Source organism: Xanthomonas campestris pv. phormiicola (assembly GCA_025666215.1).
GTDB lineage: Bacteria > Pseudomonadota > Gammaproteobacteria > Xanthomonadales > Xanthomonadaceae > Xanthomonas_A > Xanthomonas_A campestris_A.
The window spans coordinates 1,156,374-1,213,167 of record CP102593.1; the positions used below are offsets into that span (position 1 = coordinate 1,156,374).

Below are 56,794 nucleotides of genomic sequence, written 5' to 3' on the forward strand. Positions count from 1 at the left end.
ATCCAGGTGTCCACCCGCGAGCCGCCGTTGGCGAACACCGCATAGCCGCGCGCCACCGACAGCGGGGTCAGCGACGCGGTGCCCAGCGACATCGACAGGTTGGGCGGCAGCTCGGCCTCCTGGAAACCGAACTGGCTGATGTACTTGCGCGCGAAGTCCACGCCGATGCTGTCGAGCAGGCGCACCGACACCAGGTTGCGCGACTGCACCAGCGCCTCGCGCAGGCGCATCGGGCCCTTGAAGCCGCCGCCGTCGTTCTGCGGCGACCAGGTCTTGCCGCGGCGGTCGCGGAACACCACCGGCGCGTCGAGCACGATCGAGGCCGGGTTGAAGCCCTTCTCGAACGCGGCCGCGTACAGGAACGGCTTGAAGCTGGAACCCGGCTGGCGCCGCGCCTGGGTGGCGCGGTTGAACTTGTTGCCGGCATAGCTGAAGCCGCCGACCAGGGCGCGCAGCGCGCCGTTGCTGGCGTCCAGCGACACCAGCGCCGACTGCCCGCGCGGCAGCTGGGTGACTTCCCACTCGCCCGGCTTGTCGCCGGCCTGGATCCGCACCAGGTCGCCGCGCTTGAGCAGGGTGGCGGGGCTGCGCCCGGTCCAGCGGCTGGACGCGACCGGCAGCACCAGTTCGCTCTTGTTGGCCAGCACCACGGTGGCGCTGCCGTCGCTGCCGGTAGCGGCGACGATGCTCGGCAGCATCCCGCCCTGCGCATTGATCCCGGCCAGGTGGCTGGCCAGCGCGGCCGCGTCGGCATCGGCGGCCACGTCGAAATGCTTCTCCACGCCGTTCCAGCCATGGCGGCGGTCGTAGATCACCAGGCCCTGGCGCACCGCATGGTTGGCCGCGGCCTGCAGCTCGGTGTCGATGGTGGTGGTGACGTGGTAGCCCTTGTCGAGCACGTCGCCGCCGAAGCGCGCGATCATCTCCTGGCGCACCAGCTCGGCCACGTAGGGCGATTCGACCTCGACCGGGCGCTCGTGCGGGGTCGCGTGCATCGGCACCGCCTTGGCGGCGTCGGCCTCGGCCTGGCTGACGAAGCCCAGTGCGGCCATGCGGGTGAGCACATAGTTGTCGCGGCGCTGCTTGGCGCGCTCGGGATTGCTGATCGGGTTGCCGCTGGACGGGAACTTGGGGATGCTGGACAGCGAGGCCATCTCGTCCAGGCTCAGTTCGTTGAGCTTCTTGCCGTAGTAGTACTCGGCCGCGGCGGCGATGCCGTAGGCGCGGTTGCCGAAGAAGCTCTTGTTGAGGTACAGCTCGAAGATCTCGTCCTTGCTCAGTTCGGCCTCGATCTTGCGCGCCAGCAGGATCTCGGCCAGCTTGCGGGTATAGCTGTATTCGGAGCTCAGGAAGAACTGGCGGGCGACCTGCTGGGTGATGGTCGAGCCGCCCGGCACGCGCTTGTCGTTGGTGGTGGCCAGCAGCCATACGGCGCGGGCGATGCCTTTGTAGTCGACCCCGCCGTGCTGGTAGAAGCGCGCGTCCTCGGTGGCCAGGAACGCCTGCTTCAGCCGCTCCGGCACGTCCTTCATGGTGATCGGGTAGCGCCGGGTCTCGCCGAACAGGGCCATCAGCTTGCCGTCGCTGGCATAGACGTACATGGGTTCCTGCAGCTCCACCTGACGCAGCGTCTGCACGTCGGGAAGCTTGGAGGAAACGACGTAATACAGCCCGCCGGCGGCGGCTGCTCCGATCAGGGCGAGAACGACGAACGTGACCAGCGCCCAGCGCAGCCAACGACGAAAACGGGGCATCGAGAGAGATTCCGATTGCAGATTTCTTGGGCGCAGAGTATAGAGTACGCCGGGGAACGGCTGGGGCCGATTCCGGGGATGCGACAGGTTTGCTGCCACGAGATACGCCGTGACAAGGGTCGCGACATGTCCAGGGCCGCTGCCAATTGCAAAAAATTCGTTATTAATGCGTGGGCGCAGGATTGGCGTCCAAGTGCCCGTCGGCAGGGGAAAATCCGTGGGGCTTATTCCAAAGAGTCAGCAACCGCTGATCGGTGTCGATATCAGTTCGACCGCGGTCAAGCTGTTGCAGCTGTCGCGTAGCGGCAACCGGTTCCGCGTAGAGCACTACGCGGTGGAACCCTTGCCGCCCAATGCCGTGGTCGAGAAGAACATCGTCGAGGTCGAGGCCGTGGGCGAGGCGATTCGCCGCGCCGTGACCCGTTCCGGCACCCGTGCCAAGCATGCCGCCGCGGCGGTGGCCGGCTCGGCGGTGATCACCAAGGTGATCCCGATGCCGGCCGAACTGGACGAGAGCGAGCTGGAGGCGCAGGTCGAACTGGAGGCGGTCAACTACATCCCGTACCCGATCGACGAAGTGAACCTGGACTTCGAGGTGCTCGGCAGCATCCCCAACAACCCGGAGATGGTGCAGGTGCTGCTGGCCGCGTCGCGCTCGGAGAACGTCGAGCTGCGCCAGTCGGCGCTGGAGCTCGGCGGCCTGGTCGCCAAGGTCATGGACGTGGAGGCCTTCGCGGTCGAGAACGCGTTCGCGCTGGTGGCCAGCGAGCTGCCGGTGGCGGCCGACGGCGTCGTCGCCCTGGTCGATATCGGCGCCACCATGACCACGCTCAACGTGCTGCGCGGCGGACGCAGCCTGTACAGCCGCGAACAGGTGTTCGGCGGCAAGCAGCTGACCGACGAAGTGATGCGCCGCTACGGCCTGACCTACGAGGAAGCCGGCATGGCCAAGCGCCAGGGCGGGCTGCCGGAGAGCTACGAGATCGAAGTGCTGGAGCCGTTCAAGGAAGCCACGGTGCAGCAGATCAGCCGCCTGTTGCAGTTCTTCTACGCCGGCAGCGAATTCAATCGGGTCGACCACATCGTGCTGGCCGGCGGTTGCGCGGCGCTGGCCGGGCTGCCGGAGATGGTCGAGGAACAACTGGGGGTGGCGACCGTGGTCGCCAACCCGCTGGCGCAGATGACCTTGGGGCCGAAGGTCCAGGCACACGCGCTGGCCCAGGACGCACCGGCGCTGATGATCGCCACCGGCCTGGCTCTGAGGAGCTTCGACTGATGGCAAAAATCAATCTGCTGCCCTGGCGGGCGGAGCGGCGCAAGCAGCGCGAGCGCGAGTTCTACGCGATGCTGGGCTTCGCCGCGCTGGCCGGCGTGCTGCTGGCGCTGCTGATCTGGTTCTACTACGACCGCCAGATCACCGGGCAGAACGAGCGCAACGCCTACCTGCAGGCCGAGATCGACAAGGTCAAGGCGCAGAACCAGGAAATCGACAAGCTCGACGAGCAGAAGCGGCGCCTGCTGGCGCGCAAGCGGGTCATCGAGGAACTGCAGGCCAAGCGCTCGCAGATGGTGCACCTGTTCGATTCGCTGGTGCGCACGATCCCCGACGGCGTGGTGCTGACCGCGGTCAAGCAGGAAGGCGACATCCTGACGCTGGAAGGGCGCTCGCAATCCAATGCGCGGGTCAGCGCCTACATGCGCAACCTCGAGGGCTCGGGCTGGATGACCAATCCGGAGCTGTCGGTGATCGAGGCCAAGGCGCAGGACAAGGAGGTCAAGGGGCCGATCGTCGACGCCAAGGCCTTGCCCTACGTGTTCACCCTCAAGGTCAAGCTGCCGGTGCCGGGCGATGGCTCGGACGCCATGCCGGGCGCTGCCGCGCCGGCGCCAGGCGCCCCTGCCGCGGTCCCGGCTCCGGGCGCCGCCGCCGCGCCGGCACCCGCTGCCGTTCCCGCACCGACCGCACCGACTGCACCGACTGCACCCGCGACGCCGCCGGCCGCCGCGCCGGCGCCGCCAGCGGCCACGCCAGCGCAACAGGGACCGGCGTCATGAGCAAGAAATTCAACGTAAAAGACCTGGACTTCAACAATCTCGGCAACTGGCCGCAGCAGGCCAAGATCGGCTTCTGCGTGCTGGTCACGCTGTTCATCCTGATCCTGTCCTGGTTCCTGCTGCTCAGCGACAAGCGCGACGAGCTGGGAACGCTGGAGCAGAAGGAAACCGAGCTGCGCGCTTCGTTCGAGAAGGAGCAGAGCCGGGCGGTCAATCTCGAGCCGCTGAAGCAGCAGCTGGCGCAGATGGAGCAGGTGCTGCAGCAGATGCTGCGGCAGCTGCCGAGCAAGACCGAGATGCCCGATCTGATCATCGACATCTCGCAGACCGCGTTGTCCAGCGGCCTGGCCAACGAACTGTTCCAGCCGGGCCCGGAGTCGCCGAAGGAGTTCTACGCGGAGAAGCCGATCGCGCTGCGCATGGTCGGCAGCTACCACCAGTTCGGTGCCTTCGTCAGCGGCGTGGCGTCGCTGCCGCGGGTGGTGATCCTGACCATGCACGACATCAATCTCAAGCCCAAGGACAAGAAGGCCGGCATCACCACGCGCGGTGAGCTGGAGCTGTCCGGCACGGTCAAGACCTACCGCTATCTGGACGACAGGGAGATGGCGGACCAGGAAAAGGCGGCGGCTGCGGCGAAGAAGGGTTCCAAGCAAGGCGGTGGCGCATGAAGCGGCGGACCGGGGCGTTCAAGTGCCTGGCGGGGCTGGCGCTGGTGGCGCTGCTCGGCGGTTGCGGCCGCAGCGTGACCAGCACGCCGGGCGATGCACCGAACCTGGAGAACTGGGTCAAGGAAGTGCGCGCGCGGCCGGCGCAGCCGCTGGAGCCGCTGCCGGTGATGCAGCAGTTCGAGACCTTCGAATATGCGGCGCAGGGCCTGCGCGATCCGTTCAGCGATGCCTGGTCGAGCCCGGACGGCAACAACGGCCTGCGCCCGGATCCGAACCGGCGCAAGGAGCCGCTGGAGCAATTCCCGCTGGACGGCCTGAAGATGGTCGGCACGCTGGGCAACGGCGCGGGCCTGGTGGCGCTGGTGATGGCGCCGGACAAGGTGACCTATCGGGTCCGTCCCGGCATCTATATGGGCCAGAGCGATGGCCGCGTGACCGGGGTGCACGAGGATCGCATCGATTTGATTGAACTGGTGCCGGATGGCGCTGGCGGTTGGCTGGAACGTCCGGCTGCCGTGGCGCTGGACGATCAATGATTGATTATGGGGATAGCACGATGACTTTTTCCAAAGCCCTGAGCCTGCGTCCCATCCGGCGCCACGCGACGGTGCGGCTACGCGCATTGGGGTTGGCGGCGCTGCTGGGGAGTTCGGCCGCGATGGGCGCGGCGCTGGCGGCGACGCCGGCAGCGGGCCCGGCGCTGGCGACAGCGCAGGCGCCGGGCAAGCTCACGGTGTCGAAGATCGATTTCAAGCGCGGCGACGGCGCTGCGGGGCGGCTGATCCTGCACTTCAGCGGCGCCGGCGCCAGTCCCGACCTGCGCACCCAGGGCAACACCGTGGTGGTCGATGTCGGCAACGCCACGTTGCCGGCGGAGTTGCAGCATCCGCTCAACGTCACCGACTTCGCCACCCCGGTGCAGCGTATCGACGCCAAGCCGTACGCCGGTGGCGCGCAGCTGGTGCTGAGCACCAATGGCGCCTTCGAGTCGCTGGCCTATCAGTCCGGGAACGAGTACGTGGTGGAGATCTCGCCGCGGACCTCGGCACCGGCGGTGGGCGCGGTCAGCGCGGCCTCGGTCAGCCAGGCCGCAGCGCAGGTCGCCGCACGCGGCTACAGCGGCCGCCCGGTGACGTTCAACTTCCAGGACGTGCCGGTGCGCACCGTGCTGCAGCTGATCGCCGAGGAATCCAATCTCAACATCGTCGCTTCCGACACCGTGCAGGGCAGCGTCACCCTGCGCCTGGTCAACGTGCCGTGGGACCAGGCGCTGGACATCGTGCTGCGCGCCAAGGGCCTGGACAAGCGCCGCGACGGCGCCGTGGTCTGGGTCGCGCCGCAGCAGGAGCTGGCCAAGTTCGAGCAGGACAAGGAAGACGCGCGCATCGCGATCGAGAACCGCGAGGACCTGAGCACCGACTACATCCAGATCAACTACCACAGCGCCACCACGATCTTCAAAGCGCTGACCGAGGCCAAGGGGATCGGCGGCGGTTCCGGCGGTTCCGGCGGCGGTGGCGGCGGTGGCGGCAGCGGCCAGACCGACAACGGCTTCCTGTCGCCGCGCGGGCGCATCGTCGCCGACGAGCGCACCAATACGTTGATGATCAGCGACATCCCGAAGAAGATCGCGCAGATGCGCGAGCTGATCAACGTGATCGATCGTCCGGTCGACCAGGTGTTGATCGAGGGCCGTATCGTCATCGCCACCGATACCTTCGCCCGCGACCTGGGCGCCAAGTTCGGTATCGGCGGCACCCATACCTATGGTGGCAACACGGCGACCATCGGCAGCACCGCGATCGGCGGCAATACTTCTGCCACGCGTGGGCTCAATGTCGATCTGAGCGGCAATACCTTCACTACCCCGGCGACGCTGCCGGGCTTGGCCTACACCTTGCTGGGTTCGAATTTCAACTTGGATCTGGAACTGACCGCGTTGCAGGAAGAGGGCCGCGGCGAGGTCATTTCCAATCCGCGTATCGTCACATCCAACCAGCGCGAGGCGGTGATCAAGCAAGGCAAGGAAATCGCCTACGTCACGATTACCGGCGGCACCGGCGGGACCGCGGCGACGCCGAACGTGCAGTTCAAGGAAGTGCTGCTGGAGCTGAAGGTCACCCCGACCATCACCGACGACAGCCGCGTGTTCCTGAACATGAACGTGAAGAAGGACGAAGTGGATCACTACGTGACCCTTGCCGGTTACGGCACCGTTCCGGAAATCAACCGCCGCGAGATCAATACCGCGGTGCTGGTGGACGATGGCCAGACCGTGGTGATCGGCGGCGTGTACGAATTCACCGACCGCAACAGCATTTCCAAGGTGCCGTTCCTGGGCGATATCCCGTTCCTGGGCAATCTGTTCAAGAAGCGCGGCCGCAGCAAGAGCAAGGCCGAATTGCTGATCTTCGTGACCCCGAAGGTGATGCGCGTGGCCAAGCGCGCGCCTGCCGCCGGCTGACGCGCCGGCCGTGCCCAAAGGCGGCGCGCCTGCCAACAACCACGTAGTCTCGAGACGGGAGAAGCCTCTGCTTCTCCCGTCCTCGTTTGTGCCGGCGGATGAGGCAAATCTGAATTCGCGGCCGATTGTTGCGCCGGACGCAGAACCATTTCACCGCCGATGGGTCAAACTCGGCACATGAACACCACGCCCTCCAGCTTCGATCCTCCTCCCACCGCGTCCGAGCAGCAGCGCCTGCATGCGGCCTTTCTGGCTTTGCGCGACGGGCTGTCCGCAACCATCGTCGGCCAGTCCGCGCTGGTGGAACGCCTGCTGATCGCGCTGCTCGCCGATGGCCACCTGCTGGTCGAAGGCGCGCCGGGCCTGGCCAAGACCACCGCGATCCGCGCGCTGGCCGCGCGGCTGGAAGCGGATTTTGCCCGTGTCCAGTTCACCCCGGACCTGTTGCCGGCCGACCTGACCGGGACCGAGGTCTGGCGTCCGCAGGAAAGCCGCTTCGAGTTCCTGCCCGGGCCGATCTTCCATCCGATCCTGCTGGCCGACGAGATCAACCGCGCGCCGGCCAAGGTGCAGTCGGCGCTGCTGGAAGCCATGGGCGAGCGCCAGGTCACCGTCGGCCGGCATACCTATGCGCTGCCGAAGCTGTTCCTGGTGATGGCCACGCAGAACCCGATCGAGCAGGAAGGCACCTTCCCGCTGCCGGAAGCGCAGCTGGACCGGTTCCTGATGCACGTGCGGATCGGCTATCCGGAGGCCGCCGCCGAGGCCGAGATCCTGCGCCTGGCGCGCGAGCGCGCGCGCGAAACCCTGGACCATGGCGAGGCGCCGCCGCCGCGGATGCCGCTGGACGACGTGTTCGCCGCGCGGCGCGCGGTGCTGTCGCTGCACATGGCGCCGCCGCTGGAGCGCTATCTGATCGAACTGGTGCTGGCCTCGCGCGATGCCAGCGGCTACGACCCGGCACTGGCACGGCGCATCGCCTGGGGCGCGAGCCCGCGTGGCTCGATCGCGCTGGAGCGCTGCGCGCGCGCGCGCGCCTGGCTGGCGGGACGCGACTTCGTGACCCCGGACGACGTGCGCGCGGTCGCGCCGGACGTGTTGCGCCACCGCGTGCTGCCCAGCTACGAAGCCACCGCCGAGGGCTGGGACGGCGATCGCCTGGTCGCCGCGCTGCTGGACAAGGTGCCGCCGCCTTGAGCGAGCGGCAGTGCGAATCCAGGCGGCCGCGGCAGCGCCGCACACCGGCGCATCGCGCCGCCGTGCGGCCAGCGCGCGGCGGCGTGCCGCAGGTGAGGTAAGCGACGATGGCGGTGCAGGTGATGCCTCCGCAAACGCCACGCGCCGACGCCGCGACCGGCGCGGACGGCGTGCGGCCGACCCTGGCCGAACTGGTGGCGCTGCGCGCGAGCGTGGCGCGGGTGCCGCCGCCGCGGCGCGGGCGCCATGGCCTCAGCGGCAGTGCGCCGGCGGCGCTGCGCGGTCGCGGCATGGAGTACGCCGAGTCGCGCGAATACGTGGCCGGCGACGACGTCCGCCACATCGACTGGCGGCTCACCGCGCGCAGCGGCCGCACCCATACCAAGTTGTTCCAGGCCGAGCGCGAGCGGCTCAGCCTGATCGTGGCCGATACCGCGCCGACGCTGTATTTCGGCACCCGCGTGCGCTTCAAGTCGGTGCAGGCGGCGCGTGCGGGGGCAGTGGCGGCGTGGACCGCGCAGCGCCAGGGCGATCGCCTGGCCGCCTTGCGCGGCAGCCGCAGCGAAGCGCCGGTACCGCCGGCCGCCGGAGCGCGCGGCGCATTGCGCGTGCTCGACGCGCTGGCGCGCTGGTATGCACAGCCGCCGCAGGACGATGCCGGCCTCGGCGTGGCGCTGGAGCACGCGGCCAAGCTGCTGCGGCCGGGGTCGCGGCTGGTGGTGCTGGCCGATCCGGCCAGCGCGAATGCGATTCCGGCGGCGCGCTGGGCCGGGCTGGCGCTGCACAACGATGTGGTGCTGCTGTTGTTGGCCGATGCGCTGGAACTGCAGCCGCCGCGGGCGGCGCTGCCGTTCTGGGCCGGCGGCCGCCGGGTGGAAATCGATTTGCAGGCGGCCAGCGCGCAACAGCGCTGGCACCAACAATTCGTCGCGCCGCTGGAAACCCTGGCGGCCGACCTGCCCGGCCGCGGCGTGCAGGTGCGGGTGCTGCGCAGCGATGCGGCCAGCGAATCCTGGCTGCTGCCGGTGCCCGGCGGGAGCGCGCCGCGATGACGCCGCAACAACTGCCGCTGCGCGACGTGCATCTGCCGCCGGCGCCGTCGTGGTGGCCGCCGGCGCCAGGCTGGTTGCTGCTTGGCGCAGCGGTGGTGTTGGCGCTGGGTATCGCGCTTGGCCTGTGGGCCTGGCGGCGCGCGCGGCGGCGCCGCTGGCAGCGCCAGTTCGATGCGGCGCTGGGCAGCGGCGATGCGCCGGCGCAAGTGGCCGCGGTGTCGGAACTGCTGCGCCGCGCGGCGCGGCGGCGCGAGCCGGCCGCCGCCGCATTGCAGGGCGAGCCATGGCTGCGTTTCCTCGACGGCAGCAAGCGCCAGGATTTCTCTGCGGGACCGGGCCGGGTGCTGCTCGATGGCGGCTATCGGCGCGAACTGGAGCATGCGCAACTGCAAGCGCTGCTGCCGCTGGCGCGGCGCCGCTTCCTCGAGCTGATGGGCGGGCGCCGCGGGTGATGGCGATGAGTATGCTTTCGCTGCACTGGCAGAACCTCAACGATCTGCTTGCCGGGTTCGCCTGGCCGTGGATGTGGCTGGCGATGCCGTTGCCGCTGCTGGCGCGCCTGCTGCTGCCGGCGCAGCGCGGCAGCGCGCCGGCCTTGCGCGTGCCGTACGGCGCGCAGCTGCAGGCGGTGGCGGCCGCGCCTGCGCGCGGCGGCCTGTGGCGGGTCGGTCTGTGGCTGACGTGGCTGGCGTGGTTCTGCCTGTGCGGGGCGGCGGCGCGGCCGCTGCAACTGGGCGAGCCGATCTCGCCGCCGCAGCAGGCGCGGCAGCTGATGCTGGCGGTGGACCTGTCCGGCAGCATGAGCGAGCCGGACATGACCCTGGGCGGACGCGTGGTGGACCGGCTGACCGCGGCCAAGGCGGTGCTGGCCGACTTCCTCGACCGCCGCGACGGCGACCGCATCGGCCTGCTGGTGTTCGGCCAGCAGGCGTATGCGCTGACCCCGCTGACCGCCGACCTGGCCACGGTGCGCGATCAACTGCGCGACAGCGTGGTCGGCCTGGCCGGGCGCGAGACCGCGCTGGGCGACGCGATCGCGCTGTCGGTCAAGCGCCTGCGCGAACAGCCGCAGGGCGACCGGGTGCTGATCGTGCTGACCGATGGCGTCAACACCGCCGGCGTGCTGGAACCGATCAAGGCGGCGGAGCTGGCCAAGGCCGAGCACGTGCGCGTCTACACCATCGCCTTCGGCGGCGCCGGCGGCTATTCGCTGTTCGGCTTGCCGATGCCCGGTGGCGGCGGCGACGACCAGGTCGACGAGGACACCTTGCGCAAGATCGCGCAGGACACCGGCGGCCGTTTCTTCCGCGCCCGCGATACCGACCAGCTGGTGTCGATCTATGCGGAACTGGAGCGCCTGGAACCGGTGCGTTCGGCCGGTCCGGCGGTGCGCCCGCGGATCGAGCGCTATGCGTGGCCGCTGGGCGCGGCGCTGCTGCTGGCACTGATCGCCTTCGTGTGGCCCTGGAGGCGGCAATGAACGCCGTGCCCGGCTTCCTGGACGCGCTGCATCTGTTGCGTCCGCAGTGGCTGTGGGCGCTGCTGTTGCTGCCGTTGCTGGGCTGGAGCTGGCTGCGCCGGCGCCGGTGCCGCAATGTGTGGCGACACAATGTGGACGCGCACCTGCTGCCGCATCTGCTGGCGAAGGAGGATGGCCGCCAATCGCTGTCCGGGTTGTGGCTGGCCGCGCTCGGCTACGTGCTTGCGGTCGTGGCGCTGTCCGGGCCGAGCTGGCGCCAGGAACAGCAGCCGCTGTGGCAGTCGCGCACGCCGCTGGTGATCGCGCTGGACCTGTCGCCGCGGATCGAGGCCGGCGACCTGCCGCCGTCGCGCCTGCTGCAGGCGCGCGCCAAGCTGGCGACGTTGCTGCGCGAGCGTGCCGGTGGCGAAGTCGCATTGCTGGCCTATGCCGGCGAACCCTATACCGTCGCGCCGTTGACCGACGACGCGGCCAATGTCGCCCTGTTCCTGGACGCGCTGTCGCCGCAGGTGATGCCGGCGCCTGGGCAGCGCACCGACCTGGCCGTCGATTGGGCGGCACAGCTGCTGCGCCAGGCCGGTTTCACCCGCGGCGACATCCTGTTGCTCAGCGACCAGGCCGACGCGCAGGCGCAGCAGGCCGCGTCGCGCGCGGCCGGGCAGGGCTACCGGGTGTCGGTGCTGGGACTGGGAACCGCGCAGGGTGCGGCCTATCGTGATGGCCAGGGCGGGGTCGGCCACGCGCAACTGGATGCCGGTTCGCTGCAAGCGCTGGCGAGCGCCGGCAACGGCCGCTACGCCGCGCTGACCCCCACCGATGCCGATCTGCGCGAGCTGGGCGTGCTGCAACCGGCGCAGCAGCAGGACGCGACGGCCGCCGGCGAGCACAGTGGACGGGTCTGGGTGGATCAGGGCTATTGGCTGCTGCCGCCGTTGCTGCTGCTGGCGCTGTTCGCGTTCCGTCGCCGCGGTGGCGCTGCGCTGCTGCTGGTGCTGCTGCTGCCGTTGACGATGCCGCTGCCGGCGCATGCGGCGGCCGGCGAGGCGGTCGGCGGCGATTGGTGGCGGCGTGCCGACCAGGTGCGCCAGCAGCGCCTGGACACGGGCGTGCAGGCCTATCGCAAGGGCGATTTCGCCGCCGCGCAACAGCAGTTCGAGGGCATCGACAGCGACCAGGGCTGGTACAACCTGGGCAATGCGCTGGCCCGTCAGGGCCGCTACGACGAGGCGATCGACGCCTACGACAAGGCGCTGCAGCAGCATCCGCAGATGGCCGATGCGGTCGCCAACCGCGCCGCGGTCGATGCCGCGCGCAAGCGCCAGTCCGGGCAGAACCAGTCCGGGCAGAACAAGCCGGGACAGCAGGGCAAGGACACGGCGCAGCAGAACCAGAAAGGCCAGCCGCAGCCGGGCGCCGGTGGCGCGCCCAAGGGCCAGGACCCGTCGCAGGCCAAGGCGCCGTCGCCGTCGGATGCGCAAGGCCAGCCGGGGCAGAAGCAGGCGCAATCGCCGTCGCCGGGCGCGCCCAAGGATGCGCAGCCGCCGGGACCGCCGAAGCCGGGCGATGCGCAGGCGCAGCAGCAGGCCGATGCGGCGCAGCGCCAGCAGATGCAGCAGGCGATGGCGCAGCAGGGCGCGGCAGGCAAGGAGGCGGCCGCACGCGCCGCCGCGGCCGCCGCGGAAACCCCGCAGCAGCGCGAACAGCGCCAGGCGGTGGAGGCATGGCTGCGGCGGGTGCCGGACGATCCGGGCAACCTGCTGCGCGCCAAATTCAAGCTCGAACACGAACGCAGGCAGCGGGAAGGACCATGATCGAACGCAAGCAACGCCGCTGGCGCGGAGGCGTGTCCGCCACGCGGATGCGGTCGGCCATGCTGGCCCTGTGGGCAGGGCTGCTGCTGGCCGCACTGGCGCTGCCGGCCGCCGCCGCCACCCGCGCGTGGCTGGACCGCGACAGCATCGGCGCCGGCGAGAGCGTCACCCTCAACATCGAGACCGACCAGGGCCTGGCGGCGCCGGAGTACGCGCCGCTGCGCGCGGATTTCGCGCTCAGCGACGAGGTCAACAGCCGGCAGATGCAGATGGTCAACGGCCAGGTCACGGCCAAGTCGCTGTTCGGCGTGGCGCTGACCCCGCGCGGCACCGGCACGCTCGAGATCCCGTCGTTGCGCGTGGGCAACGAACGCACCGCACCGCTGCGGCTGCAGGTCGCCGCGGCCGCGCCGGCGCCGGCCGGCAGCACCCGCGGCGGCGATCCGGCGCAGCTCGGCAATGCCGACGTGTTCGTGCAGACCGTGGCCGACGACGCGCAGCCGTACGTGCAGCAGAGCGTCGGCGTGGTGGTGCGGCTGTACCTGGGCGTGCCGCTGACCTCGGGCGAACTGGACCTGGATCCGCCGGCCGGCGCCGCGCTGCAGCGCATCGGCGACGATATCCAGAGCCGGCGCGAGATCGACGGGCGCATGTTCACCATCGTCGAGCGCCGCTACCTGCTGGTGCCCGAGCATAGTGGGCCGTTGACCTTGCCCGGCGCGCGCTTCCGCGGCCGCGGCCCCAGCGGCTTCTTCGACGATTATTTCGGCCGCGGCGGCGACCTCAGCGCGCGCAGTGCGGCGCAGACCCTGCAGGTGCGCGCGCAACCGGCCAATGCGCCGCAGCCATGGCTGCCGCTGCACGACCTGCGCCTGCGCTACACCGCCACGCCGCAGCGTGCGGCGGTGGGCGAGGCGGCCGATATCGTGGTCGAGGCGAGCGCGCGCGGCGCCACCCAGGCGCAGTTCCCGGAACTGCCGACGCCGAGCGTCGATGGCGCGCAGGTGTTCGCCGAGCCGCCGCAGTTCGAGGAGACGTTCGTCGACGGCAGCCCGCAACTGAAGATCACCCGGCGCTATTCGATCGTGCCGCAAACCGCTGGGCCGTTACGGGTCAGCGGCCTGCGCATGCCGTGGTGGGACGTGGCGGCCGGCAGCGCGCGCGAGGCCAGTCTGCCCGATCTGAATCTGCAGGTGCTGCCGGGGCGTGCCGTACCCGCCGCGCCTGCGGCGCCGGCCAGCGCAGCGGCGCCGCGCGTGGACGCGGCGCCGGCCGGCAACGCGGTGACGCCGACCCATGCGGTGTCCGGATGGCTCGGTTCGCTGCCGCTGTGGATGGCGCTGGCCGCGCTGTTCGCCCTGTTGTGGCTGGCGACGCTGGTCTGGGCCTGGCGCCGCAGCCGTGTCGCGCGTGCGCCGGCAGGCACCCACGCTGCATCGGTGCCGGCGTCGGCGCCCGCTGCGCCACACCCGCGCCATGGCCTGGCCGACCTGCGCAAGGCGCTGGATGGCGGCGGGCTGGACGAGGTGGCCGCGCTCCTGTGCGCGCAGGCCGGCGTCGCCGACCTCGATGCGCTGCTGAACCGCCTGGACGAGCCGGCGCAACGCGAGGCGGTGCTGCGCATGCAGCGCGCACGTTGGGGCGGCGCAGGCGATGTGCCCAGCGCGCGCGCCGCGCTGCGCGAGGCGTTCTGGGCCGGGCCGCGTTGGCGCGACACGCCGCGCAAGCACGGCAAGGACGAGCTGCCGCCGCTGTATCCGCACGACGCGTAAGAGCGTCGTCGCGGCGCTGAGCGACGCGGCTCGCGGCGCAGGCGCGGGGTGATGCCGGCTTGCGGCCCGCCAGTGCGGGTTTGTTAAGCTCGGGGTTTCCTCTGGCAAGGCGCACACCATGACCGACACCCCCGTGAAGGCCAAGACCGGCATGCCTCTGCACTGGAAGATGGCGATCGGCTTCGCTTTCGGGCTGGTGTTCGGCCTGGCCGTGCACCTGAGCGTGGGCGGCGATGCGGCCTGGGTGCAGGCGCTGACCACGTACCTGACCACGCCGTTGTCCAAGCTGTTCCTCAGCCTGATCTTCATGCTGATCGTGCCGTTGCTGTTCTCGGCGCTGGTGATGGGCATTTCCGAGATGGGCGACATCCGCGCGCTGGGCCGGATCGGCTGGAAGACGCTCGGCTATACGGTGGTGCTGTCGGGCATCGCGGTGCTGCTCGGGCTGGTGCTGGTCAACGTGCTCAAGCCGGGCATCGGCGTGGACCACGCACTGGCGCAGCAACTGCTGCAGCAGAACGCGGAGCGCGCCGCGCAGATCGTCGACCAGAGCAAGCAGCAGCCGCGCGGCATGGACATGCTGCTGGCGATCGTGCCCGACAACGTGGTCGCCGCCGCCTCCAGCAACGGCGCGATCCTGTCGCTGATGTTCTTCGCGGTGATGTTCGGCGTGGGCATGGTGCTCAGCGACGACGCCAAGGTGGCGACGCTGCGGCGCGGCATCGAGGGCATCTTCGAGATCTCGATGACCCTGATCGGGCTGGTGATCCGCCTGGCGCCGTACGCGGTGGCCTGCTTCATGTTCAACCTGGCGGCGCTGTTCGGCTTCGAACTGCTGGTCCGGCTCGGCGCCTACGTCGGCGTGGTGGTGCTGGCGCTGGGCCTGCACATGCTGGTGACCTACGGTCTGGCGGTGAAATTCGCCGGGCGCTCGCCGCTGTGGTTCTTCCGCGCCACCCGCGAGGCCACGGTGATGGCGTTCTCCACCGCCTCCAGCAACGCCACCTTGCCCACCGCGCTGCGCGTGGCCGACGAGATGGGCCTGCCGAACAAGGTGTCGCGCTTCGTGCTGACCGTCGGCGCCACCGCCAATCAGAACGGCACCGCGCTGTTCGAGGGCGTCACCGTGATCTTCCTGGCCCAGTTCTTCGGCGTGGAGCTGAGCATCGCGCAGCAGTTCATGGTGATGCTGGTGTGCATCCTCGGCGGCATCGGCACCGCCGGCGTGCCCTCCGGCTCGCTGCCGGTGGTGGCGCTGATCTGCGCGATGGTCGGGGTGGACCCGGTCGGCATCGGCATGATCCTGGGCGTCAACCATTTCCTGGACATGTGCCGCACCGCGCTGAACGTGACCGGCGACCTGGCGCTGACCACCCTGGTGGCGAAGGGCGAGGGGGATGGGCGGGACTCGGGACTCGTGAAGCGCTGTCCGTGACCGGGTGGGGTATGTGCGAAGTGCGCCAGGCGATAGCGATGCGTGGCCGCTAGCCTCTTGCGAGTCCCGAGTCCCGAGTCCCGCGCTCCCCAGCCTGTGGGACAATAGCGAACCCGACGCTCCGCGCCCGCTTCCAATAGAACCCACATGACGACGCCTACCCGCCGCCAGCTCGCCAACGCGATCCGCTTCCTCGCCGCCGACGCGGTCGAGGCCGCCAAGTCCGGCCATCCCGGCATGCCGATGGGCATGGCCGACATCGCCGAAGTGCTGTGGAACGACTTCCTCAGCCACAACCCGAACAATCCGAAGTGGTTCAACCGCGACCGCTTCGTGCTCTCCAACGGCCACGGTTCGATGCTGCAGTACGCGCTGCTGCACCTGTCCGGCTACGACCTGCCGCTGGAGGAGCTGAAGCGTTTCCGCCAGCTGCACAGCAAGACCGCCGGCCATCCCGAACGCAGCGAGACCCCCGGGGTGGAGACCACCACCGGCCCGCTCGGCCAGGGCTTCGCCAACGCGGTCGGTTTCGCGCTGGCCGAGAAACTGCTGGCGCAGCGCTACAACCGCCCCGAGCACCAGATCGTCGATCACCGCACCTGGGTGTTCATGGGCGACGGCTGCATGATGGAAGGCATCTCGCACGAGGCCGCCTCGCTGGCCGGCACCTGGGGCCTGGGCAAGCTGGTCGCGTTCTGGGACAACAACCATATCTCCATCGACGGCAACACCGCCGGCTGGTTCAGCGACAACACCCCGGCGCGCTTCGAGGCCTATGGCTGGCACGTGCTGCGCGATGTCGACGGCCAGGACGCCGACGCGATCAAGGCCGCGATCGAGGCTGCGCTCGGCGAGAGCGACAAGCCGACCCTGATCTGCTGCCGCACCACCATCGGCTTCGGCGCGCCGAGCAAGGCCGGCAAGGAATCCTCGCACGGCGCGCCGCTGGGCAAGGAAGAGCTGGAAGGCGCGCGCAAGGCGCTGCAGTGGCCGTACGGCCCGTTCGAGATCCCGCAGGAGATCTACGACGGCTGGCGCGCCGGTGGCGCCGGCACGCTGCGCCAGGCCGAGTGGGAGCAGGCGTTCGACAAGTACGCCAGGCAGTTCCCGGCCGAGGCCGCGGAGCTGACCCGCCGCTCGCACGGCGAGCTGCCGGACGACTTCATCGCCCAGGCCGATGCCTACATCGCCAAGCAGGCCGCCGAGGCGCAGACCATCGCCTCGCGCAAGGCTTCGCAGATGGCGATCGAGGCGTTCGCGCCGCTGCTGCCGGAACTGATCGGCGGTTCGGCCGACCTGGCGCATTCCAACCTGACCCTGTGGAAGGCCAGCAAGTCGGTCGCCAGCGACGACCCGAACGCCAACTACGTGTACTACGGCGTGCGCGAGTTCGGCATGACCGCGATCGCCAATGGCCTGGCGCTGCACGGCGGCTTCATCCCGTTCGACGCCACCTTCCTGGTGTTCAGCGACTACGCGCGCAACGGCGTGCGCATGAGCGCGCTGAACCCGGCGCATGCGATCCACGTCTACACCCACGATTCGATCGGCCTGGGCGAGGACGGCCCGACCCATCAGCCGGTGGAGCACCTGGCCTCGCTGCGCTACATCCCCAACAACGACGTGTGGCGCCCGTGCGACACGGTGGAGACCGCGGTGAGCTGGAAGGCCGCGATCACCCGCCAGGACGGCCCGAGCTGCCTGGTGTTCAGCCGCCAGAACCTGCCGTTCCAGGCGCGCAGCGACGCGCAGATCCAGCAGATCGAACGCGGCGGCTACGTGCTGGCCGATGCCGAGGGCGGCGCGCCGGACGTGATCCTGATCGGCACCGGTTCGGAAGTGGGCCTGGCCGTGGACGCGAAGAAGGTGCTGGATGCCGCGGGCCTGAAGACCCGCGTGGTGTCGATGCCCTCGACCGACGTGTTCGATCGCCAGGACGCGGCCTACCGCGAATCGGTGCTGCCGAACGCGGTACGCAAGCGGGTGGCGGTGGAGGCCGGCGTCACCGGCTTCTGGCGCAAGTACGTGGGCCTGGACGGCGCGGTGGTCGGCATCGACACGTTCGGCGCGTCGGCACCGGCCGAGGAACTGTACAAGTACTTCCAGATCACCAGCGAGCACGTGGTCGCGGCGGCGAAGGCGCTGTAACGCAACGTTTCCCGCGGGAACGAAAAAGGCCGGCGCAAAAGCCGGCCTTTTTCTTGTGTGCGTGCTTGCGCCGTCGCGATGTAGATGCTGCTGTTACTTGTGGGAGCGACTTCAGTCGCGACGGGCATTCCCGGTAAAGCCCGTCGCGACTGAAGTCGCTCCCACAAGGGTCAGCGCTAGAATCAAGATACGCGGCAGGCATGCGTTACGCCGAGCGGAGTGACCGCCGCTTAGCGCTTGCGCGGCTTGCCGCGCGTCGGCTTCTTGCCGATATCCGCACCGGGCTTCTGCTGCGCCGCCAGCGTGCCGCCGTCGCGCAGTTGCTGCAGCCACGACAGCGCGTCGACGTAGGCCAGGAAATGCTGCAGATAGTCCGGCGACAGCGTGCGCATCAGCGCGAGCGAGCGGTGCACCAGGACGCCCGAATTCAACGGGCCGGCACCGGAAGGCGCTTGTTGCAGCGATTGCCGCACTTGGCTGCGGCTGCGCAGCGCGGTCCACAGCCTGCGCGCCTCATCGAGTGCGGGCAGTTGCGCAGATTGCGACGGCATGGCGTTCGCCGTGTCGCCGGCGAAGCGATCCAGCAGTTCGCCCAGCGGGCCGCGGACGGTCGTTGTCGCGACAGGCGCGACATTGGCATTGGCATTTGCATTGGCAGCATCGGCATCGGCAGCGCCTGCCACGGCCGGCATCTTGGTCAGGTCGTCGGCATAGGCTTGGAGCAACACGGACAACCTTTCCTCCAGCAACCGTCGCGCTTCGCCATGATGCGCATCGACGCGCCGCGCCAGCGCCTCGATGAAGCGAAAACGCAGCGGATCCAGGCGCTCGGCATGCTGCGCGCGCCATGCGGCGATCAGCTCGCTCGCTGGTGTGCCGTTATCGCGCATGCGCTATCGCGGCGGAGCTGGACAGCTTCGGCAGCGGCGCCATCTCCACGCGCCGGTTGCTGGCGCGTCCGGCTTCGTCGACGTTCGGGCTGACCGGTTGCTGCGAACCGAACGCGGCCGCGAACACCGCATCGGCCGGCACGCCTTCGTCGATCAGCGCGCGGGTCACGGTCAGCGCGCGCTGCGCCGACAGTTCCCAGTTGTCGGCGAACTGGCGGTTGCTGTCGCGGACCTGGCGATCGTCGGTGAAGCCGCTGACCATCAGGATCTCGCCGCGCGCCTTCAGGTAACCGGCCAGCGGTGCGGCCAGGCTCTTCAGCACTTCGCGTCCCTCGGGCTGCAATCGGTCGGAATTGAGTGCGAACAGCACGCTGCCGCGGATGCCGATGCGGCCATCGACCAGGGTCACCCGGCCTGCCGCCAGCGGCGCGGCCAGCGCCTGTTCCAGGGTCTTGCGCTGCTGCGCCTCGCGTTGCCGCTGCCTGACTTCCTGGTCCAGTTTGTTCGACAACTGCAGTTGCACGCCGATCACGCCGATCAGGATCAGCACGAACGCGCCCAGCAACACCGACATCAGATCGCCGAACACCGCCCAGATCGGCGCGCCGGATTCGGCGTCGATTTCCAGCTCGTCGCTCATGCCGCTTCGGCCCCGTCGTCGGCGGACTGGCCGGGCAACTGACGCAGCTCCTCGATGATCTGCTTCTGCGACAGCAGGCTCAGGTCGATGACTTCGCGTGCCTGGGCCACGTAGTAGGCCAGTTGCTCGTCGCTGCGCGCCAGCGACTTGTCCAGCGCCTGTTCGATGCCCTGCAGGCGCTCCAGCAGGGCCGCGTTCGAGTGGCCAAATGCCTCCACCGCACCGCTGAATGCGTCGCCGAGGCTCGCCACTTCGGTGGCGCCGACCGCCACTTGCGCGGCGACCGATTCGAGCTTGCCGGTCTCGGCTTCGATGTGGTCGGTGAAGCGGGTGCCGACGCGTTCGAGCAGGTCCGCCGAGGTGGTGACCAGCGCATCCACCGCGGTGCGTTGCTCGGTGGAGGCGTGGTTCACCGCGTCGAGCAGGGTGTGCAGCGTGTCCAGCAGGCGGCTGCGCTCTTCCAGCATGGCGGTGTCGCGGACCATGCTCTCGGACAGCTTCTGGCGCAGCTCGGCGACGACATCGGCGGCGGCCTTGGGCGCTTCCGAGGCGGTCTGCACCAGGCGCGAGATCTCGGCGATGGTCTCGCTGGCATGCGCCTGGGTCTGCGCCGCGATCGCGCCTGCGCTGCGTTCGAGCGTGTCGCAGATGTCCTGCTGGCGCTGCGCGCTGCGTTCGCCGTTGCGTTCCCACTCCGCGTTCAACGCGGCGACCATCGTGGCGAACGTGTCGGTCCATGTGGCCAGGCGTGCCTGGTCGCGCGCCTGCAGCGTGTCCTGCAACTGCGCATGCGCGTGCTGCATGGCGTCGACCAGCACTGCTGCACGTTGTTCCAGCGTCACTGCGGCCGCGTCCAGCGCCTGCGCGTTGCGCTCGGCCAATGCGGCGTTGACCTCCTCCTGGCGCGACAGGGCATCGCTCCAGGCCTGCTTCGCGCCGTCTGCGGTGGCGTCCAGACGTACCGAGATGGCATCCAACGCCTGCGCGTTGCGTGCCGCCAACTGTTCGTTGATCGCTTCCTGGCGCGACAGCGCCTCGTTCCAGGCCTGCTTCGCGCCATCGGCGGTGGCGTCCAGACGTACCGAGATGGCGTCCAGCGCCTGCGCGTTGCGCGCCGCCAACTGTTCGTTGATCGCTTCCTGGCGCAACAGCGCCTCGTGCCAGGCCTGCCTGGCGCCGTCCGCGGTGGCGTCCAGGCGCGCCGACACGGCGTCCAGCAGGCCGTTCGAGCGCGTCGCGAAGCTGTCGCCGACGCCTTCCAGCGCGCTGCGCAGGTCGCGGACCAGCGCGTCGTTGCTGTCGCGCTGGCCGGCCAGCGCGGCGTCCCAGGCCTGGGCGGCGCGCGCAGCGGCGGTGTCGAAGCCGCTCGTCAGCCCGTCCAGCTGGCGCTGCACGGCCTGGCCGACGTTCTCGTGCAACGTGGCGGTTTCGCGTGCCAGGCCGTCCAGGGTGGCCTGCACGATCGGCTGCAGCACCGTGCCGAGCGCACGCGCGTTCTCGGCGACGCCGGCCTGCAGCGATCGCTCCACCGCGCCGGCCAGGCGCGTGTAGGCGGCCTCGGTCCTGGCGTGGAAGGCGTCCTGGTTGCTGGCCAGGCGTTCGCCGCTGGCGGTGCCCTGTTGCTCGATGCCCGCCGCCATCGCCTGCAGCCGGTCGATCAGCGCCGGCATCAAGTCGGTCTGCCGCTGCAGCAGCTTGAACGCTTCGCTGCGCTGGAACGCCTGCGAGTGGACGTGCAGCGCGGTCGCGATCCTCAGGTCGAGCAGCTGCACCGCCTGCAGCCGCTCGCGCCGGCACAGCGCGGCGAGCAGGCCGAGCATCGCCGAGCTGGCCACACCGGCGATCGAGGTGCCGAACGCGAAGCCCAGGCCCTTGACCGGCGCCGCCAGCGAGTCGCGGATGGCCTGCAGGTCGGTCGCGCCTTCCAGCGCCAGGCCGGTGCCGCGCAGGGTCGCCATCATGCCCAGGAAGGTGCCGAGCATGCCCAGCAGGACCAGCAGGCCGACCAGGTACGGGGTCAGTCCCGGCGCCGGCAGGGCGACGCGCTCGCCCTCGATGCGCAGGCGCACCGCGTTGCGCAGGCTCGGATCCAGGCGCTGCAGCCAGCCACCCAGGTCGGACTGCGCCGCGTCCGCGTCGGCCACGGCGTGGACGAGGGTGTCGGTGGCCTGCCGGTAGCGGTACAGCTCCAGCGCGCCGGCCACGTAGCACACGCCGATCAGCAGCGCGAAGCTGGCGCCCAGCGGGTTGGAACCGAGGTAGCCCACGCCGATCCAGCACACGGCGGCGAGGCCGGTCAGGAACACGGCGGAATTGAAGAAGTTCTTGAACATGAGGTCTCGGTCAGCGGGGACGCAGCGCTGCGAGCAGCGCGTCGATGGGGTGGAAGCGGACATCCAGCTCGGCGCGCAGCACGCTGCGCATGTCGTGGCGGAACACGTCCAGCCAGGCGTTGGCGGTCGGTGCCTGAGCGGTGTCCGCCGTGTGCGTGTCGGCCGCCGCGGTGGGCTCGGTCTCGCGCAGGCGTTCGAAATGCTGTTGCAGCAGCGCCGGCACGGCAGCCAGCAGGGTCTGTTCGCGCGGACTCAGGGTCAGCTCCATGACCGCATCCACCTCCGCCAGCCGCGCCATGTCGGCCGACGTCCGCGCCAGCGTGTCGCGCAGCTGGCCGCGCAGGCGGCCGCTGGCGGTCAGCATCGCCCGCTGCAGCGCCAGGTAGCGCTGGCGGAACGGCGCGTAGTCGAGCGGCGCGTTCGCGTCGGCGGCGTGGCCATGCCGGGTTCCTTGCGTAGCGGCGTCCGCGGCGGTGTCCCTGGTAATGGCCTCCTCGAGCGTGTCGCGCACGCGTGCGCATTCGTTCGCGTCGACGCTCTCGAACGGCGCGTCGGCATCGATGCTGGGCAGTTTGCCGTCCAGCGCCCTGGACAGGGCGACAGCGCGCGTCCAGTCGATCCATTGGCCGAGCCGGTCGGCCAGCGCGGGGCTGGACGGCGCGATGTCGGCGTCGGTGAGACGGGCGAGGAGGCGAATGAACGCCGGGCCCGGGACAGGCGGCCGTGGAAGAACTTTCGCCATGCTTCTGCGTAAAACGGGGAATTTTACACCCGAATGACATGGCGGGCCGCCCCCCCCCCGGCGGCACGCCGAAAACCGGCCCGCCGGTCCGGTGCGGTTCAAGCCGCCGTTGCAGGGCTGCCGCCAGTGCCTGCGCGCCCTGGCCTTGCGGGGCGGGGCGGAGGCCTGCGCGTCAGGGCGTCAAGCGGTCGGCGGGTCCAGACCCGACGCGGAGGCGCCTGCGATCGCGCAGCCTCCCGGGCCGCAGTTTCAGGCCGCGCCTGCGCCTACAGCCGCTGTTCGCCGCGCAGCAGCGGATACGGATTGAGCGATTCGCCCTTCCACCACTGTTTTTCCGGGCCGAGCCGGTGGATCTCGAAATGCAGGTGCGGCGCGCCGGGGTCGGCATTGCCGGTGCTGCCGACATAGCCGAGCACCTGGCCGCGGCGGAGCGTCTGTTGCTCCGCCAGTCCATCCGCATAGCGCTGCAGGTGCGCGTAGTAGTAGGCGTAGCGGCCGCTGGGTTCGAACTGGTAGACGGTGAGGCCGCCGCGCTCGCTGTCGAACAGCTTTTCCACGCTGCCGTCGGCCACCGCCAGCACCGGTGTGCCGGCCGGCGCCAGGATGTCGATCGCGTCGTGGCGCCGGCCCTGGCTGCGGGCGTCGGTGAAGGTGTCCTGCAATTGGTTGCGGCGCACGCCTTGTACCGGGATCAGCAGGTCATCGGCGGCATTGGCTGGCGCGGCGGCGGCTGCCGCGTCTGCGGCCGCGGCAGGCGGCGCTGGCATGGTGGCGTCCGTCGCCGGGGGCGCAGCTGCCGGCGCCGCAGTCGCAGTCGCCGGCAGGAGCGCCGCTGCCGCGGCCGGCGCTGCGGCGCCGGCAGGCGTTGCGCTGGGGCGCACCTGCACCCCGTCGCGCAGCACCCAGTAACCCAGGGCGACCGCCACCACCAACGCTGCCAGGCTCAGCCGTGTCTTCATCCGCTCACTCCTGCATGGTCACCGGCACCGACGCGTTCACCGCGGCGGCCACGGTCAGCGCATCCCAGTTGGTCAGGCGCACGCAGCCATGCGACTGCGCCTTGCCCACGCGCGATGGCTCCGGCGTGCCGTGCAGGCCGTAGTGGTCCTTGGACAGGTCGATCCACACCTCGCCGACCGGGTTGTTCGGGCCTGCCGCCAGCGTCGCCTTCTTGTCCGACTTGTCGGCGTCCCAGAACAACTCGGGGGTGTAGTGGAAGGTCGGCTGCCGCGCCACGCCCTTGATCTTCCAGTCGCCGATCGGCAGCGGATCGTGCTCGCTGCCGGTGGAGGCGGGGAACTGGGCCAGGATCGCGCCGCCGGCGTCGAGCAGGCGCACGGTGGAATCGGACTTGTCGACCACCAGCTTGGCGGCCTTCGGCAGTGCGGCGGTGCCGAGCACGTTCGGCACCTGCACGCTGGCGCCGGCCTGGCTGAAGTCGATCGACGGGTTGAGCGCACGCAACAGTGCAGGCGCGGCGTGGAAGCGTTCGCCCAGGAGCTCTTCCACCGATTCGTAGCCCAGCGCCGGCAGCTTGGCTTTCTCCGCGGTGTCCGTTGGAATCTTCGGGAATGGACCGGCGAGGTCCTCGGCGGTGAGCGTGTAGGCGACCAGCGCCGGTGCGGGGTCCTGCGCCAACGCCTGCCAGGTGGCATCGTCGAGTTCGCCGTTTGCGGTCAGTCCGCGCGCCTGCTGGAAGCCGGAGACGGCGCGGCGCTGGTTGGAGCCCGGCTGGCCGTCGATCTCGCCCGGGGAAAAGTGCGCGCGATCCAGCAGCACTTGCGCGCGCAGCGGCGAACGCTCGCCGCTGTCCGGTGCGGCGGTGGATGCTGCGGCCTTGGCGGGCGGCTGTGCCGGTGCGTTGCCGACGGCGCTTGCGAACAGCACGGCAACGCAGGCGAGTGGAAGCGATAGACGGGACATCGGCGACTCCGGCATGAATTCCCGCCACCATGCCTAAACGCCGCGACTAGCGGGCGTGAAATGTCTGGTTGCGCGCTGACCGGAGCGTCCGTCACGGCCGGGCAGCACGCCTGCACTGCATCGCGCAGCGTGCATCGGCAAGCGGCCGCCGCGGTGTGGTGGCGCCGCGGGTGTCGTCCACCGGCAGCGAGGCGTCGTGCATGCGCCCGCAGCGCGCGCGGCGCCTCCGGCGGCGCGATGCGCCGGAGGCGGGCTGCACTCAGTAGGTGTAACCCAGCGTCAGCATGTACACCCGCCCGGTCTCGACGTAGGCGCCGTCGGCGCCGGGATCGTAGGCCAGGTAGCGCCTGGACTTGCCCTGGGTTTCGTAGAACGTGGCTTCGTCGAGCAGGTTCTTGACCGACACGCCCACGTCGATGCCGTGCGGCAGGTGGTAGGTGGCGTTCAAGTCCAGCGACTTCACCGGTTGCAGGTAGTAGTTGAGCCGGTCGCTGGTCAGGCCCAGCAGTTGCAGGCCGGTGTAGTTGTAGCTCAGGTCGGCGCGCAGTTTCGTATCGTCGTAGAACAGGCCGAGGTTGTAGATCCGCTCCGGCGCGCGCGGCAACCAGGTTTTCTCAGGATGATCCTCGCGCTTGCTGTCCGCTTCGCTGTGCTGCAGCGTCAGGTTGGCGGTGGCGCCGAAATTGCCCCAGACGCCGGGCAGATCCTGCAGGCGCTTGCTCAACGCCATTTCCACGCCATAGAGCTTGGCGGTGCCGCCGTTCTGCGGCATGGTCACCGGCACGCCGTTTTCCAGCGTGGTGCCGGTAGGGACCAGGCCGCCGAGCGTGTTGTCGTTGCTGGTGGACGATTGCGAGGTGTAGACGAAACCGGTGATGCGCTTGTAGTAGGCCGAGGCGCTGAGCACGCCGCCGTGCGCGTCGTAGAACTCCGCGGACAGGTCGGCGTTGTCGGCCTTGCTCGGGTTCAGATCCGGATTGGGTTTGGAGATGCCCAGCAGCTTGCCGCTGGTGTCGTCGATCGAGTACACCGTCTCGCCGGAAATCAGGCCGAACGCCGGACGGCTGAAGCTGCGCCGCAGCGAGGCGCGATAGACGGTGAGATCGTCGGGGCGATAGTTGAGGCTGATCCCCGGCAGCACTTCGCCATAGGTACGGCCGGTGCCGACGAAGCGGCCGCTGGCATCGTCGCCGTTGGATTGCCAGGAATCGGCCGAGTAGCGGGTCAGTTCGTAGCGCACCCCGGGCAGCACGGTCACCTCGCCAAGGTGCAGCGTGGCCATCGCATAGCCGGAATAGATCGCCTCGGTGCTGGAGGTGGTGTTGGCGTTGTAGTCGTTGGCGGTGTAGACGCCCGCGCCGTTGGGATCGTCGACGTACTTGTAGGGCACCGCCTGCGCCAGCACCCAGTTGCGGTCCACGATCTTGAGCGGACCGGCGAACCTGCCGTCGAAGCCGCCGTTGACGATCTTGCCGGGCAACGCGGACAGGGTGGGGCCGCCTGCCGCATAGAACGGATAGTCGGGGCCGCCGAAGTAGGGACCGCCGTAGACGAAGTTGTTGTCGTTGTGGAAGAAGGCGTGATCGTAGGCGCCGCGCTCGGAATGGTCGGCCGACAGCCCGACCTTGACGCTCTCCAGTACGCTGTCGTCCACCCGGTAGGCGATGTCGACATGCGCGTTGGCGCGGTTGTCGTGGCTGCCGGCGTCGTGGCCCTGCACTTTCCAGAACACCGGCGTGTCCAGGTTGTAGAAGAAGCGCTTCAGCGCGTTGGAGCTGGGCGCCAGGTTCGGATAGGTCGGGTCGCTGAGGTCGAACGCGTAGTTGCCGCTGGTCAGGGCGTACATGCTCGCTTCGACGTAGTCCGGGCGGTTGCGGGTGCCGCGGCCGAACGAGGTGCCGTAGTCGAAGCGCAGGCGATCGAGCGTGGTCTTGCCGCCCAGTTGCAGCGTGGCCAGCTTTTCCTGGATGTCGCGCGTGTTGAAGTATTCGCCGCGCACCGCGATCGGCGCGCCGCCGCTGCTCGCCGATGCGGCGCCGGCCTGATCCTGTTGTCCGGTGACCTTGTAGGCGCCATAGATCGCGCGGGCGTACAGCGTGCTGTGCTCGCCCTGCCAGTCGAGCGCCAGGTTGCCGCCGTAGCGTTCGATCTGGTTGGTATAGAGGCTGTACTTGTATTGCGTGTCGACCAGCGGGCCGACATCGCGCAGGTCGGTGGCATCGGCCTGCGCCGGATCGACCGGGGTGTAGGGGGTGTTGGGCGAGGTGGCCTGGGCCAGGTTGTTCGACTTGCCATAGTAACCGGAGAGGTAGAGGCCGAACGCCTGGTGCTCGCCGAATTTCCAGGCCAGTTCCTGCTGCAGCGTGCCGCCCTTGTCCTTCGTGCCCAGGTCCGAGGCCAGTGCGCTCAGCTTGCCCTGCGCGGTGGTCTTGGCATAGAAATCGCGGTCGAAGTCGAACGCGCTGGGCGTGCGCATGTCGATGGCGCCACCGATCGCATCGCCGGGCATGTCGGGAGTCGGCGCCTTGGACACCTGCACCGACTGGATGCCGAACGGCGCCAGCATGTTCAACGAGATCGCGCGGGTCGACGAATCGGTTTCGGGCATGCCGAAGCCGTTGAGGGTGTAGGCGTTGTAGCTGGCGTCCATGCCGCGGATGCTGACGTAGGCGTTCTCGCCGGTGGCGGCCTGGCCCAGGTGCATGTCGCTGTAGGCCGACAGACCCGGCATGTGCGCGAGCACGTCGGCGATGCCGGCCGACGGGATCGCGTCGATCTGCTCCTTGTCCATCACGCTGTTGACGCTGTCGGACAGGCGCTGTTCGTTGATCGACCCCGGCGCCGGGGTCTGGTCCGCTTCCACATTGACCGATGCCAGGGTCTTGGGATTCTGGTCCGGGGTGTCCGCAAATGCCGGCGCGGACAGCGCCAGTACGATGGAGCAGGCCAAGCGGCTGATCGTGTAGGTGCGCTGCATGTCGGTGGCTCAGGTGGGAGTCTGGGTGGATCGGTCGGACCCGATCGCGCGCACGCGTCCAGCGGCGATCGCCATCGCGATCGCGCGTGCGTTGCGCAATGGCCGCTGCGGTCAGTGCGTCAGGTCGCTGCCTGCGCAGTGCGCCGCCGGGAATTGCGGATTGCAGCGCGCCGCCGCGTCGCCGGCGAAGCGCAACACATAGCCGGAGGCGGCCGGTTCGTGGTCCGGATAGTCGGTACTGAGCAGTTGCGCGCCGCTGGCCAGCATGCCGTCGCGGCGTGTGGTGTCGCCGCGCGCCGGCTCCTTCAGGTCCGCATCGGTGCGCGTACGCACCAGATATCCGGCTTTCACCAGGCGCGCGATCTCTTCCGCGCTGCCGTCGTTGCGCTCGGTGAAGGCCGCATCGGCTTCGCCGGGGATGGCATTGGTGAAGCACACGCGGCCGCGCAGCGAAGGATGTCCCGGCAGGTAATGCCGGCCCACCGAATGCTGGTCGAGCAGGAACACGACCTTGCCGCGCGCTTCGGACAGGGACGGCCAGCCGTGGGCAAGAATCGCGGCGTTGAGCGTGGGCGCCGTGCCGCGCACCTGGTCCGGACTCAGATACTCGTCGGGCTGGAAGACCGAGCGGATTTCCGCATCCAGCGCATCCATCGCGGTGGCATCGAAGGGTTCGGGCTGGACGGTCGGGAACGCCAACTGCAACGACGACTCCTCGGTTTCCAGCAGCACGAACACCGGCAGATGGCCCGGATGCCGTTTGGACCACGCGCGCACTTCCTGCAGGCAGGCGACCAGCGGCTGGCAGGTACTGCGCTGGTCCAGGTCCTGCACATGCATGACCTTGAATCCCGGTTTCTCCATCACCCCGGGCGGAGCGATGGCCGGCGCTGGCGGCAGTCCGGCCTTGGCGATCTGCGCGACGATCGCCGGGTGCGCATAGCGGCCACCCTTGGCATCGGCATAGATGTCCAGTTCGATCTGCCTGACGCCATCGTCGAATTGCTGCGTCAGCGGCGGATGGCGGTAATCCAGCGTCGCGAACGTCGCCGGATCGGTCCGCTTCCAGAGTTCGGCTTCACTGGGAGCGAAGCCGGCGTGGTAGCTGTTGTGGCTGCCGATGTACTGCAGCTCGTTGAGCCTGGGTGCGGCCTGCAACGCGAGGGGGACCAGCGCCAACAGGCCGAGCAGTGCGCTGATACGTTTGATACGTTCGGCGCAGGAGCCGCGCGCTGCGGCGCGAGACGCCACGTGCAGCGCCGAGTGAGCAGATGAAGGGAGGCGCATGCGGCAAGGTCGGAGAACAAGATGTGATGATCATCCCGATGTAGCTTGACGCAATGCTTTCCATCTTGTTGCCGCTCGGCGTCACGCGTTGCAATCATTCACCATCTGCGCGCCCGCCAGGCCGGTACGGCGCCACGGGCGTGGCGCGCTACCCGCTATCGCGAGGCGCCGGGCGGCAAGGGCTTGTTCACCGCAGCGTCCTTGCCGAACGCCTGCAGCATCACGTCCGGGCGATTGGTGGTGATGTAGTCCACGCCGAGGTTGTACAGCAGGCGTGCGGTGTCGGCGTCGTCCACGGTCCACGCGCCGAGTCGCAGATGGTCGTGTCGTGCCTGGGCCAGGTCGGCGGCGGTGATGTCGGCATAGTTGATGTCCCAGACCGTCCCGCCTTCGTCGCGGACCGCCTGGCCGACCGAGCGTCCGCCCAGTCCGTCCAGCCCGCTCATCTGCTGCATCACGCTGTGCGCGTCCTTGTTGGTCAGCGCACGCGCGTCGTCGCGGGCGAGCGCACGCTTGACGTCCTGGCTCAGGAACACCAGCCGGATCGCCGGGTCGAGACGATGGATCGCACGCAGCACGTTCCAGTCGAAGCACAGCACATAGGTGCGCTGCTTGAAGTCGTTCTTGTTCAGCGCCTGGACCACTCCCCGGGCCAGCACCTCGGGGCCGGCGCTCAAGCCGGGAACGATCGGCAGGGACTTTATTTCCAGGAACAGCTGGGTCTTGTCGTCGTGGCCGCGGATCAGCGCGATCAGCTGGTCGAGTGTGGGCACGCGCTCGCCATCGACCGCCACCAGCGCGGAATGCTCCCTGGCGTAGGCCGAACCCGGGCGCGCGCGGCCGATGTCGTAGCGCTCGATCTGCGCATAGGTCATGGCCGACAGCGGCGTCTTGGGCGCGTTCCATTGGCCGTCGCCATCGCGCGCGACATCCGGATTCAGGAAGAAATCGTGGTTGATGACCCATACGCCATCCTGGGTCAGGTGCACGTCGGTCTCCAGCGCGTCCGCGCCCAGCTCCAGCGCTTCGCGGAACGAGGACAGCGTGTTCTCGGGGCGAATCCCCGCCGCGCCGCGATGGCCGACGATGGCCGGACGTCCGGGGCGGTCGTAGCTGCCGCTGTAGGGATCGGGTCCATCGGCCTGCGTGCCGGCGAAGGCAGGCGGACAGCTACACGACAACAGCGAAAGCAACACAGCGAACGATCGGGATCCGCGCATGAACGAGGTGCCTTTGGTCTTTGGGGGAGGAGCGACGTGTTGCCACCCCGTCCTGCATGCGGTCGCCATCCAGCGCGGTAGCGAAAGCGCGACGAAGAATGCGCAGTGCGACCGGCATGCCGATGGGGCGGCCGTTGCGGTGGACGGGCGTTGCTGCCGCGTACTGCGGGCGAGGCCACCTTACGCAGTGGATGTGGCGATGCGGTGACCTCGGCGATGGCCGAGGTGCATGGCAGCCGCGTTACCTTCGCTGCGTCGCTGCGGCGAGATTTTTTCAGGGTTGCTTGGTCTGCCGCAGGGCGTAGGCCAGCAGGCGCGCCTGCTGGCGCTCGCCGATGCCGCGCGGCGCATCCAGCGCCATGCGCTGCAGGCTGGCCGGATCGGCGGCCGCGCGCGACAGCAGCGCGCGTGCCACGGTGGCGAGTTTCGCGCCGGTGCCGGCGGTATTGCGTTTGAGCCAGGCCAGCGCGCGCAGCAGGCGCTGTTCGACCTCGGTGAAATCGCTGCCCAGCGGATAGTCGGGCAGGGTGCCGTCGGCGCGGAACGGGGCCAGCGCGGTGCGCACGCGCTCGGCGCGGTTGCGCTGCCAACGCGGCTGCGCGAGGAAGTCGGCGCACAGCTTGCCGGCCTGTTTGGCCTCGGCCAGTAGCGCCGGCTGGAACGCCGCATCGGCGATGCCGATCATGCCGACGATGCAGTCCTCGTCGGTCAGGCCGCGCAGGTCGGCGATGCCGTATTCGTTGAGATAGATGTCGCGCAGGTGACGCGGGATCGTGGTGTGGCCGTAGTTCCAGCGCACGTTGGAGTGCAGCGCGGGCGCCTCGCCGCGGACGGCGCGGAACATCAGCACGCTGCGCGCATCGTCCAGCGCGTGCGCCATCGCCACGAAGTTGTACTGGCCGCCGACCCCGGACACCACGCGGCCGTCGTCCAGCGCATCGGACACCGCCGCGCCCAGCACGGTGGCCATCATGCACGAATTGAAGAAGCGCGCCTCGCGCCGCTGCAGGCGGCGCAGGCGCTCGTCGCCGTAGAGCTGGTTGATCGCGCTGATCCGGTGCATGCCGATGCCGGCGCGCGCCTCCGGCGCCATCCCGCGCAGCCAGGCGTAGAACTCGGGCGAGCCGAGGTAGAACGCGCCCTGCAGGTATTCGCCGTCGCGCTGCAGCCGCGCCTGGTCGCCGGCGTCGGCGCTGCCGTCGGCCACGCGCTGCATCAGCGCGGCGTCGTCCAGTACCTTGCGCCGGATCACCCCGCACTGGACCAGTTGGCGGAAGCCTTCGTTGAGCATCTCGCTGCAGCCGAACAGGCCGATCGAGAACGGCGCGAGCCCGCCGCATTCCTGGACCGCGGGGTGCGTTGCCAGTTCCGGATCCAGCGCCGCCAGCACTTGCCGGTAGCGCGTGTTGTCGGTATGCCGCAGCACCAGCGCATGGCATAGCGCATCGGCCAGCGTGCCGATGCCGATCTGCAGCGTGCCGCCGTCGCGCACCAGCGCGCTCGCATACAGGCCGATGGCGTAGTCGGCATCGGCCACCGGCTGCCGCGGCAGCCCGAACAGGCGCGGATACGGACCCGGCGGGTCCACCACCACGTCGAAGAACGACGGCTCCACCGCCGCGCTGCCGCCGATCCACGGCAGCTGCGGGTCGACCTCGGCGACCAGCAGCGGCCGCGGCAGGCCGCGCCGGCGCATCGCCTCCAGCGTGTCCTGGGTGATGTCGTTGTTGCACGAGAACGACAGGCGCGTGCCATCGGGTTCGCGCGCCACCTTCTGCACGATCAGGTTGGGCGCGCGCTGCGCCACCGCATCGGCCGCATGGGTGTAGTTGAGGCTGGTGTAGTTGCGCTGCGCCTGCGTCGAGCGCAGCAGCGCGCCGGACTGCATGTAGAACTCCTCCACCTGGATATGCGCCGGCAGCGCATCGCGCTGCAAGGCCTGCACATACTTCAGGTACGGGAAGTCCTCGCCGAAATGGCGCTGCACGAATGGCCGCACGAAGCGGCCTTCCAGCCCGCCGCCGGGCGCCGGCGGGTTCAACGACAGCGCGGTGTAGAGCTGCAGCGGCCGTTGCGGATCGGCGGCGACCCGGTCGTACAGCGCGTTGAGCAGGCGGTGCGGCTTGCCGATGCCCAGCGGCGCGCCGATGCGCAGTGGGCCGGGAATGCGCTGCAGGATCAGCTCGGCAGCGGCGTCGAGGTCTTCGAGGTGGTCGGTCATCGGCATAGCTTAGGCGAGCGCCGCGAGTGCGTGCTTCCGCGATGCCCGAAAGCGCTTGACAAGCGGTGCGTTTACTCATGTAATCGTTAAAAATTACAGGCGTAAACGATATGTCGATCAGCGATGCCGAAGCCGTGGTGATGGAGGTGCTGTGGGACCGCAGCCCGCTCGGGGCCGAGGAGGTGTTCGCGGCCCTGTCCGGGCATGGCGGCTGGGCCGAACCCACGGTCAAGACCTTGCTCAATCGGCTGCTCAACAAGGGCGCGATCCGTGCCGACAAACAGGGGCGGCGCTATCTGTACGCGCCGCTGCTGCAGCGCGAGCAGTGGGTGCAGCAACAAAGCGAAGGCCTGCTCGACCGTCTGTTCGGCGGCCGCGTGGCGCCGCTGGTGGCGCATTTCAGCGAACGCGGCAAGCTCAGCGACGCCGATATCGCCGAACTCAAACGACTGATCCAGGAGCTGGACGATGAGCGTTGACACCTTCGTAGCGGGGATGTGGGCCACGGCGCTGTCCGGCAGCGCGGCGATCGTGGCGGTGTTGGCGCTGCGCGCGCCGTTGCGGCGGCTGTTCGGCGCGGGGATCGCCTACGCAGTGTGGGGCGTGGTGCCGATGGCGATGCTCGCCGTGCTGCTGCCTGCCGATGTGCGTCCGGCACTGCCGGCGGCATTGGCGATGCCGCAGGTCTGGGTCGGGCTGCCGCAGGGAGCGGCTGGCGCCGGGGGTGCGACGTCGATGGCGAGCAACCATGTCGCGCTGTGGATCGCCGCGGTCTGGCTGCTTGGCGCGGCGGCGATGGCCGCCACGTTGTGGCGGCAGCAGCGGCGCTACCGGCGCAGCCTGGGGCGGCTGTCGCCCGGCGCCGATGGGGTGTTGTACGCGCAGCACGCGGTGCATGGTCCATTGGTGCTCGGCGCCTGGCGGCCGCGCGTGGTGGTGCCGATGGATTTCGCCAGGCGCTATCCGGCCGCGCAGTCGCAACTGGTGCTGGCCCATGAGCGCATGCATATCGCCCGCGGCGACACCCGCTGCAACCTGCTGCTGGCAGCATTGCGCTGCGCGTACTGGTTCAACCCCTTGTTGCACTGGGCCGCGTCGCGGTTCCGTTTCGACCAGGAACTGGCCTGCGACGCGGCGGTGCTGGCGCGGCATCCGGGTTCGCGTCGCAGCTACGCCGAGGCGATGCTGCAGACGCAACTGGACACGATCGCCTTGCCGGTCGGCTGCCATTGGCAGGCCGGGCAGGCCTTGCGGCAGCGGATCGGGATGTTGCAGCGGCCGCCCGTAAGCGGCTGGCAGCGGCGTGCGGGAATCGCCGTGGTGGCGATGGCGACGCTGTGCGGCGGCGTGGCGGCATGGGCGTTGCAGCCGCTGCCGGCGTCGGCGGGAGGCGACATCGCACCTGCGCTGTCGAATGCGCAAGCGCCGGATGCAGGTGCGCAGGCGGGGACTGAACCCGCGTCGGATATTGCGTCGGCCGGAAACGGCCCGATGCGTTCCTCGCCCACGTTCGCCTGGGCAGCCGGCGCTGCGGCGGCCTCTGCCAAGCGTGGGACTACGCCCGCCAAGCCGCTGGCGATGGCGCCACCCACCTATCCGCGCGAATCGTTGCGCGAGGGTGCCTCGGGAAAAGTGATGCTGCTGGTCAATGTGGATGAGGCCGGCAGCGTCAGCGACGTGCGGTTGCTCGGGCATGGCAGCGGCGATGCCGCGCTGGACCAGGCGGCGATTGCGGCCTCCAGGCAATGGCGCTTCGTTCCGGCCCGCGAGCACGGGCGGGCCGTCCCGTCGCGGCTGAAAATACCGGTCACCTTCGAATCCGGGATGGAGCCCGTGGATGCGCCGGCCGGGATGGCCAATGCATCGAAGTACCTCTGGTATCTGCTGGATGCAGCGACGGACGATGCGCCTGAACACGCCTGCGATGTCGTCTCCGTCGACGGGCAAGGACCGACCCAACGCGTGTATTGCGGCATGTCCGTAAAGACGGCCAAGCGATGAGCATGCGCAGGATCTGCCTGACCGGCCTGTGCCTGTGCCTGGCCAGCTGCGCCAGCCAGCCGCAGCGCGAGCAGACCCAGCGGCTGGATTCCGTGGACCAGCGCCTGCTCGCGCCACGCGGCGATGGTGCCGCGGGTGGGGCCATCACGGCCTACACGATGCAGCCGCAGCAGGTGTTCCGCATGCCGCAGCCGCTGGATGCGGCCACGCCGCAACTGCCGGCCGATTCGCCGCGGCGCACGCTGGCGCCGACCACGGTGTGCGTGCGCGTGATCCTGTCCGCGCAAGGCGCGGTGCAGCGCAGCGAGCCCTTGCACGACCGCGAGGAATGCAGTGCCGGCGCGCTGGCGGACAACGCCGATCTGCTGCAGGCGGTACAACAGGAGGTCGCAGCTTGGCGCTTCGTGCCCGCGGCGATCTGCACCTATGCCGATCCGGCGCAGCGGCCGGCGCTGGAGGGACGCTGCGACGATGCCGTGTCGGTGGAAGCGGTGCCGGTGACGCTGGCCTACGCGTTCACCTTCGAGGTGCGCGAGGGCAAGGCCAGCGTGCAGGCCGGGCGGGTGGATGGCCGCGGTGCGCGCTGAGCGCGCGAGCTGATGCGGACCGGTGACGTGAGTGCCTTTCTCTCACGGTTGCAGGTTGTGGTAGCAAGCCCGGTAGCTTCGGTCTGTCGGTTTTGCGACAGGCGTTACTGGTAAATCCTGTCGCGACGGAAGTCGCTCCCACGAAGGGCGGCATCTCGCTAGAGATGCCCCCATGTGGCGGCAGCAGAATCGCTACCGCGGGTTGTCATTGCGGCTACAGCATCTCCGGCTTGAACAGCCGTCGCCGCGAGACTTCCGTACCGGACAGCATGAACTTGCCGTCGCCGCGATAGTGCAGGGTCCTGGGCAGTTTCGGCGACGTGGCGACGTGCGCCTTGACCACTTCCCAGACGAACAGGTTGTGCCTGGCGATCTGGCGGCCATCGTGCAGGCGGCACTCGAAGCTGGCATAGCATTCGGCGATCGACGGCGCATCGACGTGCGTGCCCGCCACTGCGGTCAGGCCGAAGTGGGCGAACTTGTCACAGTGCGCGCCGCTGCTGTTGCCGATGCCGACCACGGTGTCGAGCAGATCCGCGGTCGGCAGGTTGATCGTGCATTGCTTGCTGCGCCTGACCAGCTCGAAGCTGTGGTTGGCGCTGGAGATGCAGCAAGCGATCAGCGATGGCGAGAACTCCAGCACCATGTGCCAGCCCATGGTCATGATGTCGCGCTGCCCTTTCCAGGCCGAGCCGACCAACACCACCGGGCCAGGTTCCAGAAAGCGGCGTATTTGGTCGAGCGGGAAATCGTGCTTGCGGTAGCGGCGCATGGGCGCATCCTCGCGGCGGTGTCGATGGCACAGTCTGGCTATCGGCGGTGAACGCGGCGTGCGCGACGGCCTAGCCAATCGCGGTAACCGAGCCCTACTCCAGCCGATGGATCGCATCGGCGATGCGTTCCACTTCCTCGGCCTGGTGGCTGACGTACAGCATCGGCAGGCGTACCTCGTCGCGCACGCGCTGCAGGTACGGGATCAGTTCGCCGCGGCGTTGCGCGTCCAGCGCCGACAGCGGCTCGTCGAACAGCAGGATCGCCGGCTGCGACAGCAGCGCGCGGCCGATCGCCACGCGTTGCGCCTCGCCGCCGGACAGGTTGCCCGGGCGTCGTGCCAGCAGCGGTGCGATGCCGAGCAGTTCCACCACCGCATCGAAGCCGAAGCGCTCGGTGTGGCCGCGGCCGTGGCGGCCGTAGCCGAGGTTGCGGCGCACGTCCATGTGCGGGAACAGCCGCGCGTCCTGGAACACGTAGCCGATGCGGCGCCGGTGGGTCGGCACGTCGATGCCGGCGGCGCTGTCGTAGAGCACGCGCTCGTCGATGACGATGCGTCCGCTGCGTGGCCGCAATACCCCGGCGATGGCGTTGAGCATGCTGGTCTTGCCTGCGCCGGAGGGGCCGACCAGCGCGACCACGCGCGCCGTTTCCTCGACCCGCAAGCGGCGCTGGAAACGGCCGCGCTGCACTTCGATATCGATGCTCAGCATCGGCGCACGCTCGCAGCATGCTGCGCACGCGGCGCGCCGTGGAGGCGCGCCGCGGACCAACCGCGTGCAGCGGCAAGCAGCCGGCTCATGCGTCCGCCTCCGGCCCACGCTGGCGCCGCACCAGCCATTCGGACAGCAGCAGCGCGGCCAGCGAGATCGCCAGGGCCACCGCCGCCAGCCGCCAGATGCCCGATTCGCCGCCGGGCACCTGCAGCAGGCCGTAGATCGCCGACGACAGGGTCTGGGTTTCCCCGGGAATGTTGGATACGAAGGTGATGGTGGCGCCGAATTCGCCCAGCGCCTTGGCGAAGGCGAGCGCGGTGCCGGCGACCAGGCCCGGCCAGGCCAGCGGCAGGGTGATGCTGAAGAACACCCGCCACGGCGCGGCGCCGAGCGTGGCCGCGGCCGCCTCCAGGCGCCGGTCGGTGGATTCCAGCGCCAGGCGGATCGCACGCACCATCAACGGGAAGCCCATCACCGCGCTGGCCAGCGCCGCGCCGGTCCAGCGGAACGCGAACTGCACGCCCAGGTGTTCGAGCAGCCAGGCGCCGACCGGTCCCTGCGTGCCGAGTACGATCAGCAGCGCATAGCCGGTGACCACCGGCGGCATCACCAACGGCAGGTGCAGCAACGCATCCAGCAGCGCCTTGCCGGGGAAGCGGCGCCGCGCCAGCAACCAGCCGCAGGCCACGCCCAACGGCAGGCTGCCCAGGGCCGCGACCAGCGCGACCTTGACGCTGAGCGCGATCGCGGTGAGTTCCTGCGGGGTGAATGCGAACAACGGCAATGGCTCAGTGCGCGAGCGAGAAACCGCGGCGCTGGAAGATCGCCTGCGCCGGCGCGGTGCCCAGCCAGCGCACGAAATCGGCCGCGGCCGGGTGCTTGCTCGCGCGCAGCGCCGCCACCGGATACACGATCGGCGCATGGCTGTCGGCGGGGAACACCGCCACCACCCGCACCTTCGGCTCGGCCCTGGCGTCGGAGCCGTAGACGATGCCCAGCGGCGCTTCGCCGCGCGCGACCAGCATCAACGCGCTGCGCACGCTGTCCGATTCGGCCAGGCGCGCCTGCACGCCGTCCCACTGGCCGAGCGTCTGCAGCGCGGCGCGCGCGTACTTGCCGGCCGGCACGCTGGCGGTCTGGCCGACCGCCAGGCGGCCCTGCGCGCCGAGCGCGGCGGCGAGCGCGCCGGGCGTGCGCAGGTCCACCTTGGCCTTGCTGGCCGCCGGTGCCACCAGCACCAGGGTGTTGCCGAGCAGGTTGCGGCGCTGCGCCGGATCGACCAGCTGGCGTTGCTGCAGATAGTCCATCCACTCCAGGTCGGCGGAGAAGAACACATCCGCCGGCGCGCCCTGTTCCACCTGTCGCGCCAGCGCCGAGCTGGCCGCGTACGACACCTGCACCGGCGTGCCGCTGGACTGCTGGTAGGCCGCGGCGGCCTCGTCCAGCGATTCCTTCAGGCTGGCCGCGGCGAACACGGTCAGCGGCGCGGAGGCCGGTTGCGCCCAGGCCGCTGGCGTGGCCACGGCCATGGCGAGCGAGAACAGGCACAGCAGGCTGCGTAGCAAACGGGACATGGCGAGGCTCCTAGGAAGTCAGGGGGTGACGACGGCGATCGACTGCACCTGGCGCACCCAGCGCGCGGGCCGCTGGTCCTGCGGCACGATCAGGCGCAGCGGGCCGTCCTCGGCCGCGAGCGGCTTGCCGTCGCAGCGATCGACCAGCAGCACGCGGCGCGCGCCCAGGGTCGGGTCCAGTTCGGCCAGGGTGAACACGGCCGCATAGCCGTCGCGCGCGGCGACCTCGACCCGGCGTTGCAACTGCGCGCCGCGCAGCGGCTCGGTGGGCATCGCGCGCTGCGCCTGCAGCACGGCGCGCAGCGCCACGCCTTCGCAGTCCAGCTGTTGGCCATGGGCCTGGGCGCTGACCCGCTCGCGCGGCAGGGCGGCCAGCGTGGCGTCATCGAGGGCGATCCGCAGCGTGCCGGTGGCCGCTGCGGCGTCGGTGCCGGCGTGCGCGGCGGGGCCATGCGCGGCCTGCGCCTGCGTCGCAGCCAGCGCCAGGCCGAGAAGAGCGAAAAGGCGGGATCGGGGCATGCCCGCATCCTACCGCCTTCACCGCGGCGCGGCGTGCAGGTCGTCGGTGCGGCCTGCCTGGATGTTGGCGCGCACCGACGGCTGCATCAGCCGCGGCTGCGCCAGTGTCGCGTCGCGCGCCTGCCGCAACGCGACGAACTCGGCTTCGCCGACGCCGTCGCGCACGTGGATGTTGCCGCGGCGCTGCGCGCCGATGCTGGTTTCGCAGGCCACCGCGCGGCCGCCGGCGCCGTAGTCGTGGCAGACGAACACGCGGGTGGAGTCGGGCAGCGCGTACAGCCGCTGGATCGAGCGGAACAGCGTCGCCGCGTCGCCGCCGGGGAAATCGCAGCGTGCGGTGCCGCTGTCGGGCATGAACAGCGAATCGCCGGGGAACAGCGCATCGCCGATCAGGTAGGCGATGCTGTCGTCGGTATGTCCGGGCACTGCGATCACCTGCGCTTGCACAGCGCCGATCGCGAAACGCTCGCCGTCGGCGAACAGGTGGTCGAAACCGCAGCGCGTGTCGTCGGGCTCCGCGGCCAGGCCGAACTGCGGCGCGAAGCGCGCGCGCACGCGGCAGATGCCGGCGCCGATCGCCAGCGCGGCGTGCGGCCAGCGCTGCTTGAACCACTGCGCCGCCGAGACATGGTCGGCGTGGGCGTGGGTTTCCAGGATCCAGCGCAGTTGCAGGCCGCGCGCGGACAGCAGTTGCGCCAGGCCTTGCACCGGCGCGTCGCGCAGCGTGGCGGTGTCCGCATCGAAGTCCAGCACCGGGTCGATCACCGCGGCGTCGCGGCCGTCTTCGACCAGATAGCTCCAGGTGCCGGACCCGGCGTGATGGAAGGGGTGGATGTGCGGGACGTGGCTCATGGGCCTGTCTTGTCGGGAGAGGAAGGGCCTGCGCTGCAGTAGATGCCGTGCAAGGTATCGAGGATGCGTTGCGCCGGGCCGGGGACCAGCGAATAGTAGATGGTCTGCCCGTCGCGGCGGGTCTGCACCAGGCCGTCCTCGCGCAGCAGCGCCAGGTGCTGCGACAGCGCCGATTGGCTCAGGTCCAGGCGCGTGTTGAGCTCGCCCACCGACTGTTCGCGGTCCACCAGCAGGCACAGCAACAGCAGCCGCTTCTCGTTGCCGAGCGCCTTCAGCAGGCGCGCGGCCTCGCCGGCATGCTCGCGCATCGCCGCAGGATCCAGTGCGGGTGGCAGACGGCGTGGCATCGGACTCAGAAGGCGACCGGCAGGCCGGCGGCGGTCCAGCCGAGGAAGCCGCCGTTCAACGAGCGCACCGCGCTGTAGCCCAGCTGCTGCAGGCTCAGCGCGGCCAGCGTGGAGCGGCCGCCGCTGGCGCAGTACAGCAGGATCGGTTGCTCGCGCCGGGCCAGCGCCGGATCGGTGTCCAGGCGGAATTCGAGGATGCCGCGCGGGATGTTGATCGCGTTGGGTAGGTGGCCGACGGCGAACTCGCCGGGTTCGCGCACATCGATGATCCATTCGCCGGGCAGCGGCGTGGCGGCGGCATCGGTGTCGACTTCGTGGATCTGCGGGCGCGCCCTGTCGACCAGGGCTTGTGCGGAGGAATGGGGCATTGGGGGCTCCGGTGGATAAACGGCAGCCATAATATCAGTTGACTCTAATATAAGAAAACTCTAATTTATCTCGCAGCCAGCGACGGTTCGCTGGCACCGACCGGGTTCCGTCGAACCCTCGTCCTGGAGCCGCTGCGTGAAGCCGTTTGCCCTCTCGATCGCGCTGGCCGCGAGCCTGTCGCTCGCGGCGTGCCGCCATGAATCCCCTTCGGCGGCGCTGCCGCCGCTGCCTGCGCTGCAGACCGACCAGGTGGCGTATGCCGATTCCGCCGCGCGCGCCTGGGACGGCGTGGTCGCTGCGGTGGACCATGCCGACCTGTCGGCGCAGACCGACGGGCGCGTGCGCGAGGTCGCGGTGGACGTCGACGATCGCGTCGTCGCCGGCCAGGTGCTGCTGCGGCTCAGCGCCGTGGAGCAACGCGCCGGCGTGGACAGTGCGCAGGCGCAGTTGCGTTCGGCCGCGGCCAGTGCCGACGAAGCCGAGGCCAGCTACCGCCGCTATGCCGCGTTGGCCGGCGCGCAGTACGTGTCCCGGGCGCAGCTGGATCGGGCGCGGGCCACCCGCGATGCCGCGGTCGCGGCGCGCCAGTCCGCCGCCGCGCAACTGGCGCAGGCGCGCCAGCCGGCCGACTACACGGTGATCCGTGCACCGTTCGCCGGCGTGGTCAGTGCGCGGCGGGTACAGCCGGGCGAAGCGGTGGCGACGGGCCAGGTGCTGCTGTCGCTGTACGCGCCTGGCGCGCAGCGCATCGAAGTGCAGGTGCCGCAGTCCGACGCCGAGGCGATCCGCGCCGCGCCGCACGCGCAGGTGCGCCTGGACGATGGCCGCGCGCTGGCGGTGCAACGGGTGGTGGTGTTCCCCACCGCCGATCCGAACAGCCACAGCGTGACCGTGCGCGTGCCGTTGCCCGCGTTGACGCCGGCGCCGGCGCCGGGCACGACCGCCAAGGTCGCATTCGCGCTGCCTGCCGATGGCACCGACGCAAGCGCGGCCACGCTGTGGATGCCGCGCGCGGCGCTGCTGCAGCGTGGCGAGCTCAGCGCGGCCTATGTGCTGGCCGCCGGCAAACTGAGCCTGCGCCAGTTGCGTGTGGGCCGGCAGGAGCCGCAGCGGGTCGAGGTGCTGGCCGGATTGCAGGCCGGCGAACGCGTGGCGCGCGATCCGGTCGCCGCCGGGCAGGCGCTGGCCGCGCAGCGGCGCGCGCTGGCGGAGCGCTGAGATGGCGGCGCGACTGGGGGTATCCGGACGTCTGGCAGCGGCGTTCCAGGCCAATCCGCTGACCCCGTTGCTGGCGCTGCTGGGCCTGCTGCTGGGCCTGGCCGCAGTGGCGATCACCCCGCGCGAGGAAGAGCCGCAGATCGACGTGACCATGGCCACCGTGTCGGTGGCCTTCGCCGGCGCCGATGCGCGCGAGGTGGAACAACTGCTGAGCACGCCGCTGGAGCAGAAGCTGGCCGAGATCGAAGGGGTCAAGCACGTGTATTCGGTCAGCCGCCCGGGGCAGGCGCTGCTGACCGTCGAGTTCCAGGTCGGGGTGCCGCGCCAGGCGGCGCTGGTGCGGCTGTACAACCAGGTCTATTCGAACCTGGACGCGTTGCCGCAGGGCATGGGCGTGGGCACGCCGCTGATCAAGCCCAAGGGCATCGACGACGTGCCGGTGATGGCGGTGACGTTGTGGAGCGACGATCCGCAGCGCAGCGCGGTGGACCTGGGCGAGGTCGCGCACACCCTGGAAAGCGAACTCAAGCGCATCCCCGGCACGCGCGACATCTACAGCATCGGCGCGCCGCAGCGGGTACTGACGCTGACCCTGGATCCGGCGCGGCTGGCCGCCTACGGCCTGACCGTCTCCGACCTGAGCCAGTCGCTGCAGGCGGCCAATGCGGTGCGCCAGCTCGGCGAGCGCATCGGTGGCGGCCGTGCGGTGCCGGTCGCGGCCGGCACCTTCCTGGCCGATGCCGACACGGTGGCGGCGCTGGTGATCGGCGTGCACGACGGCCAACCGCTGCATCTGCGCGACGTGGCGCAGGTGCGCGCCGGCGCCGATCTGCCGGGCAGCTACGTCTGGTACGGTGCGCCGGCCGCACGCGGCGGTCCGGCGCAGGGCCGCGCGCCGGCGGTGACCCTCGCCATCGCCAAGCAGCCCGGCAGCGATGCCGCCGCGATCACCCGTGCCGTCGCCGCGCGCCTGCAGCAACTGCGCGGCGAGACGATCCCGCAAGGCGTGCACGCCGAGGTGACCCGCGACTACGGCGCCAGCGCCGACGCCAAGGCCGCCAAGCTGATCCACAAGCTGGTGTTCGCGACCGGCTCGGTGGTGTTGCTGGTGCTGTTCGCGCTGGGCTGGCGCGAGGCCAGCGTGGTCGGCAGCGCGGTGGTGCTGACCCTGGCGCTGACCCTGTTCGCGTCGTGGGCGATGGGCTTCACCCTCAACCGGGTCTCGCTGTTCGCGCTGATCTTCTCGATCGGCATCCTGGTCGACGACGCCATCGTGGTGGTGGAGAACATCCACCGGCACATGCGCGCCGGCGGCAAGACCCTGCGCGAAGCGATCCCGCCGGCGGTGGACGAGGTCGGCGGGCCGACCATCCTCGCCACGTTCACGGTGATCGCGGCGCTGATGCCGATGGCCTTCGTCAGCGGCTTGATGGGGCCGTACATGCGGCCGATCCCGATCAACGCCTCGGTCGGCATGCTGCTGTCGCTGGCGGTCGCGCTGATCGTGACCCCGTGGCTGTCGCTGAAGCTGCTGGCGCGGCATGCGCCGGCGGCGGCCGGTGCCGACAGCGCGACGGCGTCCGCATCGCCGCGCCTGCAGCGCTTGTTCTCGCGCTTGCTGCACCCTTTCCTCGCTCCCGAGCGTGGCGCGCGGCGGCGCGGCTGGCTGTTCGCCGGCATCGCCGCATTGCTGCTGCTGGCGGTGTCGCTGGTCGGGCTGCAATGGGTGGTGATGAAGATGCTGCCGTTCGACGACAAGTCTGAATTGCAGATCGTGGTCGATCTGCCCGAGGGCAGCACCCTGCAGGACACCGATGCGCTGCTGGCCGAGCTGTCCGGCGTGCTCGACCGCACGCCCGACGTGCACGACTACCAGGGCTATGCCGGCACCTCGGCGCCGGTCAATTTCAACGGCCTGGTGCGCCAGTACTACCTGCGCAGCGGCAACAACGTCGGCGACCTGCAGGTGAACCTGGTCGACAAACACCTGCGCACGCGGCACAGCCACGCCATCGCGCGCGCGCTGCGCCCGGAATTGGCGGCGATCGCGCGCCGCCACGGCGCGGCGCTGAAGGTGGTGGAGGTGCCGCCGGGCCCGCCGGTGCTGGCGCCGCTGGTGGCCGAGGTGTACGGGCCGGACTACGCGCGCAGCCGCCAGCTGGGCCTGGCCCTGGAGCGGCGTTTCCTGCGCACGCCGAACGTGGTCGACGTGGATACCAGCGTGGAAAGCGCCGCAACGCGCGAGGTGATCGTGGTCGATCGGGTGCGTGCGGCGCGGCTGGGCGTGACCCAGTCGGCGATCGCCGATGCGCTGGCGGCGTCTGTGCAGGGCGTGGATGCGACCTGGCTGCACGATGGCGCCTCCAAGTACCCGCAACCGGTGCGGCTGCGCCTGGCCGCGGCCGACCAGGCCGGCGTCGCGCGCATGCTGGCGCTGCAGGTGCGCGGCGGCGACGGCCAGCTGGTGCCGTTGTCGGAGCTGGTCGCGGTGCAGCGGCTGCCCTGGGACGGTGCGATCTCGCACAAGGATCTGCGGCCGGTGGTGTACGTCACCGGCGACGAGGCCGGGCGCCTGGACAGCCCGCTGTACGGCATGTTCGACCTGGTCGGGCAGCTGCGCCGACAGCGCGTCGGCGGGCAGGCCGTGGCGCAGTCTTTCATCGCGCAACCGCTCGATAGCGGCGACTTCGCGGTCAAGTGGGACGGCGAATGGCAGATCACCTACGAGACCTTTCGCGACATGGGCATCGCCTACGCGGTCGGCCTGCTGCTGATCTATCTGCTGGTGGTGGCGCAGTTCCGCAGCTATCTGGTGCCGCTGGTGATCATGGCGCCGATCCCGTTGACGGTGATCGGGGTGCTGCCGGGGCACGCGCTGCTCGGCGCCCAGTTCACCGCGACCAGCATGATCGGCATGATCGCGCTGGCCGGCATCATCGTGCGCAACTCGATCCTGCTGGTGGACTTCATCGGCCAGGCGCTGGCGCAGGGCCGCAGCGCCGAGCAGGCGGTGGTGGAGGCCTGCGCGGTGCGCGCGCCGCCGATCGTGCTGACCGGGCTGGCGGCGATGCTCGGCGCCTTCTTCATCCTCGACGATCCGATCTTCAACGGCCTGGCGGTGGCGCTGATCTTCGGCATCCTGATCAGTACCGCACTGACCCTGCTGGTGATCCCGCTGCTGTACTACCCGTTGGCGCGCCGCGCCGCCAAGGTGGCGTGAGCGAGATGCGCATGTGCGTCCACGCGGTCTTTGCGGCGCCGGCGTAGAGTCGGCATTCCCCCCTGTCTGCGTCACTGGAGACCTGCATGAGGAGTTCTGCATGAGCATCGGCGATCCGATCCGCGTCACCCTCGAACAGTAGGCGGATTTCGCGTTCCGCATCCAGTTCGACGAAACCGATCTGGCGCCGTGGCTGGGCGACGAGACCGCGCCGCTGGGCCACGAGCGCGGGCCCAATCCCTCGCGGATTCTATTGGCGAGCATCGCCAACTGCCTGGCCGCCAGCCTGCTGTTCGCGCTGCGCAAGTTCAAGAACGATCCGGTCGGGGTGGTCGCGCACATCACCGCCACACCGATGCGCAACGCGGACGGCTTCTGGCGCATTCCGCAGGCGTCGGTGGAGCTGCAGTTGCCCGACGGCAACCAGGACTACGCGCAGCTGCAGCGCATCCTCGACCAGTTCGAACAGTTCTGCGTGGTCACCCAGAGCGTGCGCCAGGGCATCGATGTGCAGGTCACGGTCAAGGACGCGCAGGGCAATGTGCTGCTCGGCGACAAGAGCATCGAGGCCGGCGCGTGAGCGATCCGCTGCACATCGCCTGCCCGCACTGCCAGGCGCTGAACCGGGTGCCGGGCGAACGCCTGGCGGCGGCGCCGCAATGCGGGCGTTGCCACCGTGCGCTGTTCGTCGGCGCGCCGGTCGCGTTGACCGCGGACACCTTCGCCGCCCATGCCGAGCGCAGCGACATTTCGCTGCTGGTGGACTTCTGGGCGCCGTGGTGCGGCCCGTGCCGGACCATGGCACCGCAGTTCGAGGCGGCCGCCGCGCAACTGGAACCGCGCATGCGCCTGGGCAAGCTGGACACCGAGGCGCAGCCGGCGCTGGCGGGGCGCTTCGGCATCCGCAGCATTCCGACCCTGGCCCTGTTGCGGCATGGCCGCGAACTGGCGCGGCACAGCGGTGCGATGGGTGTCGCCGACATCGTGCGCTGGGCGCGGACGAACGCGGGTTAGCGTCGTTTCCATGGGCAAAACGAATCCGGCCCCGAATCCTGTAGGGGCCGCTTCAGCCGCGACAGGATCTATCGGCAATGCCTGCCGCGGCTGAAGCCGCTCCTGCAAAAAAGCAGAAGCCGCGCGCTACTTCCCCAGCGCAGCGTTCAACGTCGCCGCCAGGTCCGCGCCGGCCTGGCGCAGTTGCGCCTCGGCGACCGGGCGCCAGGTCGCCACGTAGTCGGCCGGCAGCTTGGCGCCGGGCGGGTAGAAACCCGGGCGCAGCATGATCCGGCACGAGGCTTCGGCCCAGGCCGCGGCCGGCGGCGGCAGCGCGCTGCCGGCCGGCGAGGGGGCCGGCAGCGGTTGCGCCTGCAGCTGCGCCAGGTAGTGCGCCTCGTCCAGACCGCGGCTGCGCAGCAGGCCGCTGTCCCACAGCGAATGCAGGTTGCTGCCCTTGCCCTCGAACTGGATCTGGAACGTGTTGGCGCCCTTGTCGTGGGCGTAGCCGGCGTGCAGCGGCTGCTGGATGTCGCCGGCGAAATGCACCACGAACTTCAGCGCCTCGGTCCGTGCCGCCTGCGGCTGGCTGCGGTCGGCGAGGATCGCGGCCTGGCGGCGCAGCGCCTCGATCGCGCAGTTGCCGTCGGGACAGTCGCGGGTCTGCTGGTAATGGCATTGGGCTTCGCCGAGGTTGACGTAGTGCCAGGGGCCGGTGCGCTTGCCCATGTCCGGGTTGCTTTCGCGCAACTGGTCGGCCCAGTTGGCGACGCCGGCCAGGGTCGGCTCGGGTTCGCCCTGCAGCAGCAGCTGCACTTGTGCGCGTGCCTGCGGGGTGAGTTGGGTATCGGCGAGATCGGCGACCAGGCGATGGCCCAGCGGGCCCCAGGCGAAGGCGGCGGACGGCGCGGCGGCCAGCGCCGCGGCGAGCGCGGCGGAAACGAACAGAGAGGATTTCATGCGCCGATTCTAGCCGGCGCCGATGACGCTGCCATGGCCGCGGCAACGCGCCGTTGCGCAACCGCTAAGCCTCGCCCGCGCGGGCGAGGCCTGCAGCCGCGGCGGATCAGAAGTAAAGCAGGTAGGCGAGGCCGTAGGTGATGGGATCGAGCTTGGCCTTGCCGAGCTTGCCGCTGTCCACTTCCACATCGCTGCGCATGCTGGTCCAGCGCGCGTCCACGCGCAGCGCGCTGCGCTCGCCGATGGCGAAGTCCACGCCGGCATGCACGGCCGGGCCGACACTGTCCTTGAACTTGACGTCGTCGCGGGAGAACGCGCCCTTGCCGTCGGCGCCCAGGAAGGTGGTGTAGTTGAGGCCGACGCCGACGAACGGGGAGATGTCGCCGTTGCCGTTGAAGTGGTACTGCAGCGAGAGCGTCGGCGACAGCGCCCAGGCGCTGCCGATATCGCCGCCCTGTTCCAGGCCGATCTTCTGCTGCCCGACCAGGGTCTGGATCTCCACGCCGAGGTTGCCGCGGAAGAAGTATTCGTAGCTGAACGAGAGCGCCGGTGCGGTGTCGGCGCTGAAACGCTGCTCGCTGCCGCTCAGGGTGCCGTTGGAGGAGCCGGGCACCATGCCGTGGATGCCGTAGCTGGTGGTGAAGTGGCCGGCCGACTGCGCCGCGGCGGGCAGGGCGATGGCGGCAAGGGCGGCGACGGCGAGACGGCGGAACAGGCGTGGCTTCATTGGGGACCCCGGTGACGGCGAATGGGCGGATGCGAATCCCGGTGTCGGCCCGGCGGCGACCGATCCACATCCTTGTGGAGCGTAGTCTGCCAGAGAAGCGCGGCGCCCGCGCAGCCTCAGAACTTCATCACATAGGCCAGGCCGTACACCAGCGGATCGATGTGCGCGGTGCCCATGCTGGCACCGTCGACCTTGACCTTGCTGTCGATGTCGGCCCAGCGCAGGTCCACCCGCAGCGCCGACTTGTCGGTGAGCGCGACGTCCACGCCGACGTGCGCGGCCAGGCCCCAGGAATCTTCCAGCTTGAGCTTGGTGCCGGCCAGCGCGCCGGTGGTGTCCTCGCTGAAGAAGGTGGTGTAGTTGATGCCGGCGCCGACGAACGGGGACAGCTTGCCGGCGCTGTTGAAGTGGTACTGCAGCGAGACCACCGGCGGCAGCTGCTTGGTGCTGCCGACCTTGCCGACGCCCTTGACGTCGATGTCGTGCTTGAACGGCAGCGCGGCCAGCACCTCGATGCCCAGGTCCTGGTGCACGAAGTATTCGAAGGTGACGGTCGGCTTGATGTCGCTGCCGATGCTCAGCGGCAGGGTGCCGCCGGCCAGCTTGCCGTTGTCGGACTTCGGGTTGACCTGGTGGGCGCCGATGCCCACGGTCCAGTCGCCCTGCGACTGCGCCAGCGCCGGCAAGGCGCACAGCGCGAGGGCGGCCGCCAGGCCGGACAGCAGGAGAGGGGAGGTCTTGCGCATGATGGGCGTCTCGTTTGGGTGTGGGCGCAGTGTCCTGCCGGCGTCGCCGCGCCGCCTTGATCCTGATCAAACGCGTCGACTGCGCGTGCCGGGCGCGATGCGGCCAGCCTGATAGAATGCTGGCCCCCTTCCATCCGCCGCGTCTGGCGCGGCCGCAGGAGCTACTGAAATGGCAATCAAGGTTGGCATCAACGGTTTCGGTCGCATCGGACGCAATGTGCTGCGCTCGGCGGTACAGAATTTCGGCAGCGACATCGAGATCGTCGCCATCAACGACCTGCTCGAGCCCGACTACCTGGCATACATGCTGCAGTACGACTCGGTGCACGGCCGCTTCGACGGCGAGGTGTCGGTCGACGGCAATCACTTAGTGGTCAACGGCAAGAAGATCCGCCTGACCCAGGAGCGCGATCCGGCGGCGCTGAAGTGGGACGAGGTCGGCGCCGAGGTGGTGATCGAATCCACGGGCCTGTTCCTGACCAAGGACACCGCGCAGAAGCACCTCGACGCCGGCGCCAAGAAGGTGATCCTGTCGGCCCCGTCCAAGGACGACACGCCGATGTTCGTGTACGGCGTCAACGACAAGACCTACGCTGGCCAGGCGATTGTCTCCAACGCCAGCTGCACCACCAACTGCCTGGCGCCGCTGGCCAAGGTGATCAACGACAAGTGGGGCATCAAGCGCGGCCTGATGACCACCGTGCACGCCGCCACCGCCACGCAGAAGACCGTGGACGGCCCCAGCAACAAGGACTGGCGCGGCGGCCGCGGCATCCTGGAGAACATCATTCCGTCCAGCACCGGCGCAGCCAAGGCCGTCGGCGTGGTGATCCCGGAGTTGAACAAGAAGCTGACCGGAATGAGCTTCCGCGTGCCAACCTCGGACGTGTCAGTGGTCGACCTGACCGTGGAACTGGAAAAGCCGGCCACCTACGCCGAGATCTGCGCCGAAGTGAAGGCGCAGAGCGAAGGCGCGCTGAAGGGCATCCTCGGCTACACCGAGGACAAGGTGGTGGCCACCGACTTCCGTGGCGACGCGCGCACCTCGATCTTCGACGCCGACGCCGGCATCGCCCTGGACAGCACCTTCGTCAAGCTGGTGTCCTGGTACGACAACGAGTGGGGCTATTCCAACAAGTGCCTGGAAATGGTCAAGGTGGTGGCGAAGTAAGCCGCCGCGCCGCCCACAAAAAAAGCGCCCTCGGGCGCTTTTTTTATGCTTGCCGGGTGGCGCCGGCGCTGCGATCACTCGGCTTCGATGCGCATGTCCTCGCCGCTGCCGGTGACCTTGACCCGGCTGCCGACCGCCAGCCCGGCCACTTCGGCGCTGGGCTTGGACACCACCGTCTGCGACTTGTTGTCGAAGCGGATCTTCACCATGTAGTGCGCGGCCGGGCCGTTGCCGGCGATCTTGGCGCCCACGGTTTCGCCGGCGGCGGTGCCGGCCGCTGCCGCGGTGACGACGCCGGTCGAACTTTTGCTCTTGAGGCCCAGGAAGCCGCCTGCCAGGCCGCCGAGGTTGGCGGCCGCCTTGGTGATGGTCTTGGTCCTTTCCGGCACGTCGGTGTTCTTGTTCTCGATTGGCTCCAGCGCCAGGATCTCGCCGTGGCGCGGACCGGCGGCCAGCGCCGGCACGGCCAGCGCCAGCAGCGTCAATGCGATCGCCGACCAGGCGAGACGGGCGAGTGAATTCTTTGCGCTCATCGGATGTTCCCCTGTTTTGTACGAATCGAAAGCCGGCAACAAGCGCGGCGACTATTTCTTCTTCTTCGGCCGGCCCCAGCTGCGGATATACGGCTGGCACTTGCTGCCGGCGAAATCGTAGCGGGTGATGATGCCTTCGGCATCGGCGACGAAGGTGATCTCGCAGTGGTGCTCGGCCGGCACGAAAGTGGTCTGGCTGTGCTCGTTCTGCTCGAAGATCGGGGTGGGCGCGACGCCGTTGCCGCCGCCGACCATGCCGACCACCCCACCCTGCGTAGTCCAATAGTCGGTGCGGTAGTGCGCTTCGGTGCCGAAGTTGTAGGTGTAGGCGGTTTCGTGGGTCTGCGTGTTTTCCGCGGTGTACAGGCCGCGGTCCACCGGCCACTGCATCATCAGTTCGCTGGCGTCGTGGCCGAGCCAGCTGCGGGCGATGTCTTCGGGACTGCCGAACATGTCGGCCGATGCCAGCGGCGCGGCGCCAAGCAGCGCCAGGGCGCACAGCGCGCGCAGCACATGGGAGCGAAGCTGAGTGGGCATTGCGGTACGTCCTTGCGGTGGGGCGGCGACGCCGGATCCATGCGTTGCACGGTAGAGTCCCGTGCCGCGCTGGCGCGATTTCTACCATGCCCGACGGGCGCCGGCAAGGGCTGCGTCGGGCATGCCGCCATGCCGTTCGGGCGTGGACATCGGCGGCCACGCGTGCACTAATGCGACACCGGCCAGCGGATGTTCCCGCGCTGGCATGACAGGCGATGGACAGGGGGCACTCAATGGATGCAAGGAGCGAAAAGATGCAGATCAAGCATGTATGGACGGGAGCCCTGGTGCTGGCCGTGGCGATGGCGGCCGCGCTGCCGATGCAGGCGCTGGCGAAGAAGCAGAGCGGCACGCCGAGCTGGATGAACGCCGATGGCGAAGTCACCAATTCCTCGCAGGTCGAGGCCGGCTACGGCGAGACCGTCAAGGGCGTCAACGATTACGAAGGCGAGATCACCGGCAAGCCGGCACCCGGCAGCAAGTTCACCCAGCTCAAGATCGGCATGCCGATGAAGCAGGTGACCGACCTGATCGGCGAACCCACCGACCAGGGGTCCTACGTGACCGGCAAGGCCTTCATTCCGTTCTTCTACGGCGGCGACCGCTACCGCTACGAACTGGCCTACAAGGGCCAGGGCCGCCTGGTGTTCGCCGGCAAGTCGATGGGCAGCGGCGGCAACCTGATCTGGATCATCCACAACAAGAACGACAGCGGCTACCGCGAATAAGCGCTGGCCGAGCAGAGCCCGGGCCGCGTCGCGCGCCCGGGCTTTTTTGTGGCTGCATGCCGGCCATGCGCCGGCCGCTACAGCGCCTGCAAAATCAGCGAATGCCAGCCGGTGCGGTAGGTTTCGTAGCCGGGCGAGGCCGCATGCGCGATGCAGTGCGGGCGTCCGTCGAGATCGCCCAGCAGCGCGCCGCGCGGTTGCTTGAACAACGCGTCGCGGCCGGGGAATTCGATCCGCTCCTGCAGCATGCGCCCGGCCGAATCGGCCAGCACCTGGCCGCGTTGGTCGACGATGCACACCCGGCTGCGGCCCCATTCCTGCTCCGACAGCGGCGTGCGTTGCACCACCGTCTGCGCCAGCGCGTCCCAGCGGAACACGATGCCGAGCACGCCCAGCACGCGCCCGTCGACGCGGCCGCCGTCGCGCACCGTGCACGAGTACACCAGCACGCGTTCGCCGTCGGCCAGGGCGCTGGCGTGCACGTCCTGGAAGCCGAATTCCTCGCCGCTGCGGGTACGCGTGGCGTCTTCGAACCAGGCCTGCGCGGAGACGTCGCTGCCGGCCGAGGCGTACTGCTGCGGCCGGCCGTTGGCGAGGATGCGGCCGTCGGTACCGGCCAGCACCAGGTCGAAGTACACGGTGTACGAATCCAGGATCTGGCCCATGCGCCGCGACGCGTAGGCGAGTTCGTCGCCGCCGCGGCCAGGGCGCGCGGCGGCGACGATGGCCGCGTCGGTCGCCCACCAGCGCACGTCGCAGCTGCGTTCGTAGAGGTTGCGGTCGATCAGGTCGATGTTGCTCAGCGCCAGTTCGCTCAGGCGCGTGCGGCGCACGTCGTCCTCCAGCCGCTGCAAGGTGTGGCGCATGTCGGCGCTGGTGCCGGCGGCGACCTTGTCCAGATCCTGGGTGGCATCGGCCACGCGCCGCGACAGCACGTCCATTTCCTGCGCGATGACGCTGAAGCCGCGTCCGGCCTGGCCGATCCGGGCCGATTCGATGCGTGCATTCATCGAGATCACGTGGGTGGTGCGGTTGATCTCGTCGATGCGCTGCAACGAACCGCGCAGCTGTCCGAGCAGTTGGTCGGACAGGCCGACCACGGAACGGATATGGTCGTCGATGCCTGCTTCGGTGGGTTGGGCTGGCAGGTTCATTGGTGCTGTCGGTGGGAGGGGAGGGAACAGCGGACGCAACGTGGGATAAGGGGGGTAACGGCCGCAAATGCATCGGCTTTAGCGCCGATTCTGGCGGCTCCATTCGCTGCGATGCGTTGCCGCGCCTGGCTTGCGCCGCCGCCGGCGCGGCCGAACTCGTCTACCATCTGCCCCAGGACCGGCGCCGCCGGACCATTGGTACGCCGCCCAGCGCCGTGCCGGCTTGGGCATGGAGTCCGGATGGAAGGGTTGATCGTGTTGGTGGTGGTGGCGGTATTGGCGGTGCCGATCCTGATGATCGTGATGCTGGTGGCCCTGGCAGGCGTGCGCCGGCGCGTGGCGGCGCTGGAACTGCAGCTGGCGCAACTGCATGGCGCCGCGCCGCAGGCGGTGTCCACCGCGGCCCGATTCGACGCGGCCGGCGAGGTCGATGACACCGATGCCGACTTCGAGAACGATGGCGAGCGCGATGCGCGGTTCGCCGACGGCGGTGTTGCCGAGGAACGTCCGTCCGCCGTGGCCGCCTTTGTCGCTTCGGTAGCGCCCACGCCGCCGCCGCTTCCGCCACCGTTCCTCGCGCCGAGCGCCATGGCGAACGCGGCAGCGGATCCCGTCGCCGCGCCACTGCCGCCGGCACCGCGCGGTCCGGATCCGATCGAGCGGCTGCTGGCCGGCACCAAGCGCTGGTTCACCGAAGGCAACGTGCCGGTCAAGATCGGCATGCTGGTGCTGCTGGCCGGCGTCGCCGCGCTGCTGAAATACGCCGGCGACCAGGGCTGGCTGCGCATGCCGATCCAGCTGCGCTATGCCGGCATCGCCGCAACTGCGCTGGCGGGCCTGGGCTTCGGCTGGCGCCAGCGCGAACGCAAGCGCAGCTTCGCGCTGGCGTTGCAGGGCGGCGCGATCGGTGTGTTGCTGCTGACGGTGTTCGCCGCGTTCAAGCTGTCCGGGCTGATTCCGGCCAGCGCCGCGTTCGCGCTGAGCATCGTGCTGGTGGCCAGCATGTGCGTGCTGGCGGTCGTGCAGGAATCGCGCACGCTGGCGGTATTGGCCACGCTGGCCGGGTTCCTGGCGCCGATCTGGCTGTCCACCGGCAGCGGCAACCATGTCGGGCTGTTCTCCTATTACGCGGTGTTGAACGCGGCGGTGTTCGCGATCGCCTGGTATCGGCCGTGGCGGGTGCTCAACCTGCTCGGGTTCGGCTTCACCTTCGGCATCGGCACGCTATGGGGCGTGCTGCAGTACCAGCCGGCGAAGTTCGCCAGCACCGAGCCGTTCCTGCTGCTGTTCTTCGCCTTCTATCTGCTGATCCCGATCCTGTACGCGCGGCGCCAGCCGGCCACGCGCGGCAACCTGATCGACGGCAGCCTGGTGTTCGGCACGCCGCTGGTGGCGTTCTCGCTGCAGGCCGGGTTGCTGCGCGGCGAAGGCCTGCCGCTGGCGCTGTGCGCGCTGGGCCTGGCGGCGGTGTATGCGCTGCTGGCCGCGGCGCTGATCCGGCGCGAACGCTTCGCGGTGCTCGGCCAGGCCTATGCGCTGCTGGCGGTGGGCTTCGCCACGCTGGCGGTGCCGCTGGCGCTGTCCGCGCGCGCCACCGCCAGCATCTTCGCGCTGGAAGGCGCGGCGCTGGTGTGGCTGGGACTGCGCCAGCAGCGCTGGCTGCCGCAGTTCACCGGCGCCGGCCTGCAATTGGCCGCGGCGATCGGCTTCGTGCTGGGGCTGGACATGGCCTGGCACGACGCCCAGGCGGTGGCCAATGCCACCTTCATGAGCGGTGCGCTGCTGGCCCTGGCCGGCCTCGCCAGCGCCTGGAGCTATCGCCGTGCCGGCGCCGACACCCCGGCCTTGGCTTATTACCTGTGGGGCCTGGCGTGGTGGTGCGGCATTTGCATTGCCGAGATCGAACGCTTCGTCGCGGCCGCGGCGCAGGCCGACCTGCTGCTGGCGTTTGTCGCGCTCAGCGGCTGGCTGGCCGCCGAGGCGCAGCGCCGCTGGCCGGCGCGCGCGCTGGCCGCGACCACGCTCGGCGGGCTGCTGCTCGCGTTGCCGCTGGCGGTGCTGCAGGCGGACGCGCACGGCCAGCCGTTCGCCGGGCATGGCGCCTGGGCCTGGACCCTGTTCGCGGTGCTCGGCGTGCGCAGCCTGATCTGCCTGCGCGGCAGCGGCGGCTGGGTGGCGCGGGCGGCGCAATTCGCCTGGTGGCTGGTGTGGCCGTCGGTGCTGTCCTTGCTCGGCCTCTGGCTGGCGCAGCGCTTCGCCCTGGCCGAGGGCTGGCAGTGGGCGTTGCTGCTGGCGCCATGGCTGGCCGCGGCGGCGTTGTCGTTGCTGCGCTGGCCGTGGCTGGCCGCGCCGCTGGGGGCGGACTTCGACCGCTGCCGCACGGCGCTGCAGGGCAGCTATTTCGGCCTGCTCGGCCTGGCCTGGCTGTGGACGCTGTGCGTGCCCGGCGCCAGCGCGCCGCTGCCGTGGGTGCCGCTGCTCAATCCGCTGGAACTGAGCCAGTTGCTGGCGGTGGCGCTGGCCGCGCGCTGGCTGTGGTCGGCGACCGCGCCGGCGCTGCTGCGCACCCAGCGCCTGCAACTGCTGGCCGCTACCGGATTCCTGTGGATCACCAGCGTGACCCTGCATGCGGTGCATTACTGGGCGCCGGTGCCGTGGGCGTCGCTGTTGTCCGCCGGTGTGGCGCAGACCAGTCTGACCGTGGTGTGGAGCGTGCTCGGCGTGCTCGGCTGGGTGCTCGGCTCGCGCCGCGGCCAGCGCGGCCTGTGGCTGGCCGGCGCGCTGCTGATGGCGGTGGTGCTGGGCAAGCTGCTGCTGGTGGATCGCGGCAACCTCGGCAATGTCGCCGGCATCGCCTCGTTCATCGCCTACGGCCTGCTGTGCACCGTGGTCGGCTATTTCGCGCCGGCACCGCCGCGCGCCACCGAACCGGCCGAGGAGGCCCATCCATGAAACGCCTGATCTTTCCGGCAGTACTGCTGGCGCTGCTGCCGGTGGCGGCCTCCGCCGCCAGCCAGCGCGACGACTACGTGCAGCAATGGCCGCTGACCCTGCAGGATCCGGACGCCGGCGCCTACCGCGTGCAGCTCGACGATGCGGTGTACCGCAGCGCCCACCTCGCCTCGCTGGGCGACGTGGAGGTGTTCAACGCGGCCGGCGACCCGCTGCCGGCGGCCCTGTTCGCGGCCGAACTGGCCGAGACCACGCCGCGCCGGCAGCCGCTGCCCTGGTTCCCGCTGCCGGCCGTGGCCGGTGGCGGTGCCGACAACCTGGAACTGATCGCCGAGCGCGATACCGACGGCAGCGTGCGCCGCATCCGCACCCGCATTGCCAGCAGCGCCACGGCCAGTGCCGAAGCGGGGTGGTTGATCGATGCCAGCGCGCTGCGCGAGCCGTTGCGCGCGCTGTCGCTGCAGTGGGCCGCCGATGCGCAGCCGCGGCAGGCGCGCTACCGGGTCGAGGCCAGCGACGATCTGCGCGACTGGGAACTGCTGGTGCCGGAGGCGACCCTGGTCGACCTGGCCAACCAGGGCAAGCGCCTGCAGCAATTGCGCATCGCCATCGATCGCCGGGTGCGCTACCTGCGGCTGCTGCCGTTGTCGTCGCCACCGCTGCCGACACTGACCGGGGTGGACGCCGAACTGGCGCCGGCGCCCGTCGCCGCCGACTGGCATTGGCAGCAACTGGATGCGCTGCACGCCGATCCGGCGCAGCACAGCTTCGACTTCGCATCGCCCGGCCGCTATCCGGTCGCGCAGCTGGACATCGCGCTGCCCGGCAACAGCGCGATCGAATGGCGCGTGCAGAGCCGCGACGACGCCGAAGCGCCGTGGCAGGACCGGGCCGGGCCGTGGGTGGCCTACCAGGTCGGCGCCGGCGCCAGCCGTTCGCCGCCGCAGACGCTGGCGCAGCCGGTGCGCGATCGCTACTGGCGGCTGCTGGCCACGCAGGATCCGGGCAAGCAGCGGCCGGCGCTGCGCCTGGGCTACCAGCCGGAAACGCTGATCTTCCTGGCGCAGGGCGCGCCTCCTTACGCGCTGGCCGCCGGCAGCGCCCGCACCCAGCGCGCGGCCGCGCCGTTGGCGACCACGCTGCAGGCCTTGCGTACGCAACGCGGGCCGCAATGGGAGCCGGCCACCGCCACGCTCGGCGCGGCGGTGCCGCTGGCCGGCGCCGCCGCGCTGCAGGCGCCGGCCGCGCCGCGCGACTGGAAGACCTGGCTGCTGTGGGCGCTGCTGGTCGGCGGCGCGCTGATCGTGGTCGGTTTCGCCTTCAGCCTGTTGCGCAAGCCGGCCGCGCCCGGCGCGGGCTGACCGGCATCGGCCCCGCCCCCCGCCACGCGCCTGTCGCGGCGTGGCGGCCTCGCTGCGCATGTCGCTGCGCCCCAGGCAGCTGCGCTGCGGTGGCGCGCTGCGCGATGTCGCGATTTGCCGCTGCGCGGCCGACGCCGGACAATGCCCGCCTCGGCACCGCCCGCGCGCGCTGGCGCCAGCGTGCCTGAAGCGGCCGTTCCGATCGCCGCGCCCATGCTGCGCGCGGCCTCTTCCTTCCTCAGCAACCCCACGATAGCGAGCAACCGACAATGCCCATCCTGCGAATGACCGATCTCGACCTGTCCGGCAAGCGTGTGCTGATCCGGCAAGACCTCAACGTGCCGATCGACGACAACGGCCAGATCACGTCCGAGCAGCGCATCCTGGCCTCGGTGCCGACGCTGCGCCACGCGCTGGAGCAGGGCGCGGCGGTGATGGTGACCTCGCACCTGGGCCGGCCCAAGGAAGGCGTGTGGACCCAGGCCGATTCGCTGGCGCCGGTCGCCGCGCGGCTGACCGCGCTGCTCGGCACCGAGGTGCCGCTGCTGCGCGATTGGGTCGACGGCGTGGAGGTGCAGCCGGGCCAGATCGTGCTGCTGGAGAATTGCCGCATGAACGTCGGCGAGGGCAAGGACGACGAGGCGCTGGCGCAGAAATATGCGGCGCTGTGCGACGTGTTCGTGATG

50 protein-coding genes (2 of these 50 only partly in view) are annotated in these 56,794 nt (G+C 69.9%); 25 read left to right on the top strand and 25 right to left on the bottom strand.

All coding sequences use genetic code 11. The annotated features are described in order from the left end of the window. Window positions 1-1,754: the 5' portion of a penicillin-binding protein 1A gene (locus NRY95_04715; GenBank protein ID UYC17274.1), read on the bottom strand. It extends 676 nt beyond the left edge of the window; only the first 1,754 of its 2,430 coding nucleotides appear in the window; it begins with the start codon at window positions 1,752-1,754; the stop codon falls past the left edge of the window. A 193-nt stretch (window positions 1,755-1,947) separates the two neighbouring features. Between NRY95_04715 and NRY95_04720 the strand changes: the two genes are divergently transcribed. The 13 genes from NRY95_04720 (at window position 1,948) to tkt (ending at window position 17,839) form a co-directional block, all read left to right on the top strand. Next, window positions 1,948-3,030: a pilus assembly protein PilM gene (locus NRY95_04720; GenBank protein UYC17275.1), complete on the top strand. Its 1,083-nt coding sequence runs from the start codon at window positions 1,948-1,950 to the stop codon at window positions 3,028-3,030. After that, complete coding sequence (locus NRY95_04725) at window positions 3,030-3,809, top strand: PilN domain-containing protein (GenBank protein UYC17276.1); 780 nt, start codon at window positions 3,030-3,032, stop codon at window positions 3,807-3,809. The genes NRY95_04720 and NRY95_04725 overlap by 1 nt, the downstream gene beginning before the upstream one ends. Beyond that, window positions 3,806-4,480, top strand: a complete 675-nt coding sequence (locus NRY95_04730) for a type 4a pilus biogenesis protein PilO (protein UYC17277.1) — start codon at window positions 3,806-3,808, stop codon at window positions 4,478-4,480. The genes NRY95_04725 and NRY95_04730 overlap by 4 nt, the downstream gene beginning before the upstream one ends. Next, the gene (locus tag NRY95_04735) at window positions 4,477-5,016 is read left to right on the top strand and encodes a pilus assembly protein PilP (protein ID UYC17278.1); all 540 of its coding nucleotides are present in this window, start codon (window positions 4,477-4,479) and stop codon (window positions 5,014-5,016) included. Before NRY95_04730 ends, NRY95_04735 begins: the two co-directional genes overlap by 4 nt. Before the next feature lie 20 nt (window positions 5,017-5,036). Next, window positions 5,037-6,944 carry a type IV pilus secretin PilQ family protein gene (locus tag NRY95_04740; protein ID UYC17279.1) on the top strand — a complete coding sequence of 636 codons (1,908 nt, stop codon included), beginning with the start codon at window positions 5,037-5,039 and terminating at the stop codon, window positions 6,942-6,944. Between the two features lie 177 nt (window positions 6,945-7,121). After that, a complete protein-coding gene (locus tag NRY95_04745; protein ID UYC17280.1) occupies window positions 7,122-8,141 on the top strand; it encodes a MoxR family ATPase in 1,020 nt (339 codons plus the stop codon). Window positions 8,142-8,263: 122 nt separating this feature from the next. Then, the gene (locus NRY95_04750) at window positions 8,264-9,193 is read left to right on the top strand and encodes a DUF58 domain-containing protein (GenBank protein UYC17281.1); all 930 of its coding nucleotides are present in this window, start codon (window positions 8,264-8,266) and stop codon (window positions 9,191-9,193) included. After that, complete coding sequence (locus NRY95_04755; protein UYC17282.1) at window positions 9,190-9,645, top strand: DUF4381 domain-containing protein; 456 nt, start codon at window positions 9,190-9,192, stop codon at window positions 9,643-9,645. Before NRY95_04750 ends, NRY95_04755 begins: the two co-directional genes overlap by 4 nt. Before the next feature lie 11 nt (window positions 9,646-9,656). Further along, window positions 9,657-10,673 carry a VWA domain-containing protein gene (locus tag NRY95_04760; GenBank protein UYC18501.1) on the top strand — a complete coding sequence of 339 codons (1,017 nt, stop codon included), beginning with the start codon at window positions 9,657-9,659 and terminating at the stop codon, window positions 10,671-10,673. Further along, entirely contained in the window at window positions 10,670-12,484 is a 1,815-nt protein-coding gene (locus tag NRY95_04765) for a tetratricopeptide repeat protein (GenBank protein UYC17283.1), read from the top strand. Before NRY95_04760 ends, NRY95_04765 begins: the two co-directional genes overlap by 4 nt. A gap of 47 nt (window positions 12,485-12,531) precedes the next feature. Then, the gene (locus tag NRY95_04770) at window positions 12,532-14,256 is read left to right on the top strand and encodes a BatD family protein (GenBank protein UYC18502.1); all 1,725 of its coding nucleotides are present in this window, start codon (window positions 12,532-12,534) and stop codon (window positions 14,254-14,256) included. Window positions 14,257-14,374: 118 nt separating this feature from the next. After that, window positions 14,375-15,691 (top strand): dicarboxylate/amino acid:cation symporter, encoded by a 1,317-nt coding sequence (locus NRY95_04775; protein ID UYC17284.1) that lies wholly within the window; start codon window positions 14,375-14,377, stop codon window positions 15,689-15,691. Window positions 15,692-15,838: 147 nt separating this feature from the next. Next, complete coding sequence (tkt, locus tag NRY95_04780; protein ID UYC17285.1) at window positions 15,839-17,839, top strand: transketolase; 2,001 nt, start codon at window positions 15,839-15,841, stop codon at window positions 17,837-17,839. Between the two features lie 230 nt (window positions 17,840-18,069). On the opposite strand, the gene NRY95_04785 is transcribed toward tkt, so the two are convergent. From NRY95_04785 to NRY95_04830, 10 genes are all read right to left on the bottom strand, one after another. Next, complete coding sequence (locus NRY95_04785; GenBank protein UYC17286.1) at window positions 18,070-18,729, bottom strand: DUF2894 domain-containing protein; 660 nt, start codon at window positions 18,727-18,729, stop codon at window positions 18,070-18,072. Further along, window positions 18,719-19,369 carry an OmpA family protein gene (locus tag NRY95_04790; GenBank protein UYC17287.1) on the bottom strand — a complete coding sequence of 217 codons (651 nt, stop codon included), beginning with the start codon at window positions 19,367-19,369 and terminating at the stop codon, window positions 18,719-18,721. Before NRY95_04790 ends, NRY95_04785 begins: the two co-directional genes overlap by 11 nt. Further along, window positions 19,366-21,702 (bottom strand): DUF802 domain-containing protein, encoded by a 2,337-nt coding sequence (locus NRY95_04795; GenBank protein UYC17288.1) that lies wholly within the window; start codon window positions 21,700-21,702, stop codon window positions 19,366-19,368. The genes NRY95_04790 and NRY95_04795 overlap by 4 nt, the downstream gene beginning before the upstream one ends. 10 nt (window positions 21,703-21,712) lie before the next feature. Continuing rightward, entirely contained in the window at window positions 21,713-22,444 is a 732-nt protein-coding gene (locus tag NRY95_04800) for a DUF3348 domain-containing protein (GenBank protein UYC18503.1), read from the bottom strand. Between the two features lie 266 nt (window positions 22,445-22,710). Next, window positions 22,711-23,403: a M23 family metallopeptidase gene (locus NRY95_04805; protein ID UYC17289.1), complete on the bottom strand. Its 693-nt coding sequence runs from the start codon at window positions 23,401-23,403 to the stop codon at window positions 22,711-22,713. A 4-nt stretch (window positions 23,404-23,407) separates the two neighbouring features. After that, window positions 23,408-24,367: a L,D-transpeptidase gene (locus NRY95_04810; GenBank protein ID UYC17290.1), complete on the bottom strand. Its 960-nt coding sequence runs from the start codon at window positions 24,365-24,367 to the stop codon at window positions 23,408-23,410. 259 nt (window positions 24,368-24,626) lie between these two features. Beyond that, a complete protein-coding gene (locus tag NRY95_04815; GenBank protein ID UYC17291.1) occupies window positions 24,627-27,344 on the bottom strand; it encodes a TonB-dependent receptor in 2,718 nt (905 codons plus the stop codon). Window positions 27,345-27,455: 111 nt separating this feature from the next. Next, window positions 27,456-28,595, bottom strand: a complete 1,140-nt coding sequence (locus NRY95_04820; protein UYC17292.1) for a phosphatidylinositol-specific phospholipase C1-like protein — start codon at window positions 28,593-28,595, stop codon at window positions 27,456-27,458. 191 nt (window positions 28,596-28,786) lie between these two features. Then, window positions 28,787-29,827 (bottom strand): hypothetical protein, encoded by a 1,041-nt coding sequence (locus tag NRY95_04825; GenBank protein ID UYC17293.1) that lies wholly within the window; start codon window positions 29,825-29,827, stop codon window positions 28,787-28,789. Between the two features lie 298 nt (window positions 29,828-30,125). After that, entirely contained in the window at window positions 30,126-32,072 is a 1,947-nt protein-coding gene (locus NRY95_04830; protein ID UYC17294.1) for an acetyl-CoA hydrolase, read from the bottom strand. A gap of 110 nt (window positions 32,073-32,182) precedes the next feature. On the opposite strand from NRY95_04830, the gene NRY95_04835 reads away from it, so the two are divergent. From NRY95_04835 to NRY95_04845, 3 genes are read left to right on the top strand one after another with little or no spacing between them, the layout of a single operon-like run. Continuing rightward, window positions 32,183-32,551, top strand: coding sequence for a BlaI/MecI/CopY family transcriptional regulator (locus tag NRY95_04835; GenBank protein ID UYC17295.1), 369 nt, complete (start codon window positions 32,183-32,185; stop codon window positions 32,549-32,551). Next, on the top strand, window positions 32,541-34,073 hold the full coding sequence (locus NRY95_04840; GenBank protein ID UYC17296.1) for a TonB family protein: 1,533 nt from the start codon (window positions 32,541-32,543) through the stop codon (window positions 34,071-34,073). The genes NRY95_04835 and NRY95_04840 overlap by 11 nt, the downstream gene beginning before the upstream one ends. A gap of 2 nt (window positions 34,074-34,075) precedes the next feature. Beyond that, entirely contained in the window at window positions 34,076-34,660 is a 585-nt protein-coding gene (locus NRY95_04845) for a hypothetical protein (protein ID UYC18504.1), read from the top strand. A 214-nt stretch (window positions 34,661-34,874) separates the two neighbouring features. Here NRY95_04845 and NRY95_04850 read toward each other — a convergent pair whose 3' ends face one another. The 8 genes from NRY95_04850 to NRY95_04885 all read right to left on the bottom strand — a co-directional run bounded on the left by NRY95_04850 (window position 34,875) and on the right by NRY95_04885 (window position 39,807). Further along, window positions 34,875-35,432 (bottom strand): flavin reductase family protein, encoded by a 558-nt coding sequence (locus tag NRY95_04850; GenBank protein UYC17297.1) that lies wholly within the window; start codon window positions 35,430-35,432, stop codon window positions 34,875-34,877. Between the two features lie 94 nt (window positions 35,433-35,526). Further along, window positions 35,527-36,144 (bottom strand): ATP-binding cassette domain-containing protein, encoded by a 618-nt coding sequence (locus tag NRY95_04855; GenBank protein ID UYC17298.1) that lies wholly within the window; start codon window positions 36,142-36,144, stop codon window positions 35,527-35,529. Between the two features lie 85 nt (window positions 36,145-36,229). Then, on the bottom strand, window positions 36,230-36,925 hold the full coding sequence (gene modB / locus NRY95_04860) for a molybdate ABC transporter permease subunit (GenBank protein UYC17299.1): 696 nt from the start codon (window positions 36,923-36,925) through the stop codon (window positions 36,230-36,232). Between the two features lie 10 nt (window positions 36,926-36,935). Further along, a complete protein-coding gene (gene modA / locus NRY95_04865; GenBank protein ID UYC18505.1) occupies window positions 36,936-37,676 on the bottom strand; it encodes a molybdate ABC transporter substrate-binding protein in 741 nt (246 codons plus the stop codon). 63 nt (window positions 37,677-37,739) lie between these two features. After that, window positions 37,740-38,240, bottom strand: coding sequence for a molybdopterin-dependent oxidoreductase (locus tag NRY95_04870; protein UYC17300.1), 501 nt, complete (start codon window positions 38,238-38,240; stop codon window positions 37,740-37,742). Between the two features lie 18 nt (window positions 38,241-38,258). Next, a complete protein-coding gene (locus tag NRY95_04875; GenBank protein ID UYC17301.1) occupies window positions 38,259-39,092 on the bottom strand; it encodes an MBL fold metallo-hydrolase in 834 nt (277 codons plus the stop codon). Beyond that, window positions 39,089-39,439: a metalloregulator ArsR/SmtB family transcription factor gene (locus tag NRY95_04880; protein UYC17302.1), complete on the bottom strand. Its 351-nt coding sequence runs from the start codon at window positions 39,437-39,439 to the stop codon at window positions 39,089-39,091. The genes NRY95_04875 and NRY95_04880 overlap by 4 nt, the downstream gene beginning before the upstream one ends. A gap of 5 nt (window positions 39,440-39,444) precedes the next feature. Then, window positions 39,445-39,807 carry a rhodanese-like domain-containing protein gene (locus NRY95_04885; protein UYC17303.1) on the bottom strand — a complete coding sequence of 121 codons (363 nt, stop codon included), beginning with the start codon at window positions 39,805-39,807 and terminating at the stop codon, window positions 39,445-39,447. Between the two features lie 136 nt (window positions 39,808-39,943). On the opposite strand from NRY95_04885, the gene NRY95_04890 reads away from it, so the two are divergent. The 4 genes from NRY95_04890 to trxC all read left to right on the top strand — a co-directional run bounded on the left by NRY95_04890 (window position 39,944) and on the right by trxC (window position 45,260). Continuing rightward, window positions 39,944-41,026, top strand: coding sequence for an efflux RND transporter periplasmic adaptor subunit (locus NRY95_04890; protein ID UYC17304.1), 1,083 nt, complete (start codon window positions 39,944-39,946; stop codon window positions 41,024-41,026). 1 nt (window position 41,027) lies between these two features. Then, window positions 41,028-44,246, top strand: a complete 3,219-nt coding sequence (locus NRY95_04895) for an efflux RND transporter permease subunit (GenBank protein UYC17305.1) — start codon at window positions 41,028-41,030, stop codon at window positions 44,244-44,246. Between the two features lie 253 nt (window positions 44,247-44,499). Further along, window positions 44,500-44,826, top strand: a complete 327-nt coding sequence (locus tag NRY95_04900) for an OsmC family protein (GenBank protein ID UYC17306.1) — start codon at window positions 44,500-44,502, stop codon at window positions 44,824-44,826. Further along, on the top strand, window positions 44,823-45,260 hold the full coding sequence (gene trxC / locus NRY95_04905; GenBank protein ID UYC17307.1) for a thioredoxin TrxC: 438 nt from the start codon (window positions 44,823-44,825) through the stop codon (window positions 45,258-45,260). The genes NRY95_04900 and trxC overlap by 4 nt, the downstream gene beginning before the upstream one ends. A 126-nt stretch (window positions 45,261-45,386) precedes the next feature. Here the strand turns inward: trxC and NRY95_04910 are convergent, their stop codons facing one another. The 3 genes from NRY95_04910 to NRY95_04920 form a co-directional block, all read right to left on the bottom strand. Continuing rightward, window positions 45,387-46,199 (bottom strand): S1/P1 nuclease, encoded by an 813-nt coding sequence (locus tag NRY95_04910; protein UYC17308.1) that lies wholly within the window; start codon window positions 46,197-46,199, stop codon window positions 45,387-45,389. Between the two features lie 106 nt (window positions 46,200-46,305). Next, the gene (locus NRY95_04915; GenBank protein UYC17309.1) at window positions 46,306-46,926 is read right to left on the bottom strand and encodes an outer membrane beta-barrel protein; all 621 of its coding nucleotides are present in this window, start codon (window positions 46,924-46,926) and stop codon (window positions 46,306-46,308) included. Between the two features lie 116 nt (window positions 46,927-47,042). Then, the gene (locus NRY95_04920; protein UYC17310.1) at window positions 47,043-47,672 is read right to left on the bottom strand and encodes an outer membrane beta-barrel protein; all 630 of its coding nucleotides are present in this window, start codon (window positions 47,670-47,672) and stop codon (window positions 47,043-47,045) included. 169 nt (window positions 47,673-47,841) lie between these two features. Here NRY95_04920 and gap point away from each other — a divergent pair, with 169 nt between their 5' ends. After that, complete coding sequence (gene gap, locus NRY95_04925) at window positions 47,842-48,843, top strand: type I glyceraldehyde-3-phosphate dehydrogenase (GenBank protein UYC17311.1); 1,002 nt, start codon at window positions 47,842-47,844, stop codon at window positions 48,841-48,843. 74 nt (window positions 48,844-48,917) lie between these two features. On the opposite strand, the gene NRY95_04930 is transcribed toward gap, so the two are convergent. Both NRY95_04930 and NRY95_04935 read right to left on the bottom strand, forming a co-directional pair. Then, window positions 48,918-49,376 (bottom strand): hypothetical protein, encoded by a 459-nt coding sequence (locus NRY95_04930; protein UYC17312.1) that lies wholly within the window; start codon window positions 49,374-49,376, stop codon window positions 48,918-48,920. 51 nt (window positions 49,377-49,427) lie between these two features. Next, on the bottom strand, window positions 49,428-49,913 hold the full coding sequence (locus NRY95_04935) for a hypothetical protein (protein UYC17313.1): 486 nt from the start codon (window positions 49,911-49,913) through the stop codon (window positions 49,428-49,430). Between the two features lie 302 nt (window positions 49,914-50,215). Between NRY95_04935 and NRY95_04940 the strand changes: the two genes are divergently transcribed. Then, window positions 50,216-50,641 (top strand): hypothetical protein, encoded by a 426-nt coding sequence (locus NRY95_04940; GenBank protein ID UYC18506.1) that lies wholly within the window; start codon window positions 50,216-50,218, stop codon window positions 50,639-50,641. 77 nt (window positions 50,642-50,718) lie between these two features. Here the strand turns inward: NRY95_04940 and NRY95_04945 are convergent, their stop codons facing one another. Next, entirely contained in the window at window positions 50,719-51,795 is a 1,077-nt protein-coding gene (locus NRY95_04945; GenBank protein UYC17314.1) for a cache domain-containing protein, read from the bottom strand. Between the two features lie 240 nt (window positions 51,796-52,035). On the opposite strand from NRY95_04945, the gene NRY95_04950 reads away from it, so the two are divergent. From NRY95_04950 to NRY95_04960, 3 genes are all read left to right on the top strand, one after another. Further along, window positions 52,036-54,747, top strand: coding sequence for a DUF2339 domain-containing protein (locus tag NRY95_04950; GenBank protein ID UYC17315.1), 2,712 nt, complete (start codon window positions 52,036-52,038; stop codon window positions 54,745-54,747). After that, window positions 54,744-56,108, top strand: coding sequence for a DUF3999 domain-containing protein (locus tag NRY95_04955; GenBank protein ID UYC17316.1), 1,365 nt, complete (start codon window positions 54,744-54,746; stop codon window positions 56,106-56,108). Before NRY95_04950 ends, NRY95_04955 begins: the two co-directional genes overlap by 4 nt. 269 nt (window positions 56,109-56,377) lie before the next feature. Continuing rightward, window positions 56,378-56,794: the start of a phosphoglycerate kinase gene (locus NRY95_04960; protein ID UYC17317.1), read on the top strand. Its footprint extends 762 nt past the window's final position; the window shows 417 of its 1,179 coding nt (coding positions 1-417); it begins with the start codon at window positions 56,378-56,380; its stop codon lies beyond the right edge, outside the window.

What these genes read in the sequence shown, in the direction of transcription:
- NRY95_04725 (UYC17276.1), top strand. Translation starts at nt 3,030, where the DNA reads ATGGCAAAAATCAATCTGCTGCCCTGGCGGGCGGAGCGGCGCAAGCAG.
- NRY95_04730 (UYC17277.1), top strand. Translation starts at nt 3,806, where the DNA reads ATGAGCAAGAAATTCAACGTAAAAGACCTGGACTTCAACAATCTCGGC.
- NRY95_04735 (UYC17278.1), top strand. Translation starts at nt 4,477, where the DNA reads ATGAAGCGGCGGACCGGGGCGTTCAAGTGCCTGGCGGGGCTGGCGCTG.
- NRY95_04740 (UYC17279.1), top strand. Translation starts at nt 5,037, where the DNA reads ATGACTTTTTCCAAAGCCCTGAGCCTGCGTCCCATCCGGCGCCACGCG.
- NRY95_04745 (UYC17280.1), top strand. Translation starts at nt 7,122, where the DNA reads ATGAACACCACGCCCTCCAGCTTCGATCCTCCTCCCACCGCGTCCGAG.
- NRY95_04750 (UYC17281.1), top strand. Translation starts at nt 8,264, where the DNA reads ATGCCTCCGCAAACGCCACGCGCCGACGCCGCGACCGGCGCGGACGGC.
- NRY95_04755 (UYC17282.1), top strand. Translation starts at nt 9,190, where the DNA reads ATGACGCCGCAACAACTGCCGCTGCGCGACGTGCATCTGCCGCCGGCG.
- NRY95_04760 (UYC18501.1), top strand. Translation starts at nt 9,657, where the DNA reads ATGCTTTCGCTGCACTGGCAGAACCTCAACGATCTGCTTGCCGGGTTC.
- NRY95_04765 (UYC17283.1), top strand. Translation starts at nt 10,670, where the DNA reads ATGAACGCCGTGCCCGGCTTCCTGGACGCGCTGCATCTGTTGCGTCCG.
- NRY95_04770 (UYC18502.1), top strand. Translation starts at nt 12,532, where the DNA reads ATGCGGTCGGCCATGCTGGCCCTGTGGGCAGGGCTGCTGCTGGCCGCA.
- NRY95_04775 (UYC17284.1), top strand. Translation starts at nt 14,375, where the DNA reads ATGACCGACACCCCCGTGAAGGCCAAGACCGGCATGCCTCTGCACTGG.
- tkt (UYC17285.1), top strand. Translation starts at nt 15,839, where the DNA reads ATGACGACGCCTACCCGCCGCCAGCTCGCCAACGCGATCCGCTTCCTC.
- NRY95_04785 (UYC17286.1), bottom strand. Translation starts at nt 18,729, where the DNA reads ATGCGCGATAACGGCACACCAGCGAGCGAGCTGATCGCCGCATGGCGC.
- NRY95_04790 (UYC17287.1), bottom strand. Translation starts at nt 19,369, where the DNA reads ATGAGCGACGAGCTGGAAATCGACGCCGAATCCGGCGCGCCGATCTGG.
- NRY95_04795 (UYC17288.1), bottom strand. Translation starts at nt 21,702, where the DNA reads ATGTTCAAGAACTTCTTCAATTCCGCCGTGTTCCTGACCGGCCTCGCC.
- NRY95_04800 (UYC18503.1), bottom strand. Translation starts at nt 22,444, where the DNA reads ATGGCGAAAGTTCTTCCACGGCCGCCTGTCCCGGGCCCGGCGTTCATT.
- NRY95_04805 (UYC17289.1), bottom strand. Translation starts at nt 23,403, where the DNA reads ATGAAGACACGGCTGAGCCTGGCAGCGTTGGTGGTGGCGGTCGCCCTG.
- NRY95_04810 (UYC17290.1), bottom strand. Translation starts at nt 24,367, where the DNA reads ATGTCCCGTCTATCGCTTCCACTCGCCTGCGTTGCCGTGCTGTTCGCA.
- NRY95_04815 (UYC17291.1), bottom strand. Translation starts at nt 27,344, where the DNA reads ATGCAGCGCACCTACACGATCAGCCGCTTGGCCTGCTCCATCGTACTG.
- NRY95_04830 (UYC17294.1), bottom strand. Translation starts at nt 32,072, where the DNA reads ATGACCGACCACCTCGAAGACCTCGACGCCGCTGCCGAGCTGATCCTG.
- NRY95_04835 (UYC17295.1), top strand. Translation starts at nt 32,183, where the DNA reads ATGTCGATCAGCGATGCCGAAGCCGTGGTGATGGAGGTGCTGTGGGAC.
- NRY95_04840 (UYC17296.1), top strand. Translation starts at nt 32,541, where the DNA reads ATGAGCGTTGACACCTTCGTAGCGGGGATGTGGGCCACGGCGCTGTCC.
- NRY95_04845 (UYC18504.1), top strand. Translation starts at nt 34,076, where the DNA reads ATGCGCAGGATCTGCCTGACCGGCCTGTGCCTGTGCCTGGCCAGCTGC.
- NRY95_04850 (UYC17297.1), bottom strand. Translation starts at nt 35,432, where the DNA reads ATGCGCCGCTACCGCAAGCACGATTTCCCGCTCGACCAAATACGCCGC.
- NRY95_04855 (UYC17298.1), bottom strand. Translation starts at nt 36,144, where the DNA reads ATGCTGAGCATCGATATCGAAGTGCAGCGCGGCCGTTTCCAGCGCCGC.
- modA (UYC18505.1), bottom strand. Translation starts at nt 37,676, where the DNA reads ATGGCCGTGGCCACGCCAGCGGCCTGGGCGCAACCGGCCTCCGCGCCG.
- NRY95_04870 (UYC17300.1), bottom strand. Translation starts at nt 38,240, where the DNA reads ATGCCCCGATCCCGCCTTTTCGCTCTTCTCGGCCTGGCGCTGGCTGCG.
- NRY95_04875 (UYC17301.1), bottom strand. Translation starts at nt 39,092, where the DNA reads ATGAGCCACGTCCCGCACATCCACCCCTTCCATCACGCCGGGTCCGGC.
- NRY95_04880 (UYC17302.1), bottom strand. Translation starts at nt 39,439, where the DNA reads ATGCCACGCCGTCTGCCACCCGCACTGGATCCTGCGGCGATGCGCGAG.
- NRY95_04885 (UYC17303.1), bottom strand. Translation starts at nt 39,807, where the DNA reads ATGCCCCATTCCTCCGCACAAGCCCTGGTCGACAGGGCGCGCCCGCAG.
- NRY95_04895 (UYC17305.1), top strand. Translation starts at nt 41,028, where the DNA reads ATGGCGGCGCGACTGGGGGTATCCGGACGTCTGGCAGCGGCGTTCCAG.
- NRY95_04910 (UYC17308.1), bottom strand. Translation starts at nt 46,199, where the DNA reads ATGAAATCCTCTCTGTTCGTTTCCGCCGCGCTCGCCGCGGCGCTGGCC.
- NRY95_04915 (UYC17309.1), bottom strand. Translation starts at nt 46,926, where the DNA reads ATGAAGCCACGCCTGTTCCGCCGTCTCGCCGTCGCCGCCCTTGCCGCC.
- NRY95_04920 (UYC17310.1), bottom strand. Translation starts at nt 47,672, where the DNA reads ATGCGCAAGACCTCCCCTCTCCTGCTGTCCGGCCTGGCGGCCGCCCTC.
- gap (UYC17311.1), top strand. Translation starts at nt 47,842, where the DNA reads ATGGCAATCAAGGTTGGCATCAACGGTTTCGGTCGCATCGGACGCAAT.
- NRY95_04930 (UYC17312.1), bottom strand. Translation starts at nt 49,376, where the DNA reads ATGAGCGCAAAGAATTCACTCGCCCGTCTCGCCTGGTCGGCGATCGCA.
- NRY95_04935 (UYC17313.1), bottom strand. Translation starts at nt 49,913, where the DNA reads ATGCCCACTCAGCTTCGCTCCCATGTGCTGCGCGCGCTGTGCGCCCTG.
- NRY95_04940 (UYC18506.1), top strand. Translation starts at nt 50,216, where the DNA reads ATGGCGGCCGCGCTGCCGATGCAGGCGCTGGCGAAGAAGCAGAGCGGC.
- NRY95_04945 (UYC17314.1), bottom strand. Translation starts at nt 51,795, where the DNA reads ATGAACCTGCCAGCCCAACCCACCGAAGCAGGCATCGACGACCATATC.
- NRY95_04950 (UYC17315.1), top strand. Translation starts at nt 52,036, where the DNA reads ATGGAAGGGTTGATCGTGTTGGTGGTGGTGGCGGTATTGGCGGTGCCG.
- NRY95_04955 (UYC17316.1), top strand. Translation starts at nt 54,744, where the DNA reads ATGAAACGCCTGATCTTTCCGGCAGTACTGCTGGCGCTGCTGCCGGTG.